Consider the following 56,892-nt stretch of genomic DNA (forward strand, 5'->3'; position numbering starts at 1 on the left):
TCCCCCCCCCCCCCCCCCCCCCCCCCCCCCCCCCCCCCCCCCCCCCCCCCCCCCCCCCCCCCCCCCCCCCCCCCCCCCCCCCCCCCCCCCCGCGGCGGTCGCCCGGCCTTATGCCGACTCGCTGCGCGGTGCCGCTACGGCGTTACCTTCAGCAGCTTGTTCGCGGTGCCGGAGGACGGGTTCTTGATGACGTCCGCCGTCGCGGCCCCGGTCAGTGCGGCGGCCGTGTCGGCAGGTGTCGCCGACGGGTTGGCCGCCAGGTAGAGGGCGGCGGCGCCCGCTACGTGAGGGGCGGCCATCGACGTCCCGGAGATCGTCTTGGTACCGGTATCGCTGTCGTTCCAGGCCGAGGTGATGTCCGAGCCGGGAGCGTACAGATCGACCACCGAGCCGAAGTTCGAGAATTCCGACTGCTGGTCGTCCTCGGTGCTGGACGCGACCGTGAGCGCCTCGGCAACCCGGGAGGGCGAGCCCTGGCCGGCGTCGGTGGAGTCATTGCCGGCCGCCACGGCGAAGGACACACCGGAGGCGATGGCGCGCGTGACGGCCGCGTCCAGCGCCTCGTCCACACCTCCGCCGAGGCTCATGTTGGCGACCGAGGGCCCGGAGTGGTTCTGCGTCACCCAGTCGATGCCCGCCACGACCTGCTCGGTGGTGCCGGATCCGTTGTCGTCCAGCACCCGCACCGCGACGACCTTGGCCTTCTTGGCGACGCCGTGGGTGGTGCCGGCGATGGTGCCCGCCACGTGGGTTCCGTGGCCGTTCCCGTCGTCAGCGGTGTCGTCGTTGTCGATCGCGTCGAAGCCGTGACCGGCCCGGCCTCCGAAGTCCTGGTGCGAGACCCTGACGCCCGTGTCGATGACGTACGCGGTCACCCCCTCGCCGCCGTTGTCGGGGTACGTGTACTTCTCGTCGCCGGCCGTGGCCGTCTGGTCGATCCGGTCCAGGCCCCAGGACGGAGGCTTGTCCTGCGTCTCGTTGATGCTGAAGCGCTTGTTCTGCACGACCTTGCCGACAGCGGGGTCCGCTGCGAGCTGCTTGGCCTCCTTCACCGTCAGACCGGAGGCGGAGAAGCCGTTGACGGCGGAGCCGTAGGAGCGCTCCAGCCTGCCTCCGTACTTCTTAGCCAGGTCCTGTTTGTTCGCGGATGCGTCGAGGATGACGACGAAGCTGCCGTCCACGGCGCCCGGGGCGCCGAGTCCGTGTACGGTCCCTTCGGCCGGTGTGGCCGCCCCGGCAAAGGGGCTCGCGAACAGGGCCGCGGCGGCCGCCGTAGCGGCGCTCGCGGCTATGGCCGCGTTGCGAAGTCCGTGGGATCGCTTGTGAGTTGCCATGTGGAGTTTGCTCCTCGTTGTGACGTGTGGGGCGTCAAACGTTCTGGTGAACCCTGTTCCGATTGACAGGAGCAAATCAAGGGCGAACCCGGGGTAAGGACTTATTCAACAAGGTTTCTTAAAGAGCTCTCCACGCCACCTCCATCTCGCACACGATTTCAGGCGAACTCCCTTACAGGTCCGGTACGTTCTCACTCCGGGCGTTGACCTGAGCGGGCGTGAGGGGGCCGTCAGAAGAGGTCGCGGTAGACGTTGAACGCGTTGCCGACCCTGACGCGCGGCTTGAACGGCGCCGGCGCCTTCCCGGTGCCCTTGTACAGCCACAGGTCGCCCTTGGGATCGCGGGCGAGGAGGTCGCTGCGGCCGTCGGCGTCCACGTCACCGGTGGCCACCGGCTTGTTGAACGTGTTCCAGCCGGCGCCGACCCTCAGCCGCGGCGCGAACGGCTTGCGCCCGTCGCCGGTGCCCTTGTACAGCCAGAGCACGCCCTGCCTGTCGCGCGCGACGAGGTCCGCCCTGGTGTCGCCGGAGTAGTCGCCCACCCCGGCGATCTGGGTGTACGCGTTCCAGCCGGCGCCGACCTGCACGCGCGGCGCCAGGGAGCCGTCCGCCCTGAGCGGGACGCGCCACAGGACGCCCTGCGCGTCACGGGCCACCAGGTCGGGGTGGGCGGCGCGGGCCAGCGTGCCCGGCGAGACCACGCTGTCGTACTGCTGCCGGCCGGTGGCGACCTTCCTGAGCTTGCCGCGGCGCCACTGGTTGACCACCCCGTCGGTCATGACGTGGTACGCGCCGTCCTGGTAGCCCGTCAGATCGGGGTCGACCGACACGGCGTACTCGAGGCCCTTCCACACGAAGGCACCGGACCCGGCATCGAAGCCGCCCTGCCCGTTCAGCATGTACACGTACATCTGGCCCGACGGGAGGATCCCGCTCAGGAAGAACATCGGCGCGGTGGGTGTCGGCTGCGGCCCCGCCGTCGCGGCGCGCGGAGCGCTGCTCTGCGCCGCCGCACCGAACGCCGCGTGGGTGGTGTCCGCGACGGCGGTACCGGTGACCGTGGCGGCCAGCGGCCTGCAGGCGCCCCCGGTTCACGGATGCAGTGTTGCCTCGCCCCTGACGAGGATGCCGGTGCGTTGGCCCGGTCGTACGGTGACGGGCCCGGCAACCCGGATGCCGACGGGGCTGTCCAGCCCGTCGACGGAGACGGTGACCATGGCGTCGTGGCCGTAGAAGGTCACGTCGGTGACGGTGGCCTGGGGGGCCGTCGTGCTTTGGGCGAGGTGCAGTTGCTCGGGCCGCAGCAGGACCGTGCCCTCGCCCCGGCCCGCAGGGGGCGCCGCGAGGGGCAGGCGGCCGAGCACGGTGGTTGCGGTGCCGTGGTCCGCGGTGCCGGGGATGAGTACGGCGTCGCCGACGAAGCCGGCCACCCAGGGGTCGGCAGGGCGGCGGTAGACCTCCTGGGGGGTGTCGCACTGGGCCACGCGGCCTTCCCGTACGACGGCGACGAGGTCGGCCGTGGAGAGCGCTTCCTGCTGGTCGTGGGTGACCAGCAGGGCGGTGGCTCCGGTGGCGCGCAGGGCGGCTCGGACATCGCTGCGGACACCTGCGCGCAGGGCGCTGTCGAGGGCGTTGAACGGTTCGTCCAGCAGGACCAGGGCGGGTTCCGGAGCCAGGGCCCGGGCCAGGGCGATGCGCTGCTGCTGGCCGCCGGACAGCTCGTGCGGCATGCGGTTGCCGTAGCCGTCGAGGCCGACGAGTTCGAGCATCTCCTCCGTGCGGCGTCGGCGTTCGGCGCGGTCGTGGCCGCTCAGCCCGAAGGCGACGTTGCGGGCGACGCTCAAGTGCGGGAACAGCGCACCCTCCTGGGGGACGATGCCGATGCGGCGGCGCTCCGGGGGAAGGTGGAGTCCGGGGCCGGACAGGGTGCGTCCCGCGACGGTGACGGTGCCTGCGTCGGCGCGCAGGAATCCGGCGATGATCCGGAGCAGGGTGGTCTTGCCGCATCCGGAGGGACCGAGGAGGGCGGCCAGGGTGCCACCGGGAACGGTGAGGTCGAGGCCTTGGAGGACTGCCGCGCCGGGACCGTAAGTCTTCGACACACCGGTGATCTGCAAGTCGGTCATGTGCGGTGCCGTCCGAGGAGGTAGGAGGGAAGGGCTGCCAGCAGGATCAGCACCGCGGCATAGGGTGCGGCGGCCGCGAACGATCCGGTTCCCGTCTCCGTCCAGAGGCGGGTGGCGAGCGTGTCCATGCCGGTGGGGCGCAGAAGGAGGGTCGCCGGCAGTTCCTTCATGCAGACGACGAAGGTCAGGGCGGCTCCGGCGGCAACTCCCGGCGCGGCGAGCGGCACGGTCACCTCGCGCAGCACCTTCAGCGGGGAGCGGCCGAGCGAGCGTGCGACGTCTTCCAGCACCGGTGGCGACTGGAGCACCGCGGCGCGGGTTGCGGCCACCGCGACGGGCAGGAAGAGCACGGCGTACGCACAGACCAGCAGCGGGAGTTCCTGGTAGAGCGGTTCTGCGTAGCGGACTGCGAAGAAGACCAGGGAGAGCGCGACGGTGATGCCGGGCAGGGCGTGCCCCGCATAGGCGGACTGCTCCAGGAAATGGGCGGCCCGGCCGGGGTGGCGGGCTGCGATCACCCCGACGGGCAGTGCGAGCAGCGTGGTGAGGGCGGCGCCGGCGGCGGCGACGCCGAGGGTGGTGCCGGCCGTGTCGAGGAGCGCGGCCGGGTCCCAGGTCGCGGAGTTGCCCACCGCGAGCCAGTACCCGAGGGTGGTCAGCGGTGTGAGAACGGCGACGCCTGCGACCGTCGCGCACCAGGCAAGGGCTGGTATCAGCCATCGGCCGAGCGGTGCGGGGACGGCGGGGCGCGCCGCGCCGGTCCCGGTCCGGGAGTGGCCCGCGCGGCCGCGGCTACGGGTCTCGGCTGCCACGAGCAGGATCGTCATCACCACGAGGACGACGCTGAGGGCGGCTGCCGGGGTGCGGTCGAAGCTGGCCCGGTATGAGGTGTAGATGCCGCGGGTGAAGGTGTCGTAGCGCATCAGGGAGACGGCGCCGAAGTCGGAGAACACGTACAGCGCGACCAGTACGGCTCCCCCGGCCGCCGCGGGGCGCACCTGAGGCAGTGTGACGCGCAGGAAGGTCTTCAGGGGCCCGTTGCCGAGCGAGCGCGAGACCTCCTCCTGCGCCGGATCGGCCCCGCGCAGTGCGGCGGTGACGGGAAGGTAGACGTACGGGAAGCTCACGAGCGTCAGCGCGAGGGCAGCACCATCGAAGCCCACGAGGTCCGGGAACGCGGACAGCCAGGTGAAGGCGGCGACGTAGCTCGGAACGGCCAGGGGCAGGGTCGCCACGACCGACCAGGCCCGTGCGCCGGGCAGGGCGGTGCGCACGGTGAGCCAGGCCAGGGACACGCCGAGCAGCAGCGAGGCGGATACGACCACGGCGGCCAGTCCGAGGCTGCGGCCGAGCAGCTGGGCGGTGCGCTCGTTCGCGATGACGTCCCAGGCGTACGCGGGGCCGCGCTCCAGGGAGCGGACGGCGAGGTAGACGAGCGGCAGCAGCGCGACGAGTGCGGCGAGCGCCGCGGGAATCAAGAGGACGGCAGGCGGGCGACGCCCGGCGCGCAGCCGCCCGGCCGGCGCGAGGGCGCCTGCCGGGCGGACGGCGGGATCCGCCGGTGCGACGGGATCCTTGGAATGCATGCGGGTCAGACCATCCCGACTTCCTGGAGCATCTTCAGGGTCTCCTGAAGGGACTCCAGCTTTCCGAGGTCGATCTTCGGGGCGTCGAGCGAAGCAAGCGGCGGCAGGTCCTTCACGGTGCTGGTCACTCCGGCGGCCAGCGGGTACTCCTTCGTGTCCTCGGCGAAATACTTCTGCGCCTTCTCCGAGAGCAGGAAGTCGACCGCCTTCTGCGCCGCCGGCGCCTGGTCGCTGCCCTTGAGGATGCCGACTCCGGCAGCGTTGACGAGCGCACCCGGGTCGCCGCCCGGCAGGAAGTGGATCTTCGCCTCGACCTCGTCCGCCCCCTTCTCCGCGACCTGCTCGTACCAGTAGTAGTGGTTGACCAGGCCGAGCGAGACCTCGCCCTTTCCGACTCCCTCGAGGACCTTGAGGTTGTTGTCGTAGACCTTCGGCTCGTTGGCCTTCAGGCCCTTGAGCCAGGTGCGGGTGGCATCGTCTCCCTCAAGGACGCGCATGCCGGTGACGAAGGCCTGGAAGGACGCGTTGGTCGGGACGTAGCCGACCTTTCCCTTCCACTCGGGCTTGACCAGGTCGTGCACGGTGTCGGGAACCTTGGTCACCTGTCCGGGGTTGTAGGCCAGGACGCGCACGCGCCCGGAGGTGCCCACCCAGTCGCCCGCGCCTCCCCGGAACGCCGGCTCGACCTTGTCGAGCGACGCCTGAGGCAGTTTCGCCAGCAGGCCCTTGGACGAGAGGGCGCCGAGGGCCCCCGCGTCCTGGGAGAAGAACAGGCCCGCCTTGGTCTTGCCGCCCTCCTCCTGGATCTGGGCGGCGAGTTCGGCACTCTCGCCGTAGCGGACGGCGACCGTGGTGCCGACGGCTTCCTCGAGTTCGTCAAGGAGGGGCTTGACCAGGTTCTCGTTGCGGCCGGAGTAGATCACGAGCCCCGCGTCGTCCTCGTCGACGCCGCAGCCCGCGAGGGCTGGGAGGAGGAGCGCCGCCGCGGAGAAGACGGCGAGGCGGGGGACCGAAGGGCGTCGCATGGGAAGCCTTCCTGCGCATGCAGCGAGAACCGGTGAACGCCCTATAAGTAAGGTAACGCTAACCTAAAGGTCAAGGGTGACGCACGCAACGTTTCGGCCTCGGCCGGCAATCGGCGGAGCCGACCCTACACGCACATCCCTTATGGATCTTCACCGTCTCATCCGTGACTCACCTGTGACTATCCAATGAAGGTAAGCCTTTCCTAGGCTGCGCTCGTGACAGCCCTTTCCGCCCTGCCGCCGGGCTCCAAGACCGTTCCTTTTGCCAGCGGTCTCGCGATTCACGGCGACCGCACCGCGATCATTACCGCCGACCGCACCGTGACCTATCGCGAGCTCGCCGCCCGCGTGGCAGCGACTGCCGATCGCCTGGGCCGGAAGCGCCGTCTCGTCCTGGTGGTCGGCGCCAATTCCGTCGAGGCGCTCGTCGTCCACCTGGCTGCGCTCTCGGCGGGCCACCCGGTCCTGCTCGCGCCGGGCGGCCACCCGGAGGCCGTGCAGTCACTCATGGATGCATACGACCCGGACGTCGTGGCACACCCGCACCCCGATGACAGCGGGGAGTGGCTGCTCGACGAGCGGCGCCCCGACTCGGCGCACGACCTGCACCCGGACCTCGCCCTCCTGCTGAGCACGTCCGGCTCGACAGGTTCGCCGAAACTGGTCCGGCTTTCGCATGAAAATCTTCAGGCCAACGCCGAATCCATTGCGGAGTACCTGGGAATCCAGGACACCGATCGTGCCGCTACGACCTTGCCCCTGCACTACTGTTACGGCCTTTCGGTCATCCACAGCCATCTGCTGCGCGGCGCCTCATTGATCTTCACCGGCCTTTCTGTCGCCGACAGTTGTTTCTGGGACTTGTTCCGCAACGCCCGCGGAACGACCTTCGCAGGTGTCCCGTACACCTTCGACCTGCTCGAACGCGTCGGCTTCGCCACGATGGAACTGCCCCATCTGAGCTACGTCACCCAGGCGGGCGGACGGCTGGCCCCCGACCGGGTCCGGCACTACGCGGCTCTCGGCCGCGCCGCCGGCTGGGAGTTCTTCGCGATGTACGGCCAGACCGAGGCAACCGCCCGCATGGCCTACCTGCCGCCCGGCCTCGCGGAGACACACCCCGAGGCAGCCGGAGTCCCCATCCCCGGCGGTTCCTTCCGGCTCCGGCCGCTTCCCGACTGGCCCGAGGAGGACACCGGGGAGCTGGTCTACACGGGACCCAACGTCATGCTCGGCTACGCCCGCACCCCCGACGACCTCGCACTCGGGCGGACCGTGGAAGAACTGCACACCGGCGACATCGCACGGCTCACCCCCGAGGGCCTGTACCAGATCGTCGGACGCCTCAGCCGGTTCGTGAAGATACTCGGCCTGCGCATCGACCCCGGCCAGGTCGAGACGATGCTTGCGCGCCACGGCTTCACATCCATGTGCGCCGGCGACGACGAAGCACTCACCATCGCCGCCGTCGGCGAGCAGGCGCTCACCGCGCGCCGGATACGAAGCCTGGTAACCGGCGAGTGCGGCCTGCCCGCCCGCGCAGTCCGCGTCCACCTCCTGGCCGACCTCCCTCGTCTTCCCACGGGCAAGCCCGACTACCGCGCGGTGCGCGAGCTCGCCCATCCCGCCGACGCAGGCCCGCCGGTGCCCGAGCACTCCCCCGCCGGCGGCCCCGAAGACCTGTGCCGGCTCTACGCACGCATCCTCGACCGACCCGACGTGACGCCGGACAGCACGTTCGTCAGCCTGGGCGGCGACTCCCTCTCGTACGTCGAGATGTCACTCCACCTCGAAGCACGGCTCGGCCGGCTCCCGACGGACTGGCACACCACTGCGATCCGCACCCTCACATCACCCGAGCGCAAAGCCCCCACCCGCGGCCGCACCCTGGAGACCAGCGTCGCCCTGCGCGCCATGGCCATCTTCTGCATCGTCGGATCGCACGTCCACGTCTTCGGCATCAAGGGCGGGGCACACCTGCTCCTCGCCGTCGCGGGCTACAACTTCGCCCGTTTCCAGCTCACCACCGCCGAACGCGGCGAACGCATCCGGCGCGCCTGCCTGAGCATCGCGCGGGTCGCGGTGCCGGCCATGATCTGGATCGGCTTCATCCTGCTCCTGAACGACGACTACACCTTGGCCAACCTCGCCCTCCTCGAGAGCGTCCTCGGGCCGGAGGACAGCAAGACAGGGATGCACTTCTGGTTCGTCGAGGCGCTGGTCTACATCCTGATCACTGCCGTAGCCCTCCTGACGCTCCCCCTCGCGGACCGGGCAGAGCGCCGGTTCCCGTACGGCCTGCCCCTCACGCTCGCCGCCCTCGGCCTGCTCACCCGCTACGACCTGCTCGGGCTCCCCGACCGCGCCCAGATCCCCGATGCGGTCACCGTCTTCTGGCTGTTCACGCTCGGCTGGGCGGCCGCGAAGGCCCGCACCAAAGCACAGCGGATCGTCGTCACGGCCGCCGCCGTGGCCACAGTGCCCGGCTTCTTCCCGGGCGACCCCGGGCGGGAGGCCATCGTCATCGCCACGTTCGCCCTGCTCGTGTGGGTGCCGTCCCTCCCCAGTCGCGAACGCGTCAACAAGGTCGCCGGCCTCCTGGCCACCAGCTCCCTGTACATCTACCTCACCCACTGGCAGATCTTCCCGCTGATCGACGGCTTCTCCAGGCACCTGGCCTTCCTCGTCTCGCTGGTCTTCGGCATCGCCTACGGCGCGGTCGCAACCCGCGCCATGCGCGGACTTCCCTCCCCCCAAACGGGGTCCCCCCACGCCGACCGCCGGATCGCGATCCCTCAGACGCTGGCGGCCCTGACGGCACACAACTTCAAGATCATTTCCTGGCGGCTTCTTGGCTCGCCCCTGGCCGGACCTCGGAACAGGGGTGTCCCCAAGCAGCCCTGACCAGCCGGAGAGCAGGGCGTTGCGTGCCGGGAGGGGGCGAAGAGGCCGTCGCCGTGGACTGTCTGCGTCCGATCAGGTCGCCCCTGGTGCGTCCACACCCCGGTGCCGACGGCCACGCGGGAGGTTGGGCATCGTGACGAAGTACCGAACCGCCTACGGGGCGGCCGGCGTGACTGCGGCCGCCGTCATGACGCTCGCTGCGCTGCTGTCCGCCTTGCACGCCACGCCCGTGAACTCCGGCCCGGGAGCCCCCAGCCCCGCGGGCACCGCCCCCGGTGACACGGTCCGCACGGATACCGGCCTGGTCCGCGGCACCCGGTCGGGCGTGCACCGGATCTTCCAGGGCATCCCCTACGCGGGCGCCCCCGAGGGGCCCCACCGGTGGGCACCGCCCCGGCCGGCGGTGCCGTGGAAGGGCGTCAGGGACGCCTCCGAGCCGGGGCCGCTGTGCCCGCAGGTACCGTCCCCGTATGCGCAGATCTCCAGCACGGAGGAGGACTGCCTGGTTCTGAACGTCACCACGCCACCGGCCTCCGCCGGGCGGGGGGCCGCGCCCGTGCTGGTGTGGATCCACGGGGACGGCTCCGTGGGCGGAGGCGCCTTCTTCGACGGGCGCCGGCTGGCCGGACAGGGCCTGGTGGTCGTCAGCGTCAACTACCGACTGGGGGTCTTCGGCGGTCTCGCCCTGCCCGGCCTCGAAGGCTCCGGCACCTTCGGCCTCCAGGACCAGCAGGCCGCGCTGACCTGGGTGAGGAACAACATCCGGGCCTTCGGCGGTGACCCCGCCAACGTCACCGTGGCCGGCGTGTCGTTCGGCGCGTCCGCCATCGCGGGGCACCTGACCTCCCCCGCGTCCAGGGGCCTGTTCCACCGGGCCGTCATGGCGAGCGGCGAAGGCGTGATGGACATGCCCGCCGGCGCCATGGGCCCGGACGTACCGGGATACCCGTGGTACGTCTGGCGGACCGTGCGCGAGATGGAGGACATCACTGCCGAAATGACCTCCTCCCTCGGCTGCCGCACCGGCCGTCCGGAGCGCAGCCTCGGCTGTCTGCGCGCCCTGCCCGTGAAGAAGATCCTCCAGGTGCCGTACATCATGAACGCCTTCCAGGCGTTCGGGTACGGCCGAGCCACCTTGCCCGAGCTGCCGCCCGCCGCCCTGCGTGCCGGTCGCTTCCACCGCGTGCCCGTCCTGTCCGGCGCCACGCGCGACGAACACCGTACGTTCGTCGGGATGATGTACGACGCGGTGGGCAAACCGTTCACCGGGGCGGACTACGACGGGGCGCTGCGGACCGCGTTCGGCGAGCGTCTGGCCGGCAGGGTTCGGGCCGAATACCCCACGGATGCCTTCCCCTCGCCCGCGCTGGCCTGGGCGACTGTGATCACCGACCGGATGTGGGCACGCGGCACCCAGGCCCAGCACGACGCACTGGCACGGCATGTGCCGGTCTACGCGTACGAGTTCGCGGACCGTGGGGCGCCGATGTTTCTGCCCCTGCCGGGCGGGTTCGACTTCGGTGCCTTCCACGCCGGGGACATTCCGTACCTGTTCGAGGACGAGGTGGCCGAGCCGCTGTTCACTCCGGCGCAGCGCCGCCTCTCGGCCACCATGACGGGGTACTGGGCGGCGTTCGCCCGTACCGGCGCGCCCAGGGGGCCGGGGCTGCCCCTCTGGCGCCCCTACCTCCCGGCCCTCGACGGTGTGCCGTACACGCAGTCGCTGGAACCGCGGCGAATCGGGCCCGTCGACTACCGCCGTGCACACAACCTGGACTTCTGGAGCCGCCTGCCCGGTTGAGGGCGAAGGAGGTGACGCCAGGAACACACCTGCCAGGTACCTGTCACTTGGGCGTTCCGCCAGGTCGACCGCTTCCGGACGACGTGGCGGCCCGCCCCGCGGCCTGCCCCCGGTGAATACGCAGGTCGGGGCCTGATCCGAAACGACCGGAATCCAACGGAGGCTGGAAGAGGGCCCTTGCCTGCGGCGTATGCAGGCTGTGAGCATTCCAGCGCGTCCCCCGAGGCCGGGAAGGGAGCAGACCCCGGCCCTCCCACCCCATGGTTCCTTCGGTGAACAACCAAGCCAGGAGTGCATTCCTCATGAGCCGATCGAAACTGCGTACGCTACTGCTCAGTGGCGGAAGTGCGGCCGTCATGATGGCCGCCGCCCTCGTTCCCGCCACCGCGTCCGCCTCGGCGCCGGCCGCCGGGACGAATGTCCCGGACAGCCGCGCCACTGCGGCCGGGGACACGGCGGCCACGGCGTCCGGCCCGGCAGCCGCCCCCTTCTGGTCCTGCACCGTCCCGCCCGGCTACACGTACACCACCACGGCCAACACCCTGAGCTGCGGCGGCAGTGGCTTCCGCACCCACTACTACGTCCAGCCGCCCAAGGACAGCCTCTGGGCGTGCACCGTCCCCTCCGGCTTCACGTACGGCACCACGCAGAACACCCTGGACTGCGCGCCTGGCGGAGGCTTCCGCACCAAGTACTACCTGCGCACCCCGGTGACGGGCCTGTGGGCCTGCACCGTGCCGGGGGGCTTCACCTACACGTCCACGCAGAACACCCTCGACTGCGCACCCGGCGGAGGCTTCCGCACCAAGTACTACCTCCGGGCCTACTGACCTCACGGCCGCACACACACGGCACTGCAGACACGCTCAGAAGGCGGCCGCCGGGGCTCGGGTCCCGGCAGCCGCCCTACTTGACGGCCCTGCACGGCGCCGCGTACGCCGGCTGCACCGCACGGGCGGGGCGTCTCCTGCCCGGCACCGGCCGCCGCACCACCCGACCGTCCCTGGGAGAGTTCCTCCTCACACGATGACCGCTACGGGATCGCGTCCCCGGAGACGGCCAGGGCGGACCTCTTGGGCGACGACGAGGGGACAGGATTTCCAGTTCGCTTCCGTCGGGTCTCCTTACGCGGACGCCGACGGCTGCGGGTCCTCCCGGCCGGTCGGGGTCGGTGAGGATGCGCAGGACGCGGGCGCGGGTGACGATGCGTGCTCCTGCTGCGCAGGCATCGGGCAGCACCGAGAGTTGCACGCTTTGTTTGGCGCCGGTGGGGCAGCCGACGACGCACTGGCAGGAGCCTTTGCAGCCTGGCGCGTTGCGCCGCAGGGGGCGGCTCGCCAGCCCAGCTTCCCGGCGCCGTCGAGGGCGAGCAGTCCGTTGTTGTCCAGGACGTCGAGGGGCTGGGTGGCGACCTGGAGGGTGCGTTCGACCTCGTCGAGGAGGGTGTCGAAGTGGTCGGTGCAGGTCCAGCCGAAGTCGGACTGCCAGCGGTGCAGAACGCGGGTGGGAGTTCGGTAGCAGGTGCCGGCGTTGCCGTATGCGTGGCGCCGCGTCTGCGTGCATGACACCCTGGTGACCGTGATCATCAGGGTGAGTGAGGCACGCGTACGTCCCGGCCGTTTCGAGGCGTTCCACGACATGATCGTCTCTGCGGTACGCGAGTTTCCCAGCCGCTATCCAGGGCTGGTTGACCACGAGGTGCTGCTCGCGCCGCCTGATTCGCTGCTGTACGTCAGCCGCTGGCGCAGCGAGCAGGATCTGGTCGGCTACGCGGGCGAGCACTGGCGTGACCAGCCCGTGGTTCTGCCGGGCGAGGACGAGTACCTGGTTGCACCACTTCAGGTACGGCACTTCACGCTCGCGTCTCTGCAGCCGGTGAGCGTGCCGCAGTCGGAGCGGGAGTTCGGCAGTTGAGCCGCACCTGCCGCTGGGCGGCGCGGACCGGGCATCCGCTACGACTCTAAGCAGGCACCCCGCCGGACCGGCGGGCAGCCGCGGCACGCGCCGGGACGTAGGCCCACAGCGCGACGCCGATGAAGAGCACCTGCTCGGGAATCCTGAACCACAGCGGCGTCGCCGGCTCCCCGTTGAACGGGATCTGCTCGACGGCCGCGTGGATATTCGCCGGGAGCATCAGGACGAACAGCGCGGCGAGGCAGAGCCCGGCCTTCGGCCGGGTGGCTTCCCGGACGAGTCCGGCGGCGCCGAGGAGTTCCAGGACGCCCGTCGCGTAGACCGCGAGGCGGGGGGACGGCACGAACGGCGGGACCATCGCGACCAGGTCGTGGTGGCCGGGCACAGGGCCGAGGGCGGACGGGAAGAAGTGCGCGCTCGCCGTGAACACCAGCATGACCGCGAGGCCGTGCAGGACGGACACCCGCCAGGTCGCGAACCGTCCGACGCCCAACGCGCCGAGCAGCCGGAACAGCACGGTGGGAACGGCGATGAGCATGAGTGTGCCGAACATGAGAGGAGGATCCTTTCAGCAGGTCGGTCGTGTTCAGGCCGCGGTCATGAACAGGCCCGCGCCTCGTTCGGGAGGTTGAGCGGATGGCCAGCACAACGGATAATAGCGCTATCCGTTATCCGTTACCGAGGAAGTGAGCAGATGAAGGTCTCGGAGCTCAGCCGACGCACCGGCGTACAAGTGCCGCTGATCAAGTACTACCTGCGCGAAGGGCTGTTGCCCCCGGGGCGGGCCACCGCGTCCAACCAGGCCGACTACGGCGAAGACCACGTGCACCGGCTCCGGTTCATCCGCACCCTGATCGGGACGCGCGGCCTGTCGACCAGCGCCACGAAGGAGATCCTGGACGCGATCACGGCCGAACAAGAAGACCTGCACCAGGTCTTCGGGATAGTGCTGGGCGTACGTCCCACCAGGAAGGAAGAGGACAAGGAAGAGGACACCGGCACGGAACAGCCCTCGAAGGAGCCGGAGCCGGCGGGGATGCCCGAGGCACGCCGGCTGATCGCGGAGATGGGGTGGGAAATTTCCCAGGGCAACCCGGCCGCGCACAGCCTGGCAGAGGTCCTGGCCGCACTCGGCGACCTCGGCGCGGACATCGACTGGCGCGGCCTGCTGCCCTACGCCCGGCTCGCCGAGAGCATCGCCGACGTGGACGTGCAGCAGATGAGCGGCGAGCGCGACCTGCTGGCCCAAGCGGAACGGGCCGTTCTGGTGTCGATCGTGCTCGAACCCGCCCTGCTGGCCCTCCGCCGCCTGGCCCAGGAAGACAAGTCGGCCCGACACTTCGGCGGCGGCCTGCCGGGCGAGGCGAACTCGGCGTGAACGCAGTGCGCTTCGAGGCACGCCCGGACGGACTCATCGTGCGGCGGCCCGGCAACGCCCGGCCAGGCTTGTCGTTCAGACTCCGACAACCGCGTCCTGCGGGGCGCGCATGTCCTCAACTGGGGCCGGCAGCGTCTTCGTTCAGCAGCAGCATTCGTCCCCGTACTCACTGCTTCCCGAAGTGCTCGATCAGCCGCGAGTAGCCGTCATCGGCATGGCCGTCTTCCACGGCCCTGTTCACGAGGCCGAGGGTGTAGCCGGGGAACTCGACGTCGATGTCCCGCGCCCCGCTCTCGCGGACCAGGTCCTCGAGCGAGGGCCGGTGGTGCCGGAGCGCTCCGTACTGCGTCGCGTACTCACCACGGTCGACCTCGTCGGCGATCACGGGGAAGGACGCCGGCAGCGCGGCAACGGACGGGCCGGCGTCGTCCAGGAACCGCTTCACCTCGATGCCCTCGCTGGACAGCAGAGCGGCAGCGTGCAGGAATCCGTTGAGCGTGCCCCACATGGTGCCGTGCACGGCCATCCCGTAGAGGGCCGGCACCCCGGCGTCGGCCGGGATCAGCGTCCCCCGGCCGCCGATGAGCCGGAGGGTTGGATGAAAGCGGTTGAATACAGCGTCGGAACCACCATAGAAGATCACCGTCTCCGCTCCCCCGATGCCCGGAGCGATCGTCATGATCTGCCCATGGAGATACTGCGCGCCCCGGTTGGCAGTGGTCCAGCCCGTCCAGGGCCGCCACTGGTGCTGCGCGAAACGTCACGCTAGAACCTGATCGGCGGTAAATGACACGCTCAGCGATTGGCTGTCAGGAGAGCGTGGGCGTGGCGGATGAGTGCCTGGCGTACTTCGTCCGGGGACAGCACTGTGAGCGGTGTGGCCAGGCCGAGGAGGTAGGCAGCGAGATGGTCGGTGCTGTTGCCGCCGATCTGGACCACGGTGGCTTCGGGGCCGTCGGCGCTGTGCGTGCCGATGGTGGGTGGGATCTTTTGCAGGGCGCGGTCCAGGGGGAGCGGAAGGCGGATCGTCGTGTACACGGGGTAGACGACGCTCGCGATCCCCCAGGAGACCAGTGCTGCGGCATCGGGTGGATCGGTCAGGTCGGCTGGTTCGGTGGTGGGGCGTACGCTCACCACCCGGTCGGCGCGGAAGGTACGCCATTCCTGTTTGGCGACGTCCCGGGCGACCAGGTACCAGCGCAAGCCGGTGTGGACCAGGCGGTACGGGTCGACGGCTCTCACGGAGGCCCGGCCGGCGTGGTCCCGGTAGGAGAGGGTGGTGCGGAGTGCGCTGTTGCAGGCTCGCGCCAGTTCCAGCAGCAGAAGCGTGTCGATCTGCGGCTCGCCGGAGCGGGGAGTGTGTTCGAGCGTCCCGTCCATTGTGCTCAGCTGGTCCGCGAGGCGTGTGGGCAGGCTCTGGCGGAGCTTGAGCAGCGCGGAGAGGGCGGCTTGCCCGGTGCCGAGGACTCCGCTGAGCGCGGCTTCGCGCAGGGCGACGGCGACGGCCAGGGCCTCCTCGTCGTCCAGCACCAGCGGCGGCATCCGGGCGCCGGGGCTGAGCCGGTAGCCACCCCACGGGCCGGGCACGGATTCGACGCCGTAGCCCAGGTCCCGCAGCCGGGCGATGTCCCGGCGGACCGTGCGGTCGGTGACCGCCATGCGCTCGGCCAGTTCACGGCAGGTCCATTCGGGGCGGACGGACAGCAGCGACACCAAGCGCAGCAGACGGGAGGAGGTCCTGATCACAGTCGTCCAGTGTCCCGTATGACGAGGACACGTCCTGTCAGGGTCATGGCCTACGGTCCGTGCCATGAGCAACCCGAAGATCCGTCTGCTTTCCTTCGACTTCGACTGTCCTGACCCGGCCGAGCTGGCCCGCTTCTACGGCGACGCCCTGGACCTGCCCGTGCTGTACCGCAGTGACGACTTCGTCCTGCTGGGGCGGGATGGAGCCCCGGGGCTCGGCTTCGTCCGCCAGGCCGGCTTCCGGCCTCCGGCCTGGCCCGATCCCACCCACAGCAAGCAGGCCCACCTCGAACTGGGCGTCGACGACCTGGACGCCGCGCAGGACCGGATGCTCGCCCTGGGCGCCGTCCTGCCTTCCTTCCAGCCGCGGCCCGACGTGTGGCGGGTGCTCCTGGACCCGGCGGGTCATCCCTTCTGCCTGTCGACGCACGGAATCTGAGCGCGTCCCGTACTGCCTTCGGCTCTCAGGGGCTTGCGGTGGGCGATTCGCATGGACCGAGCCTGGAGGACCACAGTCCGGACCTGCAAGGCGATTGGCCCGTGCCGTCCGCGACCGTGGCACTGACACCCCGCACAGGTGTGCGGGGTGTCAGTGGTTGCTGACAGTCTTGCCCCATGCCGATTGACGGATTTGACGATGACCCCCTGGTGGCCGGGGAGGAGCTGGTCTGCCACCCGGGGTTCTGGGCCGCGTACCTGATGTGGATGGTCGACCCGGAGGAGCACGAGGGGCCACCGACCCCGGAGTGGTTCGGAGCGGACGCGGCCGACGCCGACGTGGTGTCCAAGGCGCTGGTGGACGAGGGCAACTGGCCCGTGATCCGAATCCCGTTCGGCGGCGGGCACACCGCGGTGGTGATGAACCGCCCCTACGACGTAGGGACGCAGTACCTCGTCACCCACCCTGACTGGGGACCTCGTCACGGCTACCTCGCCCGCACCGGCGCAGAACCGGAAGGCCCTGGCCTGTCCTGGCGGGAGCTGATCCACATCGCCCGTACTCCGGACCTCGAGGTTCCGGGCGTCCGTGATTTCCACGCCCGCGTGCTGCTCCTGCTGCCGGCGATGAGTGACGAGGAGGCGCTGGAGGGGTACGTGACCGCCGAGGCGCCGACGCCCGCACCTGACGTGATCGCCGAGGCACTGGTCCAGGTCGGCGGCCCGGCCGGCAGCGCACCACGCGTGGCCGAGCTTCTCGTTGACCATCCCCTGTGGGAACCGCCCGGCTGGTGGTTGCCCAACGAGCAGCCCTTCGGCGGCATCCTCCGAAGCGACGGCCCCCACCCCCACGGCCCGCGCACCCACACGAGGCTCGCCCATGGCATCACCCGGGAACAGAACGAACAGCTCGCCCGCGCGCTCGGAACCTGGCCCGTCTGACATCCGCTCGGCGTCGACCCCGCATTCTTACCGCTCGGGAACCGCGCAGCTCAGCCTGCTTGCGGTCGTGGTCACGCAGGATCGGACCGAGTCACACCGCACCGGCAGGGGGTCGTCACCGGCGGCCGGACCCGTCGGCCCGGCACGCGCCGCCGCCGCGGTGCGCCGACCCGGGGTACCGCGGCGGCGTTCGACGTCAGTGTACGAACGAGTAGCTGCGCCAGGGCGGCGCGTCGGACGCGATCTGGTCGCTGAGGGCCTTCCCCAAGTACGTGTAGCCGCCCTTGCAGGCGTCGTTCTCGTACAGGCGCATGTCGACCAGCGTCCCGTTCTGTACCAGCTTGGCACCGCCGTCCAGGCGGTGGCAGCCGTTCACGGACGGGCTGGTGTCCGCGATGGCCAGGTGGTCCGCGACCTCTTCGACCGACTCGGCCTGCTGCCCTTCCTCGACGTGCACGTCCACGTTCGCGTGCTCGGCCGGCCTGGCCGCCGACTCGTACATGACGGGCCCGACGGCCGTCCGGCCGAGCGAGGAGCACGCCGTGGTGGTCAGCGCCAGGGCCAGGACGGCCACGGCGGCACCGCGCAGGCGGCGACGCCGGGCACGGGGGGTGGTTGCTGCGGTCATGGATGATCCTTCGCAAGAGTCGGAAGTGGCGAACAGGTCGGACGGTTTCCTGCTGGGCAGCGTGCCGTTCGGGGTACGCCTCCCGGAACCGGGCCGGCGCCTCCCGCGGGGCGCATTGTCCGTATCTGCGCGCAGATTCTGGCAGACCGCGCCGGTGTTCCGGCGGTTTTCCGGGGCGTGGCCGACGCGGCGCGCCGACCCTGGGCGGTCTCCTCCGCTGCCAGGACGACCGGGCCGTCTCTGTGAAGTCAGCGACCTCTTCGGTGAGGACGAAGGACATCCCGGCCTGGGCGGAACCTGGATGACGCGGGCGCGCGGCGAGTTCGTAGGGTGGTGACATGCCCGACGAAAACCCCGACACTTCCGGCGGCCCCGAAGCCGCCGAGTCCCCGCTGATCGGCAGCCTGCGTGCGGCCGTCGCCGCGGCACCCGGTGACGTACCTCTGCGGCTGCACCTCGCCGAGATGCTGCTCGACGCCGGGTACGGTGACGCGGCGGTGACGGAGGCGGCCTGCGCGCTGAGCCACGCACCCGGGGATGCGCAGGCGCGCGCCCTGATGACGCGCGCCCTGGGCGGCCCGGCGCCCTCGGGGCCCGTCGAGCAGTCCGCGGGGCCCGTCGAGCAGTCCGCGGGGCCCGTCGAGCAGTCCGCGGGTCCCGTCGAGCAGTCGGCGGCGCCCGTCCGGCAAGGTCGCGGATTCGACTGGGCGGCTGCCGAACAGGAGATCGAAGGTGTCCTCCCGCCCCGGTTCGCCCCGACACCCGATGCCAAGGAGGCGCCGCTCGCCGTCGACGGCGACGGGGACCCCGGGGACGCGAGCGCGTACGACGTGGACGCGCCCGATGCACCCGGATCGGTGCGCCTCGCGGACGTCGGCGGGATGCAGGAGGTCAAGGACCGTCTGGAGGCCGCCTTCCTCGCCCCCATGCGCAATCCGGAACTGCGCAAGCTGTACGGCAAGAGCCTGCGCGGCGGGCTGCTCCTCTACGGGCCGCCCGGTTGCGGCAAGACGTTCATCGCCCGGGCCGTCGCCGGGGAACTCGGCGCGAACTTCATCTCCGTGTCGATCAGCGACGTGCTCGACATGTGGGTCGGCAACTCCGAGCGCAACATGCACCAAGTGTTCGAGACGGCCCGCCGGAAGGCGCCGTGCGTGGTCTTCCTCGACGAACTGGACGCGCTCGGCGCCAAGCGCAGCCGCACCCAGCACAACGGCATGCGCAACACCGTCAACCAGCTCCTGACCGAGCTGGACGGTGTCGGCGACGTCAACGACGGGGTGTTCGTGCTCGCCGCGACCAACGTCCCCTGGGACGTGGACATCGCGCTGCGCCGCCCCGGACGGCTCGACCGCACGCTGCTGGTACTGCCGCCCGACCGCCCGGCCCGCGACGCGATCCTCCGCTACCACCTGCGGGAACGCCCCATCGAATCAGTCGACTTGGCCAAGCTCGTCCAGGCCACCGACGGCTTCTCCGGCGCCGACCTCGCACACGTCTGCGAGGGCGCGGCCGAGTCGGCGCTGCTCGACTCCGCCCGCACCGGTACCGTACGCCTGATCAACACGAAGGACCTGCTGGGCGCCGCGAAGGCGATCCGGCCGTCCACCGAGCCGTGGTTCGCGGCCGCCCGCAACGTGGCGATGTTCGCCAACGAGGGCGGCGTGTACGACGAGTTGCTCGCCTACCTGAAGAAGGCACGGAAGCTGTGACCGCACCGCACCCGCTCGTCGAGCAGGCGTCCGCCCTGATGGACCTCGAGCGCTACGACGGCGCTCGCGAGCTGCTCGCCCGGCGGCTCGCCGAGGACCCGACCGACGTGGACGGCTGGGTGTACCTCGCCAGCTGCCACCTGTCGGTCCGGGAGTTCGAGGAGGCGCTCACCGCCACCGGCGAAGCGCTGGCCCTCGCGCCGGAGAACTTCAGCGCCCACCACATACGCACGTACGCGCTGCGCCGCACCGGCAGGCCGGACGAAGCACTGGCCGAGGCCTACGAAGCGATCCGGATCGACCCACAGAAATGGAAGGGCTACGCAGGCCTCTCGGAGGCCCTGGGCGCGTGGCAGCCGCGCTGGCCCGAGGCGTTCGACGCGGCGGCGACCGCCGTACGGCTCGGCCCGGACGCGGTCGGTGCGCACTATGCGCTGTGGAAGGCCGCGTTGATGAACGGCCGCTCGGACGTGGCGCGGCAGGCAGTGCTCGAGACCCTGCGCATCGACCCCCAGGACGCCTGGGCTCTCGGCGAGCGGGCAGAGCAGGCCGGGTGGGACGCCTCCGCGCCGCCGCTGACCGGCGCGGGCGCCAAGCTGCCGGCCGCTGCCGACGCGTACGCCACCGCGCTCGCCGCCGACCCCCAGGACCGCTCGCTGCGCAAGGGCCTGGACGGGGCGGTGTTCCGGATGCTGCGCGGCACCCGCTGGCTCGCGCTGCTCTGCCTGGTGATCGCAGCCCTGGCCGGACGGGTCTTCCCGACCGGCGACGACCCCACGGCGCTCCCGGGGCCGCTCGGCACCCGGCTCTACGCGCTCGCCCTGATGGCCGCGGTCTGGGGCTTCGGCGCCTGGCGCCGCTACCGGGCGATGCGCAGCGGAGTCCGGATGAGCCTGCGGTCGCTGGTCCGGCGGGTCGGCTGGGCTCGGCTGATCGTCGGGCAGGCGGCGTGGTGCACCCTCACCGCCGTGGTCATCGTGACCGTGCCGTGGTCCGAACGGATCGTCCCGCAGGTGCTGTTCTGGGTGGCGCTGGTGCCGACCCTGCTCACCGTGTGGTTCGAGCGCGCGGCAATCCGCGCCTGAGGGCACGGAACCGTACCGAGGGGCTGTGCGAGGTCGGGCGGTACGAGGCGCCTGCACCACTCGGGCCCGGCCGCGCCAGCCAGGTGAACACACCCCGGTGGCGGGACCAACATCGGTAAGGTGATGGGCAGTTCGCTTTCGCACGACCACGGCAGGAGAACCATGCAGATCGCCATCACGGCGCGGGACGACGGCGGTCGGATCGGCACCGACGACCTCAGGGGCTGGCTCGGCCGCCAGCGGGAGCTGCGCGGGTGCGTGAGGCGGGGTTCCGGGGAGGCACCGGCCCCCGGCACCATGGGCGCGGCCACGGAGCTCATCACCGTGTTCCTGGCTCCAGGAGGCGTGGCCACCGTGCTGGCGGCGGCGGTGGTCGCCTGGGTGCAGAACCGCAGCGGCAGTCAGACCGTGACCATCACCCGCCCCGACGGCACCGAGGTCACCGTGACCTCGGACCGCGTCAAGGGCCTCACCGCTCAGCAAACGGGTGAACTCGCCCAGCAGATCGCGGGACACCTCGAGCCGCAGAACCAGCTGAGCGAGCGGACCGAGCCGAGCGAGCAGGCCGAGCCGAGCGAGCAGGGTCAACGGGCCCCGCAGGTCCGACACGCACCGCAGCGCACCGAAGCCGCCGGGCCGGCCGACGTCTCGGGAACGGAGCCCCGGCCGGGTACCGGATCGCCGGACCCCGATCCCGAGGCCGTCGGCCGCCTTCCGTGACCGAGCCGCGCCGCATCGGCGACCTCGCGAGTCCTGGTGCACGCGCCGTCGTCGTCGGTACGAGCGTCCATTCCGGTGACTCCGGACTCTCCGCCCTTCGAAGCGTGGGGGCCACGGCTCGCGACCTCGCCGACGCCCTGCACGAGGTCTGCGGCATGGCTCCCTCGCAGGTCGAACTGCTCGTGGACCCCGCCGACGGCGGCACCGTCATCGAGGCCGTCGAGCGGGCCGTGGCCGAGGCCCGCGGCCTGGTGCTCTTCTCCTTCATCGGGCACGGTCTCCTGGGCCCGCAGGACCAGCTCTACCTCGCCACCGCGGCCAGCTCCGCCAACGGCATCGCGCGCTCGATCCCGTACCAGGTCATCAGGGACACGCTCAGCAACAGCGGTGCCCGCGTCGTCGTCCTGCTCGACTGTTGCTTCTCCGGCATCGCCGGCCCCGTCTCAAGGGGATCCGGCCGCGGCCCCTTCGTCACCGCACGGCCCGACGGAAGCTTTCTGCTGACCTCCGCGTCGCTCTACGACGTCTCCTTCGCCCCGGAGGACGAGCGCCACACGCGCTTCACCGGGAAACTGCTCAGCCTGCTCCACCACGGCGACCCCTCCGCACCGGCCTGGCTGACCCTGGACGGTGTGTACGGCCACCTCCACCGCCACTTCCAGGGTGAACCGGTACACCCTCACCGGCAGAGCGAGGACCGGGCGGGTGACCTCGTCGTCGCCGCCAACCGTGCCTACCCCGCCGCTTCCGTGCCGCGGGCCGCGCCCCCGCACCCGGCCGACGGCACTGCCTGCCCGTACCCCGGCATGGAACCGTTCCAGGCCGAGGACCACGAGCGGTTCTTCGGCCGCGAACAACTCGTCGACGACCTGATCGCCGAGGTGACACGGCCCAGCAGTGCGGCGGACGGTGCGGGGCGCGCGCCGGTCGTCCTCGTCGGCGCCTCGGGCGTCGGCAAGTCCTCGATCCTGCGGGCGGGGCTGCTGGCCGGCCTCGAACGCCGCTACGAGTCGGACCCCTCCACGCCCTGGCCCGCGTTGCTGCTCCCGTCCCCCGGACCGCATCCGCTGCGCTCCCTGGCCGAACTGTGGGCCCGGGCCTCCGGCATACCGCGGGCGGAGATCGAGCGGCAACTGAACGAGGGCCGGCTGCCCGATGACGGGACCTGCCGGGTGCTGGTCGTGGACCAGTTCGAAGAAATCTTCACCAACTGCCGGGACGCCGACGAACGCACTCGGTTCATCCGTGCGGTGTGCCGGGCCACGGGCACGGCCACGGGCGGCGACAGCGGTCCGCGTGTCGTGCTGGGGCTCCGCGCCGACCACTACGGCAGTTGTCTCGAGCACCTCGAACTCCGCCCTGCCCTCAAAAGGCAGTGGAACGTCTGGCCCATGGACGACGAAGCGCTGCGCGCCGCGATCGAACACCCGGCTCACGACGCCGGGCTACGGCTGGAGAGCGGTCTCGTCGACGTACTGCTCCGCGACACCCGCGAGAGCGGCGGCCGCGATCACGGCTCCGCGTTGCCGTTCCTCGCCCACGCACTCCGTGAGACCTGGGTACGCCGCAGCGGGGCGACGCTCACCCTGGCCGGCTACGCCGCGACCGGCGGGATCTGGGAATCCGTGGCCCGTACGGCCGAGGACATCTACGGGGGGTTCGACGGGCCGGGCCGCGAGGCCGTTCGCGAGCTTCTCCTCAGCATGGTCACGCTCGCCGGCAGCGGTGAGGAGGCCGTCCGCCGCAGGATCGGCCCGGACGAACTGCAGGCGGACCGGTCGGAAGAACGGCGGCGCACGGTCGCCGGGGTGCTCGACCGACTCGCCCGGGCCCGGCTGATCACCGTCGACCGGGCGGCGGCCCAGATCTCCCACGAAGCGCTGCTGCGGGCGTGGCCCAGACTGCAGCGCTGGATCGAGGAGGACCGGGCAGGGCTGGTGACCCGCCAGCAACTGGCCGATGCCGCGGACGCCTGGCAACGGGCCCGGCGGGCCACCGAATACTGCTACCGCGGTACGCGACTGGTGGCGGCCGTCGACTGGCTGGGCGAGGAGCGGCACGAACGGTTCGTCCGCCCCCTCGACCACGAGTTCGTGACCGCGAGCCAAGAGCTCGACCGGTCCGAACGGGAGCGTCAGCGGCTCCAGCTGGAGGAGGAGAAGCGCCGCACGCGCCAGCTTCAGGAGGTACTCGACCGGGAACGGCGCCAGGCGCGTCGGCTGAGACAGCTGATCGGTGCCATCGGCGCGATGCTGTGCGTGGCGCTGGTCGCCACGGGAGTGGCGTTCCAACAGCGGTCGAACGCCCGCGCCAACGGTGAGCGGGCGCAGAACCGCCAGCTCCAGGCGGCGGCCCGCGCGGGCATCGCCACCGACCCGAGATCGGCGCTGCTGCTCGCGGTCGCCGCGTATCGCGAGGACCCGTCACGGCAGAGCCGGGCGACGCTGATGGACGTGCTGAGCGGACTGCAGTACGCAGGCTCCCTCGAGGCATCGGGCACGGTCGACTCGCTGTCCTACAGCGACGACGGCCGGACCCTGGCGGTGGGCGAAGGCGATGGAGCCGTCGGGCTGTGGGACGCGTCCCGTTCCGGCAGGCCGCGGAAGCTCGCCGACGTCGTGGCGAAGGAGGAGAGTGCCTTCGGGGATCCCGCGGTCTGGATCGGCGACGGCACGTCGTTGCTCCTCACCGGTGCCGACACCGACAAATCCCTGGGCAGGTTCTCCCTCACCGACCGGAGCCGCCCACGGCCCCAGGGCCGGATGTCGCTGCGGTTGCAAGGACCGGTGGAGCAGGCGGATTTCAGCATCGACGGCCGGATGCTGGTCACGTCCACCGTCGGGGAGACCAGGCTTTGGTCGGTGGAGCCGGGACGCGGCGCCGCCCGCGCCCGTGCGTCGATTCCGCAGCGGAAGAGCAATGTCCAGGCCACTGCGTTCGGACCGGACCGACCGGGCGGACCGGGCGGGGCTGACGGCGCTGTGATCGCATTGGGCTGGCAGGACGGCACGGTGGAGCTGTGGGATGTCGAGGATCCCGACCGCCCGCGCCGTCTCGGCACACTGGACGGCACCGGTGGTCCGGCGCGTTCCATGGCCTTCAGCCGGGACGGAGACACGCTCGCCGTCGCGTCCGGTGACGCCCAGGTCCGTCTGTGGGACGTGTCCCGGGCCGCCGCCGGCCGCCCCAGCGCCGTGATCAGCGGCCACGGCGGCCCGGTGGAAGCGGTGGCGCTCAGCAGGGACGGCCGCCACCTCGCGATCGGAAGCACCGACCACACGGCGACGGTGTGGGACGTCTCCCGGGCCCGGCCCGTCCGTTCGGCCGTCCTGACCGGTCATGCCACCACCGTCTCGGCCCTGGCCTTCTCGCCCGACGGCCGCACACTGGCCAGTGGTGACGGCGACGGGGCCGTGCGCTTCTGGTCGCTGACGGACCGATTGGCCCCCACCGTCGCCGGGCGGCCCGTCAAGCTGGCCGCTCCGGACTACTACCGATGGCTCGAGACGGTGGTCCCGTACGCGCTGGCCCCCGGCGGACGTCTGCTGGCCCTGGCCACCGAGGAGCGCGAGCTGAGCCTGATCCCGTTGACGGGACGTACCCCGGGCCGGACGGCAGGCGTGGCCCGGATGGATGCGCAGGGGCGCTTCTCGAACGCGGCTCTGTGGTTCTCGGAAGACGGCGGCCGACTGGCAGCGGAAGGCCCCAAGGGCACGATGACGATGTGGAACGTGAAGGATCCCGCTCACCCGGTGCGGGAGTTCCGGCTCAGGGCCGGGGCGTCCGACAGCACGCTCGGTCTGAACGTCTCCATGCGGGGCGACCTGATGGCGATCGGCACGGAGGGCGCAGTCACCCTGTGGGACCTCTCCCGGAACGGTCGCCCCAAGCAGCTGAGCGTCATCAAGATGAAGAGAAAGACCACCCCGGACGTCCTGCTCGCTCTGAAGAACCACGTCCTGGCCGTCGACGGGACGCTGTACGACGTCACCGACCCGCGCAAGCCCGACCGGCTGTCGGACCTGCCCGCTCCGGACGACGACCCGATGTACCCCAGGCCGAGCGCGTTCTCCCCCGACGGCAGGACTCTCGTGGCGACGGACTACGGCGAAGATGGAGGTCTCCTCTTCGACGTCTCCGAACCCGGCCGGCCCCGGTTCCTGAGCCGGCTGCCCAACGGCAGCGACACGGGTCCCTACGCGTTCAGCGAGGACGGCAGGCTGCTGACGGGCGCCGGTTCGGGCACCCAGCTGCTCGTCTGGGACGTGTGGGATCCCACCGCTCCGCACCCCGTCACGTCACTCACCCTGGACAAGAAGGCGACCGGGCTCGAGGTCTCCTCCGACGGCACCACCCTGACCACGTACAACTACCCGGGCGACGTCACCCGCTGGAACATCGCCCAGCTCGGTGCGACGCTCCGCGATCCCGTCGAACGGGCCTGCCGTCTCGCCGCGGCGAACCCCACGATCGCCGAATGGGAGAAGATCGCCCCGGGCGTGCCCTTCCAGCGCGTCTGCCCCGGCCTCGCGACCGCACCCTCACCGCCCCCACCGGACGAGATTCCCCTCTTCCCCCTGTTCCCGACGCCGGTCCCTGCCGGGAAGTGAGCCAGGTGCAGGCGCGGCCAGAGCCGCGCGGGGGCCGGCGGATGTGACGGCGTGCCAGATCCACCATCCTGTGGAGTAGAGGAAGGCGGTGCCGATCAGGCAGGCGCCCGCGCCCTTCGCCGCGTCGGACAGAAGTCCTTCGATCACGGCGCTAAGCGGCAGGCCCGTGGTCGCTGCCTCGTGGCCGGCGAACCACCGCCAGGCGTGCGCGACGCCGCCGAGCACCGAGGCCAGCGCCGCCACAGCCACCATGCCTCGACGCATCGCGCTGCTCGGACCGGTGGCCCGGTCCCCGGTACCCAGGCGCTCGCGCCTGCGCCACACGTACACCGCGATGACGGCCAGACCGCCGATCGTGCTCGCGTGCTGCAGCGCCCGCGCCCAGGTGAGGTCGCCCACCAGCGAGGCGGTCAGCCACTGCACGTGGGTGACCACGAAGCCGTCGTGGTGGGTGAAACCGTCCCAGACCAGGTGCGTGGCCACTCCGGTCAGGGCGGACAACACGATCCACCCGGCCCGCCGAATCAGGGCGCCGGCCGTCCGGGGCCGCGTGGGTACGAGGGGCAGGACCAGCACGGCCGCCAGCGGACGGCGGCCGGCATGGATCAGCGCCCACAGCAGCAATGCGTAGGGCAGGGTGACCGTCAGGGCACCGACGGCGGTGTGCGAGGTCGTGGCGTTGACGAAGGGCTCGTACCAGGACTGCGCCGTGACGGGGATCCCCGCGGTGGACACGAAGTAGGGCATGTCCGGTGCGACGGACCCGGCGACAAGTGCGGCCTGACCGAAGGGGCGCCGCATCAACGGCAGAACGATCGCCGGATGAGACAAGGTGAAGGGCATGAGTATCCTCTCGCACAAAACCCACAATAGTCCGCCAGACGGAATACTACGTCAGACGGACCATGCACCCTGTGCGGCGTCCCCTTCCGCATCCCAGGTGCGGCGTCGCGACCTGTCAGGGAGAGCGGCGTCCGCCCGGCTTCATCCGACCGGCCGCGAGGGCCATACCCGCGCAGGCGAGCAGGACCAGGCATACGACGGCCGGGGCCTCGCGCCAGGCCGCGGCGTAGAGGTGAGCGAGCAGGGGCGGGGACGCGAGGATCAGTGCGGTCAGTTCACAGCGACCTCGTGAACGACCCCGCCAGGTCAGCGTGAAGCCGGCCGCGGCAAGCACGATCAGGGGCCAGCCCCCGTAGTCGGTGCTGACCCAGGGCACGGCATCCGCATCGATCGCCGCCCGGGGCACGACCACCAGTGCGATCAAGGCGCCCGCCAGGGCCGCCCGCCCCTTGGCGACACTCTCCACCCGGCGGTCCGGCGGGCACGCGAGCACCACGGCCGCCGCCAGCGCCATGGCGGCCGGAGTGGCGACCGGGTCACCGAACGCCGGCCCGCTCACCAAGGCGGCCACCGCAAACGAAAGCAGCCCGGCCACCGTGCAGGGCACCCCCGCGCGCCATCGGCCGGCGAGCGCGGACGCCGCGCCGACGAGCACCAGCACGGACGAGACCAGCAGCACACCCCAGACGCTCGACAGTTCGGCCAGGATCTGCGGCGCCCAGGGAGCGGGCGAGGCCACTCCGGCGGCATACCAGCGCGCCAGGTACAGACCACACACCGCTGCCGAGGTCGCCAGCACGAAGGGATACGCCGAGGCGGCAACCATGGCGGCCGGGGCGGCCGAGTCCAGCCCCACGCGCATCCGCATCGCGTGCGCCGCCAGATCCACGCCTTCTCGCAACCGCACCCCGAGCGGCTCTCCTACAGTCATCTCGCGATAGGTCGCTGCGATCTCGCCGCCATGCCGGCGCCGATACCCAGCCGGGTAGAGCAGCAGGACTCGCTCGATCACCGGTCGGCCACCGCGGGCCGCGGGGCGGCCAGGCGGCGGGTGGCCTCCCGCGCCGCCTCGGCCATGTGTTCGGCCTCCATCGCCAACCGTTCCCGCCCGGCCGCCGACAGGGTGAAGGTCCGCCGGGCCCGGCCGTCGACGACCTCTTCGCGCTCGACCTCGATCAGACCCTCGGCCAGCAGGCGGTCCAGGGCTCCGTACAGGGCGCCGGTACGCAGGGCGACACGGCCGCCGGTCATCGCTTTGACCTCCTGAGCGATGGCATACCCGTGCCGGGGTGCATCCGCCAGAGCCGTCAGCACCATCAAGGACGCCGTTTGCATCACACGCTCACTCACCCCACCAAGATAGTCACTCTGACGGACTATCTCAACGAGCCCGACGGCACTGCCCCGTCCATCACCACCTAACCGCTCACGCCACGCCGATCACTGCCGAGCGGACGGGGCCGGGAGCGTGGCGAGTTCGCCCAGGGCGCGGGCCGCCGGCGCCGGGTCGGCCAGCCACTTCAGGTGGCTGCCCTCCAGCGTGCGGACGTCGTACGGGTTGTCCGGCGTCAGCTCGTTGCCCTCGCGGATCAGCCGGTCCTGTAGGGCGAGGGGCAGGCTCGCGTCGCCGGCCAGGCGGATGTAGGTCTTGGGGATGCGGCCCCAGGTGGCGGCCTGCGCCCGGTCGGCGGAGCCGCCGGCGTCCAGGTTCTCGTCGGGCTGGAAGGTGTTCAGGAAAGCGAGGAACTGCTCGTCGGTGCCGTCGGCGAAGAAGGCCGCCTTGAACGCCGCGAGCGCGTCCGGGTTCGCGGTGCGGAAGTTGACGCGGAGCAGCCCGAGGTCGGCGGGGTTCCCGGCCAGCGCCGATGCGAAGGCAGCGGGGTCGACCCCGGCCATTTCCGGCTCGGCGTAGTAGTCACCGACGTCGAGACGGACCGGGCACCAGGCCGAGACGTAGACGATGCGGTCGACGAGGTCGGGGCGCGCGTTGGCCGCGGCCGTGGCCGTGATGCCGCCGCGGCTGTGGGAGACGAGGATCACGGGGCCGTTCCGCTTGGCCCGTTCCAGGATCCCGATCAGGTGCGCGGCGTTGTCGGCGAGCGTGACGCCCTTGATGGAGCCGGGCGCGGTCGCGAGTCCTTCCGGGTCCTGCGGTGTCTGATAGGCGCGGGTGAAGGTCGCCCGGAAGCCGTGGCCGGGCAGGTCGACGGCGACCGAACGGTGGCCGAGGAGGCCGAGTTCGGCCTGAAGGGGCGCGAAGGAGAAGGAGTTCACGAAGGCTCCGTGAACCAGTACGTACGTCGGCTGCATCTGTGTACTCACTTTCCGGCCGCCGCGGTGTCGGCGGCGTCCGATGTCTGACGCAGGACCAGGCAGAGGAAGCCGAAGCTGTCCCGGTAGCCGTGCAGCCACTGCGAACGCTGGGCGGTGGCCGTCTCCAGCACCTGTGCGCAGGCCGGATCGGCGGGGTGGTCCAGGGCCCATGAGGCCAGCGAGCCCCAGCAGGCCCATTCGTAGGCGTCCAGCTCACTGCGGGTGCTGACGTGGCCGTGGACAGGGGTCCATCCCTCGGCGACGACGCGGTCCACCGTGGTCGCCAGGTCGGCGAGTTCACCGAACATCTCGAGGGCCGCCGGGGAAGGGGCGCGGTCCCAGAACGACTCGCCGATCAGAACGCGGCCGCCGGGAGCCAGCTGCTTGCGGGCCGCCGCGAGAGTGGGGAGGAGACCGCCGAAGGCATGCGTGGCGCCGACGCTGATCACCAGGTCGAACGACTGTGCAGAGACGAAGTCCGCGGCTTCCTGCCGGTGGAGGACCAGGCGCTCGTCCACCCCGAGTCTGCTCGCTGCCCGGCGGGCCTGCGCCAGGGCGACTTCGGAGACGTCGACGCCCTCGGCGTGCAGGTGCGGGCGCGTCGCCAGGGCGCGCAGAAGCCATTCCGCCGTGCCGCATCCGAGGTCGAGCACGCGCTCGTCGCCCCGCGGGAGGCCGCGTTCGAGCAGCCGGCTGACCGAGTCGTCGTCGAGCGGGGACTTTATCGGGTGGTCGGCATGGGCGATCATGGAGATCTGTTCGCGGCTCAACGGAGCAGCGTGCTCCGTGTCGAGGAGCAGCTTCGCGGCCACCGCCGTCCCGTCGGTGCGGATCGTGCCGGCGACGGCCTTCGCCCGTGCTTCCGTCTCGGGGGCCAGGGCCGTCCCGAGGGCGGCTGACAGGGAGTCGAAGGTCGGGGTCGGCCCGTCGTGTGCCGCGCCGATGCCCAGCTCGGCGACGCGGGCGGCCCAGTGCGGCTGATCGACGAACTGAGGTACCACCACCTGGGGTGCACCGGCTCGGGCGGCGGTGGTCGTGGTGCCGGCTCCGCCGTGGTGTACGACGGCCGCGACCCGGCCGAACAGGGCCTGGTGGTTGACGTCGCCGACGGCGAAGCAGTCGTCCGAGTCGTCCACCAGGCCAAGGTCTGCCCAGCCGCGGGAGACGAGCACGCGTCGGCCGTGCGCGCGGGCCGCCTCGACGGTGGTCCGGGCGACGTCGGCGGCTGTGCCCATGGGCATGCTGCCGAAGCCGACGTACACCGGTGGGGTGCCTGCGTCCAGGAACGCCTCCAGATCGGCGGGCAGGGGGCGTTCGTCGGGCAGGATCCACGCGCCGGTCTGCACGAGGTCGAGGTTCGTCAGGTGCTGCCACGGGCCCAGGACCGGGTCCACCGCCAGCCACGGCCGTTCGGTGAAGACGTGGTCGCGGACGTTGTCCACCGGCGCGAGGCCGATCGCCGCGCGGTGGGCGTTGAGGGGCCGGAGGTAAAGGGCGTCGACCTTCCGGGCGTCCAGGTCCCACAGGGCCTGGTTGTCGGTCATGCCGGGCGGGGCCGGCGGGCCGGGCCGCGGCGACGGCAGGTAGTGCGCCGAGGGCATCTCGAACGGGTGGAAGCCCGCGTACACGTATCGGATGCCCAGCTTCTCGGCCACCGAGCGGGCGCCGGCCGGCATCAGACCGCTCGCCACCAGCACGTCACAGCCCTCGGCCGCCTCGGCGACCGTGTCGAAGTGCGCGGCGACCAGCTCGGCCGCGAACGCGGCCGCGTCCGACGGCGGCGCTCCCGTCCTCAGCGCGCGCACGTCCCGCCCGAAGGGCACCAGCTCCGCGCCGACACCGGCGAGCAGTTCCGCGAACTCCTCGTCCGGCGGCGCGCACACGCGTACCTCCGCGCCGCGTTCCCGCAACTGCGCCGCCAGTCCTGCCAGCGGCGCTATGTCGCCCCGCGATCCGTACGCCATCAACAGCACACGCATGTCGTGTTCCTCATTTCTTCGGATGCCGGCCTGGGCCGGCGATGGTGCGGCAGGATCCGGTCTTCCGGATCCTGCCTCGGGGCCCCTTGGGGCGGGTTCGCGTCGGGCGGTGGTCGAGGGTTACGGCGGATGCAGTAGATCAGCTTGCGGAAGGCTTGCCGGCTTCTTCAAGGGACTTGGGTGAGGTCAGGTCGCGGAGACGTCGAGCCGGAACTCGCGGGTGCGCCGGTAGGAACATGTCGTTCATCGCGTTCTTGGCCGCGGCGAAGGCGTCGGCGAGGCCGTCGGGAACCGTTCCGGTCCAGCCGGTCAGCCGGTGGCCGGGGTCCTCCGCATCGACGATCCGGAGCAGCTCGGCCTGGTCCGTCCCGCCGAGGCGCAGGATGAGGTGATCCAAGGTCAGTGTGCGGCGGAAGCCCCGCCGTTCGCTGACGGCTTCGCCCGGGCTGTCGGCCCGCGGCCGCGGCGATCAGGCTGCGCCGGTTCTCGGTGGGGCAGGCCGCCACGACGGCCGACAGGAGGAGGGAGCCGGTTCCCAGGCGCCGGTGTGCGGGATCGACGTGGAGTTCCAGTTCGGCCAGGTGCTCCTGTCCCGCGGAGGTGAACACCCGCAGGCCGGCGACTCCGACCGGGGCGCGCGTCGGGATACCGCGAGGGCGTGCTCTCTCGGCCGATGCACCTCTACGGCAGCGGTTGGTGAGGCTGCGTCAGGCCGCGGTTGCCGGAGTCCAGCGTTCGAGAACGTCGTACGCCGGGATCCACCGGGTGGTGCAGGCGGTGTACGCGGGTGCGGGCAGTCGGGCCAGGAGCCTCGCCGCCGCAAGCTCGTCGGCGCCGTCCAGCAGCCAGGGCAGCAGCAGCGGTGCTTCCCGGTCGAGGGGCCGGGCCTGGGCCCGGTCGAACCGGCCCCACTGCTCGGCCGTCAGCACCTTCCGGACGAGCGGCAGCGCCACGGTCTCCTCGTGTTCGAGGTGCCCGGCCAGGCCGCGGGTCAGCGCGTCGGTCAGTTGGCCCAGCCGCAGCGAGTCGGCACCGGGGTCGCCACCGGGGTCGGTCAGCGCGTCGTCGATGGCCTGGATCAACCGCTCGATGGCCGTGTGTTCGGCCTCCATCACCTCCAGGAGGGCCAAGTCCTTCGGGCGGCCGGCCAGTCCGTGCCGCAGCGTCGGCCACAGGGCGTCGTCCTCGGCCGCGTGGTGGGCGCGGAGAGCCTTCTTGAACAGCTTCCATCCGGCGCCGGTGGCCAGGACATGCCGGGGGTCGCGGTCCACGGCGGTGGTGATCCGGTCCAGATGGGCAAGATCCCGGCGCAGGGCGTCATGCATCGCGTACATCAAGGTCAGGTCGATGGCGCCGCTCACGGGCAGTTCCGGGAACTGTCGGCTGGCCCACGGACCACGGCGTCGGGTGTCGTGCGTGCGTGCATGCCTTCAACGATCTTGGGACTCGCGCATATGATCAAGGCGAACTTCCGCGCGGTTCGATAACCGCTGGGTTATCGACGGAGGACTACGGGACTGGGGAACCAGTGGAGCTGCGGGACATCGAGATCTTCCTGGTACTGGCCGAGGAGCTGCATTTCGGCCGGACCGCACAGCGGCTGCGCATCTCGCAGGCGCGCGTCAGCCAGGCCATCAAGAAGCAGGAGCGGCGCATCGGCGCCGAACTGTTCACCCGCACCAGCCGCACGGTGTACCTGACCGAGGTCGGCCGGCAGTTCCGCGACGACCTGCAACCGGTCTACGCCGGCCTGCACGAATCCCTGGAGCGCGCCCGGCTGGCAGCGCGCGGCATCACCGCACAGCTCCGCGTCAGCCTTCTGCCCTTCAACGTGGTCGATCTGCACCCTTACTGGAAGGCGTTCCGCGCGCGGTACCCGCAATGGGGACTCCAGGTCCGCCAGGCGACCTTCACCGATGTGTTCGGCCAGCTCCGTAGTGGTGCCATGGACGTGGTCGTCGCCTGGATGCCGGTGGAGGAGCCGGACTTCACCGTCGGGCCGCCCCTGTGCACCGACTCCCGGATCCTCGCCGTGGCCGACGACCACCGGCTCGCGGAACGGGACTCCGTGCCGCTGGAGCTGCTCGCCGACTTCCCGCACGCCACTGCCCTCGGCCTGCCGGACTACTGGGAGGACAGTTACCTGCCCTTCCACACCCCACGGGGGCGGCCGATCGACCGCATCGCGTCCGTGGACAACGCCGATGAACTGATCAACATGGTGGGCATGGGCGAGATCATCCACACTTTCCCCGGCCATGTCACCAGGCACTGGGGCATGTCGAACATCCGATGGCTTCCCGTCCCGGACCTGACGGCCATGACCTACGCCCTGGTCTGGCGGACCGAAGCCGAGAACGACCTCATCCGGGCTCTGGCCGAGACGGTGCACGATCTCGGAGTCTTTCGCTTCTGACGCTTCGGCAGGGCCTGCCCGCGACCCTGGGCCGCGGGCCCCGGCAGTCCTGCCGTCAACGCGGTGCTCGGAAACCCGTATGCATCGCCTCGAACGGTTCTGCGATCATGCCCGCATGGGCCACCCTCTCGAACCCCTGGTCATCCGGCACACCCACCGCCTCCCCGCACCGTCTCCGGCCCGCGCCGACGGAGCAGGACAGGGTGAGCAGGGCGCCGTAGCGGCACGGCAGTTCGACACCGCGCTGATGTCCGTGGGCTTCAAGCTCTCGGGCCCGTTGCTGGAGCGCCTCTCCGGACTGTCCGGGCGCACGGTGGTCGGCATCGCCGCACGCACGCTCGACACCGTCCGCGAGATGAGCGGCGACCACGTCCGGCACAACGCCTACTTCGTCGACTTCCCGGCCAACGTGCCGGACACGTTCGACTTCTGGATGCAGAGCATCGCCCATGCGCTCGCCGACGGTGCCCCGCTCGCCCGGCTCGGCACCGGCACGGTCGACCTGCTCACCCTCCCCTCGTACGGGAAGTACCAGCACACGTACGCCGAGATGCTCGCCGCCCACGACGAACTGATCGCCGCCGCGGGCGACCGCACCACCGTCCTGCAGCTCGGTGGCACCCCGGATGACGAGGTCAGCTCCCTGTACCTGGCCCTGGCGGGCAGCGTCACCCCGCTCGGGGAGGAGGGTCTGCGCGATCTCGCCGCCCTCGCCGCGCACTGTGCGGACGGCCAGCAGCCCGAGGCGATCCCGGTGCGCGAGAACCGTTCCGTCGTCAACCGCGCCCGTCTCCGGACCGGCGCGCCCCTCCTCCTCGACACCGTCACCGACGTCCTCCGTCTGGCCTGTGCCCTGTCGGACGGCGACGTGAGCCTGGCCGGACCGACCCGGTTCCGGTCGCTGTCCCGGCCGGTACGCCGCGCCCTGCTCGCCGGCCTCGACTCCGTCGTCGCGGCGGCCCCCGCCAAGCTCGCCGACGTCACCGCACACCGCGAGGCGTTCAAGCGGCTCGGCGAACGCCTGCACCCGCACGAATACCCGCGCTGGCCGCACGCCGCCGACGTGTTCGCCGTGGCCCGGGGCGAGAAGGAGGCCCGCTCCCTCGACAGCCACGTGGAGGAACTGCTCGGCAGGAACGACGTCACTGCCGCCGCACGGCTGCTGGCGGCCGCCGCCCCCGGGAAACTCTTCCGCTCCCTGGACCGCCTGATGCGCGCCTGCCCCGACGGGGGAGAGCGCGAGGCCGTCGCGACTGCCGCCGCGCAGGCCGCTCCGCAGGTCTCGGGCCGGGTCCTGCTGTCGGTGCGCGAGCACTTCCAGAACCGTACGCACCGGCCGGAGCACGAGTACGAGCAGGTACCGCCCTTCGCCCCGGCCCCGGCCCCAGCCCCAGCCCCGACCACGGCCCCGGCGCGTGTGGATGAGCCCGCCGCACGGCGCGTCTTCGTCAACGGCCGCGGTCGTGCATGGGTCACCGACGACACCCGTACGCCCCTGCGGCCGGCCGAACGCGAGCGTCTGATCCGTGCCCTGGACGCCGAGTTGCGCCGCCGTCTGCCCGAGCCGGGTCACCTGTTGATCGATCCCGGCGTGCTCGATGTCGCGCTCCCGCTCAGCGGCAAGGCGACGGCCGCCGGTCTCGGTGTGCTGCCGCGCGGCTCCCTCTCCCCCGTCGAGGGTGAGTTGCTGCGGTTCTTCGTCCACTGGAAGCAGACGGACACCGACACCGACTACGACCTGGCGGCGCTGGTCCTGGACGCCTCGTACGAGACCGTTTCCTGGCTGTCGTACACCTCCCTCAAAACGATCGGCGGCGAGCACTCCGGCGACATCACGGAAGCGCCCGACGGCGCCTCGGAGTTCATCAACCTGCGCCTGGACTCCGTACCCGGTACGTTCATCGTCCCGCAGGTCAACATCTACTCCGGCGAGGGCTTCGAACAGGTCGAGGAGTCCTTCTTCGGTTTCATGCTGCGTGATGCGGAGCAGCAGGGCCGCCCGTTCGAACCGCGCACCGTACGCATGAAGTCCGACCTGCGCGGGCCGGGCAGGGTCGCGCAGCCGCTGGCCTTCCTGCGCGGGAGCGACGGGCGCTGGCGGGCCAAGTGGCTCCACCTCTACCTCCAGGGCAGCCCGAACGCCAATCGCGTCGAGGGCAATCGGGTAACCGTCGCCACGCTGGTACGCGGCATCGTCGAGCGCGACTACCTCACGGTCCGGTACCTCACCGCCCTGATGGCCGACCGGGCCACCGCCATCACGGTGTGGGGCGCCGACGGCACGCCCATCCCCGAGGGGCCCGTCACGTACATCGGCCTGGAACGGCCGGAGGGACTGCACCCGGATTCCCTGATCGTCACCCCGGAAAACCTGCGTGCCCTGATCCCGGCCTGACTGCTAGCGTGAGCCCCGGCGAGGCCATGGACGGGCTTCCTTCTCACACTCCTGCAACTAGTCCGTCCGCTTTCCTCGCCCTCGACGTCACGACGCCGGGATGCCCTGCGGCACCCCGGCGTACGCAGAGAGCGCCGCTCCTGGTGGGCAGCGGCGCTCTCGTTCAAGCCGGTGTCAGGCTATCGAGGCCGCCACGATCGCGGCCACGGCCAGGTTGCAGGAGGCGGTGACCCACACCGCGGGGTGCGGCTCCGGGTCGACGACGATGGCTCCGAGCTTGCCCGGGGTCACCAGGTCGAGCACCAGGAACGCCACCGCCATCAGGACCAGGCCGAGCACGCCGAAGGCCGCGGTGGACAGCAGGCCCTTGCCGAAGTCCTCGTAGGTGGTCCAGATCGAGGTGAACACGATGCCGCCTATGCCGAGGAGCGCGGAGCTCAGCAGGAGGGCGGCATTGCGGTTGCGCTCTTCCCAGATCTGCTTCGGCAGCTTCCCGGGCGTCAGCACGTCCACCAGGACGATGCCGAGAATCAGCAGCACCAGGCCGAGAGCGCCGAACGCGCTGGTGCGACCAAGTCCGTTGATGATGTCGCTCATTGAGAAACCTGTCTCCGCGTGGATGGCAAATAGTGTGCCGTGGGCTGGCCGAATCTATCGCACAGCCCTGTCGCGGACCATGGGCAGGTGGGGGAATTGGCAGAGGTCAGGGCCGCGCGCGGCCCTGATGAGCCGGCTCGTCCTCCGCGTTCGCGTCTCAGTGGCTGTGGCGCGGGGTGAGGTCGGCGGTTTCGAAGTACAGGTCGGCTCTGACGTCGATCGTGACGGGAACGGAACGGCCGTCCAAGGCCGCCACGGCGGCCACGTCCTCGCCCTCCTTCAGCCGCCCGCCGGGCTCGTTGGGGCGGCCGGGTACGGTGATGGCGATGCCCTGGCGGAGCTCGTCGTCGGAGGGTTGCCGGCCCTGGATCCCCACCGCCAGCAGATGGTCGAACTCCTGCCGATCGGCCGGACGGAAGGGGCCGGTGATGCGGTGCGCCACGAAGAGCTCCGGTCCGTGGCCGAACAGGATGTACGGCAGCACCTCGGGCCGTTCCGTGTCCGGGACGAACCGGTGGCGGCACACCACGTCCCTGATCTCGACCCGGACGCCGGATGCGATCTCCAGAGGCGGATCAGGGTGAGCAGGCGGCCGCTCGAAGTGGTTGCGGTGCAGATTCCCCGTGAAGGACATCCGTTTCGGGGGTTCGCCGTTGTCCCCGGGGAACAGGTCGGGCAGCATGAACTTCTCGGGCTCGAACGTATAAATCCGGGATTCCGGATGCGCCTTCTTGTCGTCGAAATAGGCGCCGTCGACGGGTCCGAAGGTTCCCCGCATGATCACCTGGTAGTCGTGCGGGGAATGGGGCATCGGCAAGTGGGAGAGAAAGACGCAATCGTTTCCCACCACCGCCATGCCGTGGAAGCCTGGGGGGTCGGGTGTCAGTGTCATCGTGGGCTCCCGCGGACCGAATGTGGGTGGACCAGCGGCCGTCCTCGGCAGCGCTGTCAGGGTGGAGGGTGACCCGATCGATTGGCGCAGCCGGAGGGGAACCCTCGGGCGTTCTCACTGCCACGGGTGATCGGCTCTACCAGGTCAAGGTTCTCTCGCGTGCGCCCGCCCCGCAAACCGCGCGCCGAGCCCGGCAAGGTGGGGTGCCGGTATGAGCAGGGGTGACGGTCCGGCCCACGACGACATGTGACGCACCGGCGGCAACGGCAGCACGCGGCGTGCCGGGCCGGGCGTGCTCACCTGGGGACTGACCGGGAAGCGCAACTCCCGGCGTGACGATCAGGGTGCGGAGCCAAGCACACCACGCAGCGGCCCGGCTTCCTGCGGCGATGCGATCACGCCATGGCAACCAGCGCGTTCCGCCAGCCGGGCCAGCCGCAACACCTGCTGATCGGTCGAGGTTGAGCCGGTGACGCCGATGTCAGCGAGATCGGAGCCCGTCATGCCGGTGACGACGATCAGGTCCGGCCCGGCAGCCGTGAGCAGCTCCATCCCGACCTTGTAGAAGCGACACTCCTCACCAAGCCGGTCGACGACTTCGTCAGCGGAGGTTGTCGAAGTCCAAGGCAACGATGATCCGATTGGTTGGCTCCACGGCATCTTTGTCGCCCAGAGCCGACTGAGCTTGATGCCTGCGCTCTGGCCGACCCAGGGCAAATCGTCACCTAATATTTCTGTAGGCCGCAGGGCTGCGGCCCATCACCTTGCGTGGCGGCTGTGGAACGGTCGGTCACGCCGGTGGCGGTCGAGGAGAGCGGCCCGTGTCAGGTCCTCGGTCCTGACGGGGACCCCATGACGCTGATCACTAAGATCCTGGGGAATCGCGCGGCATCGGCGTGCGTCTCAGTGGTGTGGGGCGCCCGGCCCAGCCGCCCACGAACAGTAGACCCCCAGGGAGAAGTGAGGTATGCCAGTGATCTGCGTCGGTGGCATGATCGGAATCGGCAAGACGAGTGTGGCCGAACTGCTCGCCAAGGAGCTGGGCAGCGAAGTCTTCTACGAGAGCGTGGAAGACAATCCGATCCTTCCGCTCTTCTACACGGCGAGCCCCGAAGAGATCCAGGCGAAGCGCTACCCCTTCCTGCTCCAGCTCTACTTCCTGCAGACGCGGTTCGCCTCGATCAAGGAGGCGTACAAGCAGGGCGACAACGTCCTCGACCGGTCGATCTACGAGGACTGGTACTTCGCCAAGGTCAATCACGACCTGGGCCGGATCAGCACGCTCGAGATGCGCGTGTACGAGGGGCTGCTCAACGAGATGATGCGCGAGATCGACGGCCTGCCGTACCGCAAGGCGCCCGATCTCATGGTCTATCTCAAGGCGGACTTCGAGACGGTGCTGCACCGTATCGGTCTGCGGGGCCGCGGTTTCGAACAGGACGAGAGCCTCGTCGAGTACTACCGGACGCTGTGGTCCGGCTACGACGACTGGGTGCACAAGCACTACTCGGCCAGCGACGTCCTCGTCATCGACATGAACCACACGGATGTGGTGAACAACGCCGAGGACGCGGCCCGCGTGGCGCAGGAGGTCAAGGACGCCCTGGCAGCGGTCGGCAGCCGGGGCTGAGGATCAGCTCGACGGCGGGCGCGCAGTCGGGTTCGTTCTGACCGACAGCAGCCGCACGCGCCAGCCGTGCAGAAGCCGAGAGTGCCGGCACCGGGAGGGGCGGCGGGTGCCGGCATGCCGGCACCCGCCCAGTGTCGAAGTGATCTCCGTCATCGGCTCGACCGGCATCGCCGGGCGGGCTCCCGCGCTCGTACTCGCCGCCGTCCGCGGCGACCGGGTCTGAGGCTGAGGGGTGCACCCCCCCCCAGCGGATCTCTCGTGCCATTGGACCTCGCGCTGGGGGCAAGTCCGAATCTCGGCGGTCGCGGTCACGGACGAACTGCGTTCACGTGGAGTTCCGCGTGACCGGACAGCGTAGAAGCCGGTCGACACTTGTCTGAATCTCTATGGGCGACATCCCGGTGAAATTACCGGCTCCGGTTTTCCGGTACTCAAGCCTCACTCGATGTCCGCGCCAGCCCCTGTCGGGAAAACCCGCGCTCAATTGACCTTGCGCGACCCCCTCTTCCATAATCCGGAATAGTGCGGGACAGGTGCGTGTGCCTGGGTGCTGCGGGCCGACCTCTCCGGCGCGCCCACCTTCGAGGAATTCCTCGGCCGCGTCCGGGAGAAGGCACTGTCCGCCTACGGAAACCAGGACCTCCCGTTCGAGCGGCTGGTGGAGGTGCTCAACCCGGAACGCTCACGCGCGTACCACCCCCTGTTCCAGGTGATGTTCACCTGGCAGAACGCAGATCCCGGTGCGAGCGCGGAACTGCCCGGGGTCCAAACCGAGTTCGTCCCGGCGGTCACGGGGGCGGCCAAGTTCGACCTGCTGTTCAGCCTCACCGAGCAGAAGTCGCGCTCCGGCCACAGGGCGATCGGTCTCGTCGAGTACGCCACCGATCTCTTCGACCGTGACTCGGTGGTCCGCATGGCGAGCGCAGCCGGCTGGCCGCCTGGGCGGCCGCCGGCGGCGACGCCGGTCCGGTGCCCGCCGTCACGCTCGCCGAGGCGTTCGAGAGGCAGGTGGCGACGGGGGCCGTGCGCCCGGCCGTGACCTCGGGAGACCTCACCCTCGACTATGCGGAGCTCAACGCGCGCGCCAACCGGCTCGCGCGCCTGCTCGTCACGTACGGTGCCGGTCCCGGCCGGTTCGTGGCCGTCTCCCTGGCCCGTTCGGCCGAGCTGGTCGTCACGCTCCTCGCCGTCCTCAAGTCCGGTGCCGCCTACGTGCCCATCGACCCGGACAGTCCGGCCGACCGGATCGCCTACATCCTCGGCGACGCGGCTCCCCAGCTCGTCGTGACGACATCGGCCGTGGCCGACCGCGTGCCCGCCGGCCACGTGCTCGGCCTCTGCCTCGACGACCCGGGCACCGAGGCTGCGCTCGCATCCCTGCCCGCCACCGGCCTGGAAGCGCACGAACGGACCGCCGCCCCGCAGACGGAGGACGCGGCGTACGTCATCTACACCTCGGGGTCCACCGGCCGCCCCAAGGGCGTGGTCGTCACCCACCGCAACGTCCTGGCCCTGTTCACCGCATCCCGGAGCATGTTCGATTTCTGCGAGGACGACGTGTGGACGATGTTCCACTCGTACGCCTTCGACTTCTCCGTCTGGGAGCTGTGGGGTCCGCTGCTGCACGGTGGACGGCTCGTCATGGTGCCGTACGAGCCCAGCCGGTCCCCGCAGGACTTCCTCGCTCTGCTGGTGCACGAGGGTGTGACGGTCCTGAACCAGACCCCCTCGGCCTTCTACCAGTTGATGCGGGCGGACCGGGAGAACCCGGAGCTGAGCCGGCGGCTGTCTATCCGCTACGTCGTGTTCGGAGGCGAGGCCCTGGACCTGGCCCCGCTCGGCGAGTGGTACGAGCAGCACGCCGAGGACGCCCCCGTCCTGGTCAACATGTACGGCATCACCGAGACGACCGTGCACGTCAGCCATCTGGCGCTGGACGCCGGGCTCGCTGCCCGGCAGCCCGGCAGCGTGATCGGAACCGGACTGCCGGGCCTGGAGGTCCACGTCCTCAACGGTGCCGGCCGGCCCGTTCCGGTGGGCGTCGTCGGGGAGATGTACGTGGCGGGTCCCCAGGTCGCCCGCGGCTACCTGAAACGTCCCGAGCTGACCGCCCAGCGATTCGTGGCCAACCCGTTCGGGCCGCCCGGCAGCCGCCTCTACCGCTCCGGCGACCTGGCCAGGTGGACTTCGGACGGCTGCCTCGAATACCTCGGGCGCGCGGACGACCAGATCAAGCTCCGCGGGTTCCGCATCGAGCCGGGCGAGATCGAGGCTGCTCTCCTCGCCTGCGAGGGGGTGGCCGAGGCGCGGGTGCTGGTCCGTACCGACGCGGTGGGGGACAGCGTGCTGACCGCCTACCTGGTGCCCGCCCCCGGCCGGGCACCCGATCCGGCCGCGCTGCGCGAGCGGCTGAAGGGCGACCTGCCCGCGTACATGGTCCCCACGGCGTACGTCGAGCTGGCCGAGATCCCGCTCACCACCAACGGCAAGCTGGACCGCAAGGCGTTGCCCGCGCCGTCCGTCGGCACCGGGGGCAGAGGCCCGAAGGCCGCCGTCCCTCCGCGCAACGCACTGGAGCTGAGGGTGGTCCAGGCGTGGGACCGGGTGCTGGGCACCGAGGGTGCCGGCATCGACGACGACTTCTTCGATGTCGGTGGTGACTCCTTCAAGGCCGTGTCGCTGGCGCGGGCCATCGGCGGACTGTCCGTGGTCGAGGTGTTCAAGAACCCGACGCCGCGGGCCCTCGCCGCCCACCTCGCGGCGCAGGACGCGGGGCACGGCCGGCAGCGGCTGCACCGGCTCACCCCGGACCGGCAGCGGGCCCCCCGCCACACGCTCGTCTGCATCCCGTACGGAGGCGGCAGCGCCACGGCCTTACACGCCCTGGCCGGCGAGTTGCCGGAGGACGTGGAGTTGCGGGCCGCGGCGCTACCCGGACACGATCCCGCCCTGCCCGAGGAGCCGGTCGTGGCCTGGGCCGAGGCGGCCGGGGAACTGGTCGCGGAGATCGCCGAGACGGTTTCCGGCCGTGGGAGGCGTACGCCCGTGAGGTGTCCCTGGAGGTCGTCGAGGACGGCGGCCACTACTTCGTCCAGGACCGTGCGGCGGTCAGGCGGCTTCGCCGACGCCCGCCGGCTCAGCGGCGGTGGCTGCCATCGCCGCTGAGCCGGGTGCACAAGTGCCGGTCAGCCTCCGGCGCGGCGCGTCAGGCAGTCGGCACGGGGAAGGGGTCCAGGTCCGGCTTGAGGACCTGGCCGGGCTTCGGCGCCGTTCCGTCCACGAGGTACGCGGTCACCAGCGCGTTCAGCGCCTTGCTCCGGCCCACCGCGCAGTGCTCGATCACATCGACCGTGACCAGCACGGAGTTCCCGAGCTGCCGCTGCATCCGCTGCGAGAAGCGGTACTGGGTCGCGGGGTCGAAGGTGTTGCCGATGACCATGACCTTGTTCGCGGTCCGCCGGTTCCACGGCCCGGTGTACCGCTCCGAGGTGCGGGCGGGCGCCGGCCAGGTCGCGCACGGGGGCGCGTCGAAGGCCTGGTACCGGCCGAACGTGGGCGCGTGCCGTTCCCAGGTGCGGGCCAGGTGCGCGAAGACCCTCGGGTTCGACGGGTACGGCTTGTCCTGGCAGTTGACTCCGAAGTACGAGTCGTCCGAGGTGTACGGGGTTTCCGCGGGGGCCTCGCGCAGTGCCGCCGGGACGACCCTGGTCAGCCGGTCCGCCGCAGCCGCGGGGACCTTGCCTAGCTCCGGACCCACGCCCCGCTGCTGGTTGATCACCTGGTGCAGGGCCTCGAGCGACACCGCCATCGGCGCGAGCCGGCTCTGCGCGTACAGGGCGCTGGCCACCTGGCTGGTGAAGCTGCTGAGAGTGACTTCCGCGCCGCTCGGCAGCGTCACCGACGAAGTGCGCAGACGGTCGCGGATCGCGTCGAACTTCGCGCGGGTGTCGCCCTCGGCGAAGGCGCAGCGCGGCGCGCCGACGGCCTTGCAGCGCTTGAGGAACTCGGCCAGTGCCGGTTCGAAGCCGCCCCTGGCGCGCTGGCGGTCGTACTCGAGACCGTCGTGCATGCGCAGGTTCGGGTCGACGTTGCCGTCGACGATGACCGCGCGCACCTTGTCCGGGTACATGTTGGCGTAGGTGGCGCCGATCAGTGTGCCGTACGAGAAGCCGGCGAAGGTCAGCTGCCGGTCGCCCACGGCCTGGCGCATCCGGTCGAGGTCGCGCACCACGTTCATGGTGGACATGTGGCGGATGAGCGGGCCGGCAGTGCGGGCGCAGGCACGCGTGTAGTCCCGGGCGGCCGCGAGGGTGCCGTTCACCTCGGTGCGGGTGACGGGCACGATGGTCGCCCGCTCGAAGACCGCTTCCGCTTCCTCGTTGGTCTTGAAGCACCGCAGCGGATTGCTGCGGGCGACACCGCGGGGGTCGAAGCCGATGAGGTCGAAGTGCTCCGTGACGCGGGGCTCGAACCGGGCCGTGGTGGCCCACAGGTAGCCGCTGCCGCCGGGGCCACCGGGGTTCAGGAAGAGCGATCCGATGCGCTTGGCCGGGTCGCCTGCCCGCCGGCGCATCATGGCGATGCCGATCTTCTCGCCGGACGGGTTCGCGTAGTCCAGCGGCACGGGGTACACGGCACAGTCGTAGATCTTGGGATCGGGCTGGGACGGGTCCGGGTTGCAGGGCGTCCATTGCACGGGGGCGACCGGCGCGCCGGCGGTGGCCAGGGCGGTCGAGGCGGCAATCGTTTCTCCGGCAGGCTTCACGGGCGCCGCCGCCGCCGTGACGGCACCGCTGGAAGCCAGGGCTAACGCGCTGGTGAGCGCGACCACCAGAGTGGCTATGCGAGACAAAGAACCCTCCTTCGGCTGATCAAACCCGGTCAGCATGGCAGCAGTTGAGAAGACCGTAAAGATCGCGGTCACCGGGGACTCCGGCGCGGAAGGAAGGAACGGAACGGGCGGGGGCTGCATGCCGGATCCGTTGGTGCAGGGCAGGCGGCTCGATGACCGCCTCGAGGGATCGGGGGCTTCCACGAGAAGGGGCTGCGACTCACGGGTGCATGTCCACACAGCCCGGATTCTCCGGAGGGGAGCAGGTATCAACTCGTGAGCACCGGGGAAGCACAGCACGCGGGCGAGGGTCTTCGGAGGAAGGCCGATCTGTTCGCCGAAGAGGATCTCCGGGCCGCGTCGGCCTCCCGCAGGTCCGCCGTCCCGGCCCACAGGGTCCAGAGCGGGGGCGGGGTACCAGAACGCGCAGGTGCAAGAGACGCCGAGGTCAGGATGTCGGAGTCGGTGGCGCTTCGGAGAACGGCTCACCTGCGGGCACGGGGGCGGTCAGCGGACCGGGGACGGGGCCGGCCGCTTCAGGCCGGACTGCATACGCGGGGCCGCACCGCCCACACCGCGCCTTCGCCCACCGCGCCACTAGCGCGTGGCGAGCCGCTCCAGCAGGGCGGCGCTCCGTGCCAGCAACGCCCGCTCCTCATCCGTGAGTTCGGCCTCGATGGCCTGCGCGAGCCAACCGGCCCTGCGGCCACGCTCCGCTTCGAGCGCGGCCCGGCCGGCGTCCGACAGCTCGACCAGCGACTTGCGGCCGTCCGTGGGGTGAGCGCGGCGCGTGATCAGGTCCTGTTCCATGAGCAGGCCCACCGACCGGGCCATCGACTGGGGTCGTACGCGCTGATCCGCGGCGAGGTCACTGGTGGTCATGGCGCCGTTGCGGTCGAGTGCGCCGAGCACGGCGGCCTGGCCCAGCGGGATGCGGTCCTCGTGTTTGACGCGTCGGGTGAGCTTGCCCATGGCGGTGCGCAGTTCGGCGGCGATGGCGGCGGCTTCCGGGGTGGGCATAGGGCATTTTACCTCGTTGGACAGCGAAACTGCGCAGCTGATCTGGACAGCAATGCTGTACAGCAAAACTGAGCAGCATTGCTGTATGGTTTGGCGTGTCGGGCTCAGCGCCAGCGTTGTCGCAGCCGGGGCCGCGGCACACGACAACGGGGAGGAACTCACATGTCCGCAAAGGAAGTCGGGACCGCAAACGCCGCCATCGAGACCGTCACCGCCCGGCGGATCATCGACAGCCGGGGCAACCCCACGGTCGAGGTCGACGTCGTCCTGGCGGACGGGTCCCTGGGGCGCGCGGCCGTCCCGTCCGGCGCCTCCACCGGTGCCCGGGAGGCCGTGGAACTGCGCGACGGAGACTCCGCACGCTGGCACGGCAAGGGTGTCGACCGCGCGGTGGCCCACGTCAACGGGGAAATCGCGGCGTCCGTGCGCGGCCGGGACGCGGTGGACCAGGCGGGCCTCGACGCCGCGCTGGTCGCCCTCGACGGCACCGCCACGAAGTCCCGGCTCGGCGCCAACGCGATCCTCGGCGTCTCCCTCGCCGCCGCCAAGGCCGCCGCGGCGGCCCACCGCCGGCCCCTCTACCGCTACCTCGGCGGCGCCGGCGCCCACCTCCTGCCGCTGCCGATGATGAACATCGTCAACGGCGGCGCCCACGCCGACAATCCGCTGGATTTCCAGGAGTTCATGATCGCGCCCGTGGGCGCGGACACCTTCGCCGAAGCCGTCCGCATGGGCAGCGAGGTCTTCCACACCCTGCGCCGCGATCTGCTGGCCGCCGGGCACTCCACGGGCGTCGGCGACGAGGGCGGGTTCGCACCCGCGCTGCGTACCGCCGAGGAGGCGCTCGACTTCGTGATGACCGCCATCGAGCGCACCGGCTACCGCCCCGGCACGGACATCGGCCTGGTCATGGACCCCGCGTCGTCGGAGTTCTTCCGCGACGGGATGTACGACTACGCGGGCGAGGGGGTGCGCCGCACCCCCTCCGAGCACGCCGACTACCTGGCCAAGCTCATCGACTCCTATCCGGTCGTCTCCATCGAGGACCCGATGGCGGAGAACGACTGGGACGGCTGGCGCGAGCTGACCGCCCGCGTCGGCGACCGCTGTCAGCTCACCGGCGACGACGTGTTCTGCACCAACGAGACGCTGCTGCGCGAGGGCATCCGCACCGGCGTCGGCAACTCGGTCCTGGTCAAGGTCAATCAGATCGGGACCCTGACCGAGGCGCTGGCCGCGGTTGCCACGGCCCACCAGGCGGGCTGGACGGCTGTCATGTCGCACCGCTCGGGCGAGACGGAGGACACCACCATCGCGGATCTGGCGGTGGCGACCGGCTGCGGTCAGATCAAGACCGGCTCGCTCTCCCGCTCCGACCGCACGGCGAAGTACAACCAACTGATACGGATCGAAGAGGAGTTGGGCGGCTCGGCGCGCTTCGCGGGCCGCTCCGCACTGCGCCGGGCGTGAACTGCAGGCAGAGATAGAGACCAGGCGGGCCCCTATCGCGTCTTGCCGGGCGGGCACCCCGTGGGGGGGTGGGCTCTCGCGGTCCTCAACCGGGACCTGGCGGCGACCTTCCAGAGCAGGGACCCCTGCAACTGCTGGCCCTTCCTCCGTACGGTGCCGACGACCCGTAGCTGGGGCAGGCATGGCCCCGTGCGTCGAGCACAACCTGGGCAGGCATCCTCGGGATGCGGACGGGCAACCGTCCAGGTGGTGCGCGGGAGACAGGTTGCGTCGCGGCCCGGGCCCATGTCCGTGCCGCCGTGGGCGCGCTCGACGCCTTCGTCCGCCCGCGTCGCCCCAACCGCAAGAGGCGTCGGGCAATTTGACGTCCCAGTGGAATGCGGATGTTTACACACCAGTCGTCAAGAGGGTCGGCGTTCTCCTTCTACGGGGGCAGGAGGAGAACGCCGAACACCGGCGGATCGATACCCTCTTCGCCATGCCCTACTTCTGCATGGCCGTTCCACTGAGGAGACGTTTCTGATCTGTGATGTCAGTTCAGTACCAGAGGTAGAGATAGAACGGCAGGAGCGGTCCGGGCAGGCCCATTTCGCACTTGTAGGGCTTGCTCTGGGCCTTACCCGCATTCTCACACGGCGTGGGCGAGTTGTAGTACGTGCTGTGATAGTGCCAGCTGGCCGCAGCGGTTGCGCCGTTGGCGGTGACCTTCCCCGGCGCGACGTCGGCGGCCTGGGCGGGCACGGCTGCACCGAGCGCGAATACGCCCCCCAGGGCCAGGGTCGCCAGTGCATTACCTATACGCATGAAGTTCTCCTTTGTCGGTCACGGCGCCGTCAAATCCGTGAAGCAATGCGCCCCTCAGGATTCCGTCCGCCGATTGGACTTTCAGTTTTAGCACGGGGGTCCGACGAGCTGCCAGGTTCAACGTAGTTCTCGCTATCGTCGGCGCCTTTCGGCAGGTGCAGGGATTACGGACCCAGGCGGCGCAGGTGTCCCGTCAACGGGACAGATCCCGCCCTCAGGGGAGGCGGGGCGCACGGTTTCGGTCAGGCGTCGACGACGGCCAGCCAGATCTGAAACTCGACGTCGCCGTCGCCTATTTGGAGGTAGAACTGGCGGACCAGGTGTCGGCCGTCGACGTCCCAGCGAGCCGGGGCGTAACCCGCGGTCGGGCGTGGCCGGCAACTCCCGCGCCACCTCGGCCACGTCACCGTCCCAGGCGGCGGAGTGGTTGGCTATGTCGATGATTGAGGGAGGCGTTGTTGGCGGTAGCGGGAGGCGGTCCTGACCGACCCTGGTGATGTTGCTTTATTTTGACGGCAGTTGAAGTCTCGTGGTGGGACGCTGGGTGTGCTTCTCCCACTGGGGGCTCCCATGCGCATGCCGAAGTCGAAGGTCGAGCTGTGCGCGGCGATCCGTCGTGACCACCGTCTGGGCGGCATTTCGATGCGCGCGCTGGAGCACAAGTACGGCGTGACCTGGCGGACGGTTCGCAGAGCTCTGGACGCGCAGTGGCCGGAGCCACGCAAGAAACACCGCCCCCGGACGACCCGGCTGGACCCCTACAAACGGATCATCGACGGCTTCCTGCAGGCGGATCTGGACGCGCCGCCGAAGCAGAAACACACCGCGAAACGGATCTTCGACCGGCTGGTCGACGAGCAAGGGGCTTACGAGATCTCGTACCAGATGGTCCGTTCCTACGTCGCCGGCCGCCGCAAGCAGATCCTGCTCCTGGCCGACCGGGGCCCGGAGGTGGCGTTCATCCCGCAGTCCCACATCCCCGGCGCGGAAGCGGAGGTCGACTTCGGGGACGTGCACATCATGCTGGCCGGGGTCCCCACCCGCTGCTACCTGTTCTCCTTCCGCCTGTCGTACTCGGGCAAGGCGGTCCATCGGTTCTTTGCCTCCTGCGGCCAGGAGGCGTTCATCGAAGGCCACGTTCACGCGCTGAAGACCCTGGGAGGCGTCCCCCGCGGCAGGGTCCGCTACGACAACCTGAAGGCCGCGGTCTCCCGGGTGATCGGACTGGGACGCATGCGGGTGGAAGCCGAACGCTGGACCCAGTTCCGCTCGCACTGGGACGTCGACGCGTTCTATTGCCGGCCCGGAATCGAGGGCGCCCACGAGAAGGGCGGCGTTGAAGGCCAGGTCGGATACTTCCGGCGCAACCACTTCGTTCCCGTGCCCGTCGTCGACTCGCTGGCCCAGCTCAACGCGATGGTCGACCAGTGGGACACGACGACGAGGCCCGCCGGATCAGCTCCCGCCCCCACACAATCGGCGAGTACTTCCGCTCCGAACAGCCACGACTGAAACCGCTGCCGGAGGAGCCGTTCGAAACGGGCCGCTGGTGCACCCCTCGAGTGGACCGCTAAAGCCAGATCACCGTCCGCTCCAACCGCTACTCGGTCCCCGTCCGCCTGATCGGCCAGTCGGTCCGGGTGCTCCTCAACGCCAACGACCTCGTCGTCTACGACGGCCGGAACGAAGTCGCCCGGCACGAGCGCCTCAGCACCAGAGGCGGCTCCCAGCCGGTCCTGGACCACTACCTTGAAGCCCTCATCCGCAAGCCCGGCGCCTTCCCCGGATCGACCGCCCTGGAACAGGCCCGCTCGGCTGGCAGGTTCACCCCCGTCCATGACAACTGGTGGGCCGCGGTCCGGTCAGCTCATGGGGACGCCGAAGGCACCCGGGCACTGATCCAGGTGCTGCTTCTGGGGCGCCATATGCGCCACGAGCACGTGGTCGCGGGCCTGGCAGAGGCCTTCCGGGCCGGCGCTCTGACGGCGGACGCGGTCGCTCTGGAGGCCCGCAAGGCTGCCGACGGCGACGCTCCCGCGCCCCAAGTTCCCGCACCCGAGGTGCCTGCCCCACCCGTCGAGGAGCACGCGACGGTGACTTTCCTCGCCGACTACCGGCTGACCCACCTGCCGCCCGACACCCGGCCCCTTCCCTCGGTGGCCGCCTACGACCAACTACTCAACCGCCGCCGGACCGGCGGCCAGGGCACCAGCCAGGGAGAAGCCACATGACCGTCCCCCGCCAGCGCGAAATCACCGAAGAAGCCGCCACCACCGCGATCGACCAGGCATGCCGAATGCTGCGGCTGCCCACCATCCGAAGCCAGTTTCCGGACCTCGCGGCCGCGGCCTCCCGCGAGCAGATGTCCTACCGGGGCTTTCTGGCCGAGCTCCTGATGTCCGAGTGCGACGACCGTGCCCGACGCCGGTCGGAGCGTCGCATCAAAGCCGCCGCCTTCCCTCGCGACAAGTCCCTGCGTGCCTTCGACTTCGACGCCAATCCGAACGTCGACCCGGCGGCCATCCACACCCTGGCCAAATGCGAGTGGGTCCGCAAGGGCCAGCCGCTCTGCCTGATCGGCGACTCCGGGACAGGCAAGTCTCACCTGCTGATCGCGCTGGGCACCGAAGCCGCGATGAAGGGCCACCGGGTCCGCTACACCCTTGCCACGAAACTCGTGAACGAGCTCGTCGAGGCCGCGGACGAGAAGCAGCTGACCAAGACCATCGCCCGCTACGGCCGCGTTGACCTGCTCTGCATCGACGAACTCGGCTACATGAAACTCGACCGCCGCGGCGTCGAACTCCTCTTCCAGGTTTTGACGGAACGGGAGGAAAAGAACAGCGTGGCGATCGCCTCGAACGAATCGTTCGGCGGCTGGACGAAGACGTTCACCGATCCCCGGCTCTGCGCGGCCATCGTCGACCGGCTCACCTTCGGCGGCCACATCATCCAGACCGGAACCGAGTCCTACCGCCTCGCCGCGACCAAAGCCCAAGCGGAGCGAGCAGCCGGCTGAGAGGCCGCGGGACTGCGTCCTGAGGCTCTGACGGAGCTCCAGCTTCGATCTCCCTCAGCAGCCCTCCCTCATCGCCATAGAGTTCAAGCCTGAACCGCAGGCCGAACCGGGTCAGTAGTGCTGCCAGATCTTCGAACCGTTGAGGATCGACGACCCCGTTCAGGAGAGTGTCGCCCTCGGTCGGGTCCACCTCGATGCGGCACCAGCTGGTCTCGACCTCATACGACTCCCACGACGCCGATCTGGAAGTCCAGCCTGCCCCGATGAACTGTTTGGCCACCAACGAAGCACTCGGGGCACCTGACAGGCCACCACACACGTTGTTGTTGATCGCATGCCAGACGGGATCGAGCGGCTGCCCCTCATCGGATATGTCCACAGCTGGATTATGAAGCAGACCGCAGCCCTCGATCGCACACGCTAGCGACATCAAAACTCAACGATGTTGATCACTCAACCCCGAGCCCCACGCCTCCCGAACTGCTCGACGAACGACTCCCAAAGAAGTCGTCATAGCCAAGTGGTCGAGGCATCGGCGCACGTCGCCGGAGAGGAACGCCCGATCGGGCAGCCCGTGCAGTTCCCGGTGCAGCCGGCCCAGCAGCGCGCCGTACGCCGGAGCTCGCCAGGGGCCGCTGCGCAACGCCTCGCTCATGGTCGGCCCGTGCAGCCGCTCCATGACCAGGTCCGTGCCGGCTACGTCGCGACCGGCACCGGGTAGCCCTGCGCGGCCAGCCACTGCAAGAGTCGCGCCTCGTCCTGCGCCGGACGCCGCCCGTCCCGGAAACGGCGCAGCACACGTGCCCCGTCCAACGCATACACGTCAGCCTCGGGTCCCCGCCCTGTCAGCTCCAACACCCACCCCTTGAAAGCAGGTTCTCGCACATGGCCGTGGTCGGCCTGCCGCCGCGCCACTCAGACTGCGATGCCGCGTCCGCCCGGGCCGGCAGTCGCGGTCCCTGGTCGGGCCGGAGCATCGTGTTGGGTTCTATCAGGTGATCCGTCGACGGGGCGCCGGAGGAGTCCCGGCGACGAGTGGTAGAGCGGGTTCATGACCTCTCCCCCGTCGTCCGGGCCGCCTCGCGGACCCTTGCATGCGGCACCGTTGGCTGATCAACCACCTCGACGCCGCCGGTGGCGCCCGCTGCCTGTGGTCTTCGGCGCCGTGGCCGCCATTGCGGCGGTCGTGGTGGTGCTCCTGCTTTCTCTCGGCGACAAGGGCGACGAGGCGCCCAGCATGCCCACGGCCGCGGCCGCGCGCAGCCTGGCGCATCGGGTGGCGCTCACTCCTGCGGACTGGGGCACGGGTTTCGCGGAGAGCGACCCCTACGAGGACGAACGCCTGCTCGGTCAATCCACCGATCAGCGCTGCTTGTACGTGACCCAGCCGGTGCTCAATGCACTGGCCGGATTGCAGCGCGCCACCAGGACGACGGACCAGACGGTCTACGCGACGTCGGCGGTCGTCGTGTACCGGGCGGCGGGCTTCGCACAGGCCGACGCGGACAGGCGCCGCGACGACGCCGCTCGGTGCAAGACGGTCCAGGACACCGCCAGTAAGACGAAGTGGGACCGAGTGCACTTGGTGGAGATTCCCGCACTCAGGGGATTCGACCAGGTCGTCGCAGAGGAAGGCCACCAGGCGCTCGGCGCGAACGGCGAAAAGATGGACGGCTACTACACCTACCTCACGGGCCGCAAGGGGCAGTTCCTCATGACGGCATATGTGGCCCGCAACAGCACCCAAGCGCAGAACCGGGAGCGGGCTGTCAGAGCCCTTGCTCTCATGCTCAGCCGTTTGCAGTGAGGCCAGGATCCCTGCCGGCGGCGGAATTCCGGGGCGCGGCGAACGTCAGGTGACCGGTTGATTGTTGTACTTGCCGCCGATGCACATCCACTGGCCGGTGGCGGGGTCGTACTCCACGGAGCCGCCACCGGAGACGCACATCTGGGCGTCGATGGTGGGCGTGGACGCCGGTGCGGCTTGGGCCATCGGTCCCAAGAGGCCCAGGGCGGTCACGATGAGAGCGGTGGCAAGCTGTGCAAGTCGGGTGCGCATGCTGACTCCTGGACGGTTGGTATGTCCCCCTTCCATTACACGCGCGGAGCCCCTGGAGCGGCCACTCCAGAGGCGTTCACCGAAGCGCGGCAGCAGACTGGTGCCATGGAGACCAACCCTCCGGTGGCCGTGGCGCCGCCGGACGACCTCGGCTTGCGGAAGGTCACCAGGGGCGGCAAGACCATCGGGAGAGTACGGTCCGCTGCTGAGCTGAAGAGGCTCCTGCGGCATGCCGGTCTGGAGTGCGAGCGGGGCATCCAGTGGTGCGGCGGCGACAGCACCGTCTGGCCGGATCGTGCGTGGCCGCGACGCCTCACCGGAACCGCCGTGGTTCTCGGGCTCTTGGCGACCGCGGCCGTGCTCGTCAAGATCGGCATGGCGGACACCGCCGGCGCCCTCACCTATGCCGGCCGTCTCGCGGGAGCGACCTTCCTCGTCGCGGGTGCGTTGGAGGCACTCGCCGTAATCGCCGCAGTGGATTACTGGACCAAGCGGCAATCGCGGTATTCGGGGATCGTGGTGCTGTTCGCGGTATTGATTTCTTGCATCATCAATGTGACGCTGCTGCTGGTACAGATGTCCGCCCATGCTTATACGCGGTATGTGTGGCTCTGGGCGACCTTCATCGCCTGGTCCGTATGGGCTCTCGTCACCCTCGTCCGAGCCCGCGCCTGGAAGGGGGTCAGCAATCCCTATCGCATCGCGATCGGGGCGGCCCTCTCCGGCCTGCTCGCGGGTGCCAACCTGATGTACTCGCAGGTGTACGTTCCGTACGCGACGTCTCCGATGGTGATGAGCGCAGCGGAATTCAGACCGGCGAGCATGAACAGGGACGGGACGCAGATGTACCTGCCCGTCCACCTCTCCGTGAAGAACACGGGCACGATTCCCGTCTACGTCCTCGGCAGCATCTACTGGATCCAGGGCAAGCCCGCGAAAGGCGGGAGCTACACACTGATCCAGTCTCATGAATTCATTGCCCCGCCGGGGCGGGCGCTGAGCCCGGGTGAGGAATTCTCGGGGGACGCGGTCGTGAAAATCAAGGATCCCAGAAAGTACGCCTACGAAACCGTGCGGGCGCAGACCGAGGTGTACATGGTCAGGCAGGACAGGACGACCATCACCTCCGATTTCGGGCAGTCCAAGAGCTACGCCGGGATGCTCAAAGACCAAGGCAGGGACAAGGATCCCGAAGGACCTCCCGGCGACTACTTCCGTTATCAGGCAGATGTTTCGAACAGCAGCGAGATCCTCAACGTCACCCGCGGCCAGCAGCGGGTCACCCTGTGGTGGATGTTCAAGGGCTCCTGGCCCTACATCTACGTGGACGTGGGGCCGCCCGGGCAGAGGAAGGCCTTCGACCCCAACCGCCGCGACGCGAACGAGGAGGCCAACGACCGGTACGGGCTCACGCGGGTGCGCGGCTCGATGACGGAGAGGCCCTTCACGGAGCTCATGGGCAGCGCAGAGGACGGGAAGCCCGGCACGTGAGGAGCCGACCCGGCGAGAGCCGCCCGCCGGTTCCCTGTCCGGGTGACGTTCTACATCGTGCCCCGCGGCAACGGGCCTACGAGTACGACACCCACGGCCAGGTGGCCAAGACCACCGCCACGGCGGGCGGTCAGACCCGCGTCACCCGGGTCACGCGCGACGGCGCAGGCCGTGCCACGCGCACGTCGGTCACCGGCGGCCTCGGCACCGCGGTCCCGGAGACGGTCCACACGTACGACCCGGTCAGCGGCAAGCCGACCAGCATCGCCTCCGGCGGCAAGACGGTCTCCTACGGCTACGACGCCCTGGGACGCGCGGTGTCGTACGACGACGGGGCGGACAGCCCGTCCTGGACGGCGGAGGACGTGGCCGCCGACCTGCGCAGCCGCAACGTCACCAGCCTGTCGGGCACACTGGCCGCCGTCACCGGAACCGGTGGTGACACCGTGCTCAGCTGACCGACCTGCACGGCGCCGCGGGCGTCGCCCTGCCGCTGGATCCGCAGAAGCCGCTGTCGGTGGCGGACACGGGACGAGTAGGGCAACGTCCGCGAGGGTATGGCCTCGGCCCGTTACAGCTGGCTGGCGGCCCACCGGCGGGCCTCGGACACTCCGTCCGGCGTCATCCTGATGGGCGTCCGCCAGTAGGACCCGTCGACCGGGCGGTTCCTGTCCGTGGACCCGGTGTACTGCGGCAACGCGGACCCGTACGAGTACTGCTCGGGCGACGGCAACAACTGCACCGACCTCGGCGGCGACTGCAGTTCGAGCAAGCTGTGCTGCAGGATGGGCGTGGACAACCCGCACCCCTCGCACACGAAGAAGGGCCGCATCAACGTGCACGCCGACCTCAAGTGCAAGAAGAAGGTCGGCAGCTTCTCCATCCACATCACGCTGTACCGGTCGCGCCGGTACGGCTGGGAGGAATTGGCCACCGGCTACGAGTCCGGCAACAACGCGGCCAAGGCACGGGCCGTGGCCAACTGGGCGCCGCGGGGCACCTGCTACTACTACGGGGGTGTGGGCGAGTTCGTGATCTCGACCGGCCGGAACGGCACGGGCACCAGGTGCGGGGCCACCGTGGTGAACTACGACAGGCACTACAACAACGACTGGGACGAGATGTGCCCGTGACGGACCGTACGCGGACGGTGTACCTGCTGCACTGGCACGGTGAGCCCCCTTACGGGCTGACCGCGCTGGGGATCCCGGCGGACCGTCTGTCCGAGGCGGAGGAGAAGGCCGCGGCGGCCCTGGCCGACCGGGCCCTTCCCGCCTCCTGGCAGGACGCGGATCCGACACTGCGGCGGCGGCTCGTCGCCGCGTGCCGGCCGGTCCCGACCGCAGGACTTCGGCACCTGGAGGACGACCGGCCCGGCACCGACGAGGCCCGGGCCCGGCGGGACTGCCTGCGGGCGCTGACCGACGAGTGGCCCGGCGCCGAGCAGGTGCCGGCCGGGCAGGCCGGGCGCCTGCCCGGCCTCACCGCCCTGCTCCGGCTGACGGCACTCGTGTGCCTGATGCCGCCGGACGTGTGGCTGGATGCCGAGGAGGACCTGCTCGACATCTACGACACCTTCACGGTGGGCGGCCTGCCGGACGGGCCCCTGTAGGACCCGCCTCAGGGCCCGCCTCACTGGCCGCCGTCCGACGGCGGCCGATCACCCCGACCGCCCCCGACCGGTACTTCCGGCCGGGGGCGGTCGCCGTTCCGGAGCGGTCCGCCCCGGAGACCCGGCCGCGCCTCGGCTGCCAAGGTGCTGCAGGATGCCCTCGACGCCTTCTCCGTCCGTCCGTTCGGGTGGCGTCGTCCCTTCGTCGATCGCATGTGCCGCTGGAAGAGATGACTCCGTGCTGTGCTGTGGCAACGGCCCGAGGACGGCCGTACGCGGGCCCGCCCGCTGTTCGTGGCAGCCCGCCCAACAGCGAAGGAGGACTGATGTCTCGCCACTCGAAGAACCGGCGAAGCCGTAGCATGATCGGTCAACTGCTGGCCGCCGGGGTCCTGTTGACCGTGTCCCTGTTGAACCTCTCCGGAGCGCACGCCGCCTCGGTCCACTCCAAACCCAGCCCTGACTGGGACGCCATCGCCCGATGCGAATCCGGCGGCAACTGGAAGGCGAACACCGGCAACGGCCACTACGGGGGGTTGCAGTTCACCCGGTCGAGCTGGAAGGCGGCTGGAGGCCGTAAGTACGCCCCACGCGCAGACCTCGCCACGAAGGCGGAGCAGATCGCGACGGCGAGAAGGCTCGCCAGGATTCAGGGCATGGGAGCGTGGACCTGCGCGAGCCGCCGCTGACGGGGCGCTCCGACGGGGCGGCGGGGGGCCGCCCCATCGGGCCGGTCACGCCCGGACACTCCGACGACGGACAGGTGTTGGCGACTGCACCGATCTCGCACCGCACCGGCACCGCGAGTTGGAGGCACCCGAGGAGTCAGGGGCGTGAAGCGCCAACGGGGCACTGTCAGGGTCCGGCCGGCGGGTCGGCGGGCGTATGGGATTCGTTGCGGCGGCCCGGGCGGCAGGCGGCGCCGGTCTTGCGCCCGCGTCGGCCTGCGCGCGCCGGAGCGGGACCGAATGGCGCAACGCCTCTGGCTCTCGTTCCGGACATCGACCAGCATGAGGACAGCGGGACCGGCGGACGAGATGGGCACGCATGCGCGCCACTGAAAACAACCAGGACTATCCCTTCGCTGTCACGAACACAGCCGCGGCACTGCTGGACCACGCCGGGACGATCGTCGCCTGGACACCGGCGGCCGAAGTCCTCCTGGAGCGCTCGGCCGCAGACGTCTGCGGCCGACGGCCGCGGGACCTCCTGGCGGACGCGAGCAGCTGGGGAGCGGTTCTGGCTCAGGGCAGGCGGGGGGAGGAGGAAGGCTGGGAGGGCCGGGCCACACTGCGGCACGGCTCGGGCCGCCGGCTGGAGATCGGCTTCCGCGTCGTCCCGCTGAACGGCGGCGCGCGTGGGGACGCGCCCGCGGCCCGGTGCCTCGTATTCGGCGCACCCCTGGAGCTGGTGGCCCAATGGCGGCAGGACCACGCCTTCACACACGAGCTGTTCCTTCAGGGCCGAGTGGGCCTCGCCGTCTTCGATGCCGAGCTGCGCCTGCTGCGGACCAATACGCACCTGCTGCCGTACACCGGGGTGCCCGACGAATTGAATGGCCGGCGCCTGGCC

48 protein-coding genes and 5 pseudogenes (1 of these 53 running past the window's edge) are annotated in these 56,892 nt (G+C 70.5%); 26 read left to right on the plus strand and 27 right to left on the minus strand.

Going from position 1 to position 56,892, the window contains the following annotated elements; genetic code table 11:
* Window positions 1–134: 134 nt before the first annotated feature.
* The 5 genes from ACZ7H1_RS07625 to ACZ7H1_RS07645 all read right to left on the minus strand — a co-directional run bounded on the left by ACZ7H1_RS07625 (window position 135) and on the right by ACZ7H1_RS07645 (window position 6,071).
* Window positions 135–1,334, minus strand: coding sequence for a S8 family peptidase (locus ACZ7H1_RS07625; protein WP_470784592.1), 1,200 nt, complete (start codon window positions 1,332–1,334; stop codon window positions 135–137).
* A gap of 230 nt (window positions 1,335–1,564) precedes the next feature.
* Complete coding sequence (locus ACZ7H1_RS07630) at window positions 1,565–2,281, minus strand: FG-GAP repeat domain-containing protein (RefSeq protein WP_470784593.1); 717 nt, start codon at window positions 2,279–2,281, stop codon at window positions 1,565–1,567.
* Window positions 2,282–2,425: 144 nt separating this feature from the next.
* Window positions 2,426–3,460, minus strand: a complete 1,035-nt coding sequence (locus ACZ7H1_RS07635; protein WP_470784594.1) for an ABC transporter ATP-binding protein — start codon at window positions 3,458–3,460, stop codon at window positions 2,426–2,428.
* Window positions 3,457–5,046, minus strand: coding sequence for an ABC transporter permease (locus ACZ7H1_RS07640; protein WP_470784596.1), 1,590 nt, complete (start codon window positions 5,044–5,046; stop codon window positions 3,457–3,459). The genes ACZ7H1_RS07635 and ACZ7H1_RS07640 overlap by 4 nt, the downstream gene beginning before the upstream one ends.
* A 5-nt stretch (window positions 5,047–5,051) precedes the next feature.
* A complete protein-coding gene (locus tag ACZ7H1_RS07645; RefSeq protein ID WP_470784597.1) occupies window positions 5,052–6,071 on the minus strand; it encodes an iron ABC transporter substrate-binding protein in 1,020 nt (339 codons plus the stop codon).
* A gap of 216 nt (window positions 6,072–6,287) precedes the next feature.
* On the opposite strand from ACZ7H1_RS07645, the gene ACZ7H1_RS07650 reads away from it, so the two are divergent.
* The 3 genes from ACZ7H1_RS07650 (at window position 6,288) to ACZ7H1_RS07660 (ending at window position 11,606) form a co-directional block, all read left to right on the plus strand.
* Complete coding sequence (locus ACZ7H1_RS07650; RefSeq protein ID WP_470784598.1) at window positions 6,288–8,975, plus strand: AMP-binding protein; 2,688 nt, start codon at window positions 6,288–6,290, stop codon at window positions 8,973–8,975.
* A gap of 133 nt (window positions 8,976–9,108) precedes the next feature.
* A complete protein-coding gene (locus ACZ7H1_RS07655; protein WP_470784599.1) occupies window positions 9,109–10,776 on the plus strand; it encodes a carboxylesterase/lipase family protein in 1,668 nt (555 codons plus the stop codon).
* A 302-nt stretch (window positions 10,777–11,078) separates the two neighbouring features.
* Window positions 11,079–11,606 (plus strand): hypothetical protein, encoded by a 528-nt coding sequence (locus ACZ7H1_RS07660; protein ID WP_470784601.1) that lies wholly within the window; start codon window positions 11,079–11,081, stop codon window positions 11,604–11,606.
* A 76-nt stretch (window positions 11,607–11,682) separates the two neighbouring features.
* Here ACZ7H1_RS07660 and ACZ7H1_RS07665 read toward each other — a convergent pair.
* Window positions 11,683–12,416: pseudogene (locus tag ACZ7H1_RS07665) on the minus strand (GMC family oxidoreductase N-terminal domain-containing protein).
* Between ACZ7H1_RS07665 and ACZ7H1_RS07670 the strand changes: the two are divergent.
* A complete protein-coding gene (locus ACZ7H1_RS07670; protein ID WP_470784603.1) occupies window positions 12,349–12,690 on the plus strand; it encodes an antibiotic biosynthesis monooxygenase in 342 nt (113 codons plus the stop codon). The pseudogene ACZ7H1_RS07665 and the gene ACZ7H1_RS07670 overlap by 68 nt on opposite strands.
* A gap of 46 nt (window positions 12,691–12,736) precedes the next feature.
* Here the strand turns inward: ACZ7H1_RS07670 and ACZ7H1_RS07675 are convergent, their stop codons facing one another.
* Window positions 12,737–13,243: a DoxX family protein gene (locus ACZ7H1_RS07675; RefSeq protein ID WP_470784604.1), complete on the minus strand. Its 507-nt coding sequence runs from the start codon at window positions 13,241–13,243 to the stop codon at window positions 12,737–12,739.
* A gap of 141 nt (window positions 13,244–13,384) precedes the next feature.
* On the opposite strand from ACZ7H1_RS07675, the gene ACZ7H1_RS07680 reads away from it, so the two are divergent.
* Complete coding sequence (locus tag ACZ7H1_RS07680) at window positions 13,385–14,068, plus strand: MerR family transcriptional regulator (RefSeq protein WP_470784606.1); 684 nt, start codon at window positions 13,385–13,387, stop codon at window positions 14,066–14,068.
* A gap of 166 nt (window positions 14,069–14,234) precedes the next feature.
* Here ACZ7H1_RS07680 and ACZ7H1_RS07685 read toward each other — a convergent pair whose 3' ends face one another.
* Entirely contained in the window at window positions 14,235–14,747 is a 513-nt protein-coding gene (locus ACZ7H1_RS07685; protein ID WP_470784608.1) for an imine reductase family protein, read from the minus strand.
* Window positions 14,748–14,863: 116 nt separating this feature from the next.
* The gene (locus ACZ7H1_RS07690; protein WP_470784609.1) at window positions 14,864–15,814 is read right to left on the minus strand and encodes a helix-turn-helix transcriptional regulator; all 951 of its coding nucleotides are present in this window, start codon (window positions 15,812–15,814) and stop codon (window positions 14,864–14,866) included.
* Between the two features lie 64 nt (window positions 15,815–15,878).
* Between ACZ7H1_RS07690 and ACZ7H1_RS07695 the strand changes: the two genes are divergently transcribed.
* Window positions 15,879–16,253 (plus strand): VOC family protein, encoded by a 375-nt coding sequence (locus tag ACZ7H1_RS07695; RefSeq protein WP_470784611.1) that lies wholly within the window; start codon window positions 15,879–15,881, stop codon window positions 16,251–16,253.
* 176 nt (window positions 16,254–16,429) lie between these two features.
* Window positions 16,430–17,194, plus strand: a complete 765-nt coding sequence (locus ACZ7H1_RS07700; protein WP_470784613.1) for a hypothetical protein — start codon at window positions 16,430–16,432, stop codon at window positions 17,192–17,194.
* Window positions 17,195–17,390: 196 nt separating this feature from the next.
* On the opposite strand, the gene ACZ7H1_RS07705 is transcribed toward ACZ7H1_RS07700, so the two are convergent.
* On the minus strand, window positions 17,391–17,822 hold the full coding sequence (locus ACZ7H1_RS07705; protein WP_470784614.1) for a hypothetical protein: 432 nt from the start codon (window positions 17,820–17,822) through the stop codon (window positions 17,391–17,393).
* A 338-nt stretch (window positions 17,823–18,160) separates the two neighbouring features.
* Between ACZ7H1_RS07705 and ACZ7H1_RS07710 the strand changes: the two genes are divergently transcribed.
* The 4 genes from ACZ7H1_RS07710 to ACZ7H1_RS07725 all read left to right on the plus strand — a co-directional run bounded on the left by ACZ7H1_RS07710 (window position 18,161) and on the right by ACZ7H1_RS07725 (window position 25,949).
* On the plus strand, window positions 18,161–19,534 hold the full coding sequence (locus tag ACZ7H1_RS07710) for an AAA family ATPase (protein WP_470784615.1): 1,374 nt from the start codon (window positions 18,161–18,163) through the stop codon (window positions 19,532–19,534).
* Entirely contained in the window at window positions 19,531–20,619 is a 1,089-nt protein-coding gene (locus ACZ7H1_RS07715; RefSeq protein WP_470784616.1) for a tetratricopeptide repeat protein, read from the plus strand. The genes ACZ7H1_RS07710 and ACZ7H1_RS07715 overlap by 4 nt, the downstream gene beginning before the upstream one ends.
* A gap of 162 nt (window positions 20,620–20,781) precedes the next feature.
* Window positions 20,782–21,339 (plus strand): effector-associated constant component EACC1, encoded by a 558-nt coding sequence (locus ACZ7H1_RS07720; protein WP_470784618.1) that lies wholly within the window; start codon window positions 20,782–20,784, stop codon window positions 21,337–21,339.
* Window positions 21,336–25,949 (plus strand): caspase, EACC1-associated type, encoded by a 4,614-nt coding sequence (locus tag ACZ7H1_RS07725; protein WP_470784619.1) that lies wholly within the window; start codon window positions 21,336–21,338, stop codon window positions 25,947–25,949. Before ACZ7H1_RS07720 ends, ACZ7H1_RS07725 begins: the two co-directional genes overlap by 4 nt.
* On the opposite strand, the gene ACZ7H1_RS07730 is transcribed toward ACZ7H1_RS07725, so the two are convergent.
* From ACZ7H1_RS07730 to ACZ7H1_RS07770, 9 genes and pseudogenes are all read right to left on the minus strand, one after another.
* Window positions 25,881–26,792: a DUF4184 family protein gene (locus ACZ7H1_RS07730; RefSeq protein WP_470784620.1), complete on the minus strand. Its 912-nt coding sequence runs from the start codon at window positions 26,790–26,792 to the stop codon at window positions 25,881–25,883. The two genes, ACZ7H1_RS07725 and ACZ7H1_RS07730, sit on opposite strands and share 69 nt — an antisense overlap.
* Window positions 26,793–26,907: 115 nt before the next feature.
* Window positions 26,908–27,723, minus strand: a complete 816-nt coding sequence (locus ACZ7H1_RS07735; protein ID WP_470784622.1) for a hypothetical protein — start codon at window positions 27,721–27,723, stop codon at window positions 26,908–26,910.
* A 77-nt stretch (window positions 27,724–27,800) separates the two neighbouring features.
* Window positions 27,801–28,127, minus strand: coding sequence for a PadR family transcriptional regulator (locus tag ACZ7H1_RS07740; RefSeq protein ID WP_470784783.1), 327 nt, complete (start codon window positions 28,125–28,127; stop codon window positions 27,801–27,803).
* 105 nt (window positions 28,128–28,232) lie between these two features.
* Window positions 28,233–29,102, minus strand: coding sequence for an alpha/beta fold hydrolase (locus ACZ7H1_RS07745; protein WP_470784785.1), 870 nt, complete (start codon window positions 29,100–29,102; stop codon window positions 28,233–28,235).
* Window positions 29,103–29,110: 8 nt separating this feature from the next.
* Complete coding sequence (locus ACZ7H1_RS07750; protein ID WP_470784786.1) at window positions 29,111–29,875, minus strand: SAM-dependent methyltransferase; 765 nt, start codon at window positions 29,873–29,875, stop codon at window positions 29,111–29,113.
* A gap of 18 nt (window positions 29,876–29,893) precedes the next feature.
* Window positions 29,894–31,084, minus strand: a pseudogene (locus ACZ7H1_RS07755) (glycosyltransferase); the annotation flags it as partial.
* Between the two features lie 139 nt (window positions 31,085–31,223).
* The gene (locus tag ACZ7H1_RS07760; protein WP_470784624.1) at window positions 31,224–31,481 is read right to left on the minus strand and encodes a hypothetical protein; all 258 of its coding nucleotides are present in this window, start codon (window positions 31,479–31,481) and stop codon (window positions 31,224–31,226) included.
* Between the two features lie 88 nt (window positions 31,482–31,569).
* Window positions 31,570–31,731: pseudogene (locus tag ACZ7H1_RS07765) on the minus strand (GNAT family N-acetyltransferase); the annotation flags it as partial.
* A 60-nt stretch (window positions 31,732–31,791) separates the two neighbouring features.
* Entirely contained in the window at window positions 31,792–32,445 is a 654-nt protein-coding gene (locus ACZ7H1_RS07770) for a hemerythrin domain-containing protein (RefSeq protein ID WP_470784626.1), read from the minus strand.
* Between the two features lie 167 nt (window positions 32,446–32,612).
* Between ACZ7H1_RS07770 and ACZ7H1_RS07775 the strand changes: the two genes are divergently transcribed.
* Together ACZ7H1_RS07775 and ACZ7H1_RS07780 are read left to right on the plus strand one after the other, a co-directional pair.
* Window positions 32,613–33,500, plus strand: a complete 888-nt coding sequence (locus tag ACZ7H1_RS07775) for a LysR family transcriptional regulator (protein WP_470784627.1) — start codon at window positions 32,613–32,615, stop codon at window positions 33,498–33,500.
* Window positions 33,501–33,615: 115 nt separating this feature from the next.
* Window positions 33,616–35,895, plus strand: coding sequence for a TerD family protein (locus tag ACZ7H1_RS07780; protein WP_470784629.1), 2,280 nt, complete (start codon window positions 33,616–33,618; stop codon window positions 35,893–35,895).
* A gap of 174 nt (window positions 35,896–36,069) precedes the next feature.
* Here the strand turns inward: ACZ7H1_RS07780 and ACZ7H1_RS07785 are convergent, their stop codons facing one another.
* The 3 genes from ACZ7H1_RS07785 to ACZ7H1_RS07795 form a co-directional block, all read right to left on the minus strand.
* On the minus strand, window positions 36,070–36,492 hold the full coding sequence (locus ACZ7H1_RS07785) for a DUF350 domain-containing protein (RefSeq protein WP_470784630.1): 423 nt from the start codon (window positions 36,490–36,492) through the stop codon (window positions 36,070–36,072).
* Between the two features lie 157 nt (window positions 36,493–36,649).
* Window positions 36,650–37,303, minus strand: a complete 654-nt coding sequence (locus tag ACZ7H1_RS07790) for a hypothetical protein (RefSeq protein WP_470784631.1) — start codon at window positions 37,301–37,303, stop codon at window positions 36,650–36,652.
* Between the two features lie 420 nt (window positions 37,304–37,723).
* Window positions 37,724–37,936: a hypothetical protein gene (locus tag ACZ7H1_RS07795; RefSeq protein WP_470784633.1), complete on the minus strand. Its 213-nt coding sequence runs from the start codon at window positions 37,934–37,936 to the stop codon at window positions 37,724–37,726.
* Window positions 37,937–38,351: 415 nt separating this feature from the next.
* Between ACZ7H1_RS07795 and ACZ7H1_RS07800 the strand changes: the two genes are divergently transcribed.
* The 3 genes and pseudogenes from ACZ7H1_RS07800 to ACZ7H1_RS07810 form a co-directional block, all read left to right on the plus strand.
* Window positions 38,352–39,014, plus strand: a complete 663-nt coding sequence (locus ACZ7H1_RS07800; RefSeq protein WP_470784634.1) for a deoxynucleoside kinase — start codon at window positions 38,352–38,354, stop codon at window positions 39,012–39,014.
* Between the two features lie 547 nt (window positions 39,015–39,561).
* On the plus strand, window positions 39,562–40,053 hold the full coding sequence (locus ACZ7H1_RS07805) for a condensation domain-containing protein (RefSeq protein WP_470784636.1): 492 nt from the start codon (window positions 39,562–39,564) through the stop codon (window positions 40,051–40,053).
* A pseudogene (locus ACZ7H1_RS07810) lies at window positions 39,981–42,179 on the plus strand (amino acid adenylation domain-containing protein); the annotation flags it as partial. The gene ACZ7H1_RS07805 and the pseudogene ACZ7H1_RS07810, both read left to right, overlap by 73 nt.
* A 40-nt stretch (window positions 42,180–42,219) precedes the next feature.
* On the opposite strand, the gene ACZ7H1_RS07815 reads toward ACZ7H1_RS07810, so the two are convergent.
* Both ACZ7H1_RS07815 and ACZ7H1_RS07820 read right to left on the minus strand, forming a co-directional pair.
* Window positions 42,220–43,866 (minus strand): alpha/beta hydrolase, encoded by a 1,647-nt coding sequence (locus ACZ7H1_RS07815; RefSeq protein WP_470784637.1) that lies wholly within the window; start codon window positions 43,864–43,866, stop codon window positions 42,220–42,222.
* A 576-nt stretch (window positions 43,867–44,442) separates the two neighbouring features.
* The gene (locus tag ACZ7H1_RS07820; protein ID WP_470784639.1) at window positions 44,443–44,865 is read right to left on the minus strand and encodes a MarR family winged helix-turn-helix transcriptional regulator; all 423 of its coding nucleotides are present in this window, start codon (window positions 44,863–44,865) and stop codon (window positions 44,443–44,445) included.
* 162 nt (window positions 44,866–45,027) lie between these two features.
* On the opposite strand from ACZ7H1_RS07820, the gene eno reads away from it, so the two are divergent.
* Window positions 45,028–46,335 (plus strand): phosphopyruvate hydratase, encoded by a 1,308-nt coding sequence (gene eno / locus ACZ7H1_RS07825; protein WP_470784641.1) that lies wholly within the window; start codon window positions 45,028–45,030, stop codon window positions 46,333–46,335.
* Between the two features lie 537 nt (window positions 46,336–46,872).
* Here the strand turns inward: eno and ACZ7H1_RS07830 are convergent.
* The gene (locus ACZ7H1_RS07830) at window positions 46,873–47,139 is read right to left on the minus strand and encodes a hypothetical protein (RefSeq protein WP_470784642.1); all 267 of its coding nucleotides are present in this window, start codon (window positions 47,137–47,139) and stop codon (window positions 46,873–46,875) included.
* A gap of 576 nt (window positions 47,140–47,715) precedes the next feature.
* On the opposite strand from ACZ7H1_RS07830, the pseudogene istA reads away from it, so the two are divergent.
* Both istA and istB read left to right on the plus strand, forming a co-directional pair.
* Window positions 47,716–49,370, plus strand: a pseudogene (istA, locus tag ACZ7H1_RS07835) (IS21 family transposase).
* Window positions 49,367–50,158, plus strand: a complete 792-nt coding sequence (istB, locus tag ACZ7H1_RS07840) for an IS21-like element helper ATPase IstB (RefSeq protein WP_470784644.1) — start codon at window positions 49,367–49,369, stop codon at window positions 50,156–50,158. Before istA ends, istB begins: the two are co-directional and overlap by 4 nt.
* 696 nt (window positions 50,159–50,854) lie before the next feature.
* Here istB and ACZ7H1_RS07845 read toward each other — a convergent pair.
* Window positions 50,855–51,073, minus strand: a complete 219-nt coding sequence (locus ACZ7H1_RS07845) for a phosphotransferase (protein WP_470784646.1) — start codon at window positions 51,071–51,073, stop codon at window positions 50,855–50,857.
* 250 nt (window positions 51,074–51,323) lie between these two features.
* Here ACZ7H1_RS07845 and ACZ7H1_RS07850 point away from each other — a divergent pair, with 250 nt between their 5' ends.
* The gene (locus ACZ7H1_RS07850; protein ID WP_470784647.1) at window positions 51,324–51,965 is read left to right on the plus strand and encodes a hypothetical protein; all 642 of its coding nucleotides are present in this window, start codon (window positions 51,324–51,326) and stop codon (window positions 51,963–51,965) included.
* Window positions 51,966–52,010: 45 nt separating this feature from the next.
* Here ACZ7H1_RS07850 and ACZ7H1_RS07855 read toward each other — a convergent pair whose 3' ends face one another.
* Window positions 52,011–52,217, minus strand: coding sequence for a hypothetical protein (locus ACZ7H1_RS07855; protein ID WP_470784649.1), 207 nt, complete (start codon window positions 52,215–52,217; stop codon window positions 52,011–52,013).
* Window positions 52,218–52,322: 105 nt separating this feature from the next.
* Here ACZ7H1_RS07855 and ACZ7H1_RS07860 point away from each other — a divergent pair, with 105 nt between their 5' ends.
* The 6 genes from ACZ7H1_RS07860 to ACZ7H1_RS07885 all read left to right on the plus strand — a co-directional run.
* Entirely contained in the window at window positions 52,323–53,708 is a 1,386-nt protein-coding gene (locus ACZ7H1_RS07860; RefSeq protein ID WP_470784651.1) for a hypothetical protein, read from the plus strand.
* Between the two features lie 101 nt (window positions 53,709–53,809).
* Complete coding sequence (locus tag ACZ7H1_RS07865) at window positions 53,810–54,166, plus strand: hypothetical protein (protein ID WP_470784652.1); 357 nt, start codon at window positions 53,810–53,812, stop codon at window positions 54,164–54,166.
* 216 nt (window positions 54,167–54,382) lie between these two features.
* Entirely contained in the window at window positions 54,383–54,841 is a 459-nt protein-coding gene (locus tag ACZ7H1_RS07870) for a hypothetical protein (RefSeq protein ID WP_470784654.1), read from the plus strand.
* Entirely contained in the window at window positions 54,838–55,320 is a 483-nt protein-coding gene (locus tag ACZ7H1_RS07875) for a hypothetical protein (RefSeq protein ID WP_470784655.1), read from the plus strand. The genes ACZ7H1_RS07870 and ACZ7H1_RS07875 overlap by 4 nt, the downstream gene beginning before the upstream one ends.
* Window positions 55,321–55,682: 362 nt before the next feature.
* Window positions 55,683–56,009 (plus strand): transglycosylase family protein, encoded by a 327-nt coding sequence (locus ACZ7H1_RS07880; protein ID WP_470784656.1) that lies wholly within the window; start codon window positions 55,683–55,685, stop codon window positions 56,007–56,009.
* A gap of 358 nt (window positions 56,010–56,367) precedes the next feature.
* Window positions 56,368–56,892: the 5' end (the start) of an ATP-binding SpoIIE family protein phosphatase gene (locus ACZ7H1_RS07885; RefSeq protein ID WP_470784657.1), read on the plus strand. The gene runs 1,968 nt beyond the window's last position; 525 of the gene's 2,493 nt are visible here — the first part of the coding sequence; its start codon is at window positions 56,368–56,370; its stop codon lies beyond the right edge, outside the window.

This window comes from Streptomyces sp. NPDC037401, assembly GCF_055602345.1.

What these genes read in the sequence shown, in the direction of transcription:
- ACZ7H1_RS07625 (WP_470784592.1), bottom strand. Translation starts at nt 1,334, where the DNA reads ATGGCAACTCACAAGCGATCCCACGGACTTCGCAACGCGGCCATAGCC.
- ACZ7H1_RS07630 (WP_470784593.1), bottom strand. Translation starts at nt 2,281, where the DNA reads ATGTTCTTCCTGAGCGGGATCCTCCCGTCGGGCCAGATGTACGTGTAC.
- ACZ7H1_RS07635 (WP_470784594.1), bottom strand. Translation starts at nt 3,460, where the DNA reads ATGACCGACTTGCAGATCACCGGTGTGTCGAAGACTTACGGTCCCGGC.
- ACZ7H1_RS07640 (WP_470784596.1), bottom strand. Translation starts at nt 5,046, where the DNA reads ATGCATTCCAAGGATCCCGTCGCACCGGCGGATCCCGCCGTCCGCCCG.
- ACZ7H1_RS07645 (WP_470784597.1), bottom strand. Translation starts at nt 6,071, where the DNA reads ATGCGACGCCCTTCGGTCCCCCGCCTCGCCGTCTTCTCCGCGGCGGCG.
- ACZ7H1_RS07660 (WP_470784601.1), top strand. Translation starts at nt 11,079, where the DNA reads ATGAGCCGATCGAAACTGCGTACGCTACTGCTCAGTGGCGGAAGTGCG.
- ACZ7H1_RS07675 (WP_470784604.1), bottom strand. Translation starts at nt 13,243, where the DNA reads ATGTTCGGCACACTCATGCTCATCGCCGTTCCCACCGTGCTGTTCCGG.
- ACZ7H1_RS07680 (WP_470784606.1), top strand. Translation starts at nt 13,385, where the DNA reads ATGAAGGTCTCGGAGCTCAGCCGACGCACCGGCGTACAAGTGCCGCTG.
- ACZ7H1_RS07685 (WP_470784608.1), bottom strand. Translation starts at nt 14,747, where the DNA reads ATGACGATCGCTCCGGGCATCGGGGGAGCGGAGACGGTGATCTTCTAT.
- ACZ7H1_RS07695 (WP_470784611.1), top strand. Translation starts at nt 15,879, where the DNA reads ATGAGCAACCCGAAGATCCGTCTGCTTTCCTTCGACTTCGACTGTCCT.
- ACZ7H1_RS07700 (WP_470784613.1), top strand. Translation starts at nt 16,430, where the DNA reads ATGCCGATTGACGGATTTGACGATGACCCCCTGGTGGCCGGGGAGGAG.
- ACZ7H1_RS07705 (WP_470784614.1), bottom strand. Translation starts at nt 17,822, where the DNA reads ATGACCGCAGCAACCACCCCCCGTGCCCGGCGTCGCCGCCTGCGCGGT.
- ACZ7H1_RS07710 (WP_470784615.1), top strand. Translation starts at nt 18,161, where the DNA reads ATGCCCGACGAAAACCCCGACACTTCCGGCGGCCCCGAAGCCGCCGAG.
- ACZ7H1_RS07720 (WP_470784618.1), top strand. Translation starts at nt 20,782, where the DNA reads ATGCAGATCGCCATCACGGCGCGGGACGACGGCGGTCGGATCGGCACC.
- ACZ7H1_RS07730 (WP_470784620.1), bottom strand. Translation starts at nt 26,792, where the DNA reads ATGCCCTTCACCTTGTCTCATCCGGCGATCGTTCTGCCGTTGATGCGG.
- ACZ7H1_RS07735 (WP_470784622.1), bottom strand. Translation starts at nt 27,723, where the DNA reads ATGACTGTAGGAGAGCCGCTCGGGGTGCGGTTGCGAGAAGGCGTGGAT.
- ACZ7H1_RS07740 (WP_470784783.1), bottom strand. Translation starts at nt 28,127, where the DNA reads ATGCAAACGGCGTCCTTGATGGTGCTGACGGCTCTGGCGGATGCACCC.
- ACZ7H1_RS07745 (WP_470784785.1), bottom strand. Translation starts at nt 29,102, where the DNA reads ATGCAGCCGACGTACGTACTGGTTCACGGAGCCTTCGTGAACTCCTTC.
- ACZ7H1_RS07780 (WP_470784629.1), top strand. Translation starts at nt 33,616, where the DNA reads ATGGGCCACCCTCTCGAACCCCTGGTCATCCGGCACACCCACCGCCTC.
- ACZ7H1_RS07785 (WP_470784630.1), bottom strand. Translation starts at nt 36,492, where the DNA reads ATGAGCGACATCATCAACGGACTTGGTCGCACCAGCGCGTTCGGCGCT.
- ACZ7H1_RS07790 (WP_470784631.1), bottom strand. Translation starts at nt 37,303, where the DNA reads ATGCCCCATTCCCCGCACGACTACCAGGTGATCATGCGGGGAACCTTC.
- ACZ7H1_RS07795 (WP_470784633.1), bottom strand. Translation starts at nt 37,936, where the DNA reads ATGGAGCTGCTCACGGCTGCCGGGCCGGACCTGATCGTCGTCACCGGC.
- ACZ7H1_RS07800 (WP_470784634.1), top strand. Translation starts at nt 38,352, where the DNA reads ATGCCAGTGATCTGCGTCGGTGGCATGATCGGAATCGGCAAGACGAGT.
- ACZ7H1_RS07820 (WP_470784639.1), bottom strand. Translation starts at nt 44,865, where the DNA reads ATGCCCACCCCGGAAGCCGCCGCCATCGCCGCCGAACTGCGCACCGCC.
- eno (WP_470784641.1), top strand. Translation starts at nt 45,028, where the DNA reads ATGTCCGCAAAGGAAGTCGGGACCGCAAACGCCGCCATCGAGACCGTC.
- ACZ7H1_RS07830 (WP_470784642.1), bottom strand. Translation starts at nt 47,139, where the DNA reads ATGCGTATAGGTAATGCACTGGCGACCCTGGCCCTGGGGGGCGTATTC.
- istB (WP_470784644.1), top strand. Translation starts at nt 49,367, where the DNA reads ATGACCGTCCCCCGCCAGCGCGAAATCACCGAAGAAGCCGCCACCACC.
- ACZ7H1_RS07855 (WP_470784649.1), bottom strand. Translation starts at nt 52,217, where the DNA reads ATGCGCACCCGACTTGCACAGCTTGCCACCGCTCTCATCGTGACCGCC.
- ACZ7H1_RS07860 (WP_470784651.1), top strand. Translation starts at nt 52,323, where the DNA reads ATGGAGACCAACCCTCCGGTGGCCGTGGCGCCGCCGGACGACCTCGGC.
- ACZ7H1_RS07880 (WP_470784656.1), top strand. Translation starts at nt 55,683, where the DNA reads ATGATCGGTCAACTGCTGGCCGCCGGGGTCCTGTTGACCGTGTCCCTG.